We start from the raw sequence: 56543 nt of genomic DNA on the forward strand, positions 1-56543 counted from the left end.
AGTTCCTTTTTGCGCTGACATTCACATCATCGGATACGCAGCGGACCGTCCCGGTGGCCATCGCCCTGCTGTCGGGCAACAGCGAATTCGAGATCCCCTGGGGCAACATCATGGCGGCGTCGGTCATCGTCACCGTCCCGGTTGTCGTGCTTGTTTTGATATTCCAGCGCCGGATCATTTCGGGACTGACCGCCGGCGGCGTCAAAGGTTGAGGGAGTAGGACATGGCAGAGATCCGACTGGAGAACATCCGCAAGAGCTTCGGTGCTTTCGAGGTGATCAAGGGCGTGACGATGGACATCCGCAGGGGTGAGTTCATGGTGTTCGTGGGGCCGTCGGGATGCGGCAAGTCCACGCTGCTCCGGCTTATCTCCGGCCTGGAGGACATTACGTCAGGAACCCTCTCCTTTGACAGCACGACGGTGAACCAGCATGCGCCATCGAAGCGAGGGATCGCCATGGTGTTCCAGTCCTACGCGCTCTATCCGCATATGACAGTCTTCGACAACATGGCTTTCGGCATGAAACTGTCCGGGCGCACCAGAGACGAATGCCGCCAGCGTGTTGAAGAGGCGGCCGGTATGCTGCAGCTCTCACCCTATTTGGATCGCTTGCCGCGCCAGCTTTCCGGCGGACAGCGTCAGCGCGTCGCAATCGGCCGGGCGATCGTCCGCGATCCCAAGGTCTTTCTTTTCGACGAGCCGCTGTCCAACCTCGATGCCGCGCTTCGCGTTGCGACCAGGCTAGAAATCGCCAAGCTTCATCGCAGCATGCACAACACGACGATGATCTATGTGACCCATGATCAGGTCGAGGCGATGACGCTCGCCGATCGGATCTGCGTGTTGAGAGACGGCGTCGTCGAGCAGATCGGTACGCCGCTGGAGCTTTACGAAAGCCCCAATTCGCTCTTCGTGGCCGGCTTCATCGGTTCGCCGAAAATGAACTTCCTGTCGGGCGAGCTGGCACAGCCCTATGACAGCCATACAATCGGCGTGCGCGCAGAGCATGTTCGCATCACGGCCGAGTCGCCGGTTTGGAGCGGCACGGTCATCCATTCGGAAATCCTCGGCTCCGATAGCTTTGTCTATGTGGATATCGGGGCGGATGAGCCGCTCATCGTGCGGGAGGCCGGTGTCTCTCGTCACGAGCCAGGCCAGACGCTTGGCCTTGCACCGCTTGCGGGCCATGTCCACCGTTTCGACCGCTCGGGCCGGGCGCTCGAGCGGGCATCCCTGCAGGCTGCCTGATCTTCCCAGGGCCGATGCTCTTCCCGAGGCTCGACCCCTTTAACCACCAGGAGTGAACAACGTGACCATTCGCACCATTGTCTGGGGTGAAAACATCCATGAGAACACCAATGAAATCGTCCGGGGGATCTATCCCGAGGGCATGCACACGACGATCGCCAATGCGCTGAACACCGATCCCGCCATCTCCGCGACGACGGCGACGCTGCAGGAGCCGGAACACGGCCTCAGCGAAGCCCGCCTTGCCGAAACCGACGTGCTGACCTGGTGGGGCCACAAGGATCACGGCGCTGTCTCCGACCTCGTCGTCGAGCGCGTCGCCAAGCGCGTCTGGGAAGGCATGGGCCTGCTTGTGCTGCATTCGGGCCATTTCTCGAAAATCTTTAAGCGGCTGATGGGCACGCCCTGCGCGCTGAAATGGCGCGAGGCGGGCGAGCGTGAGCGGCTGTGGACGATCAATCCGCGCCATCCGATCGCCGCCGGCATCGGCGAGCATTTCGAGCTCGAGAACGAGGAGATGTATGGCGAGCAGTTCTCGGTGCCGGAGCCGCTCGAAACGGTGTTCATCTCCTGGTTCCAGGGCGGCGAAGTGTTCCGCTCCGGCCTGACCTGGCGGCGCGGCGCCGGCAACATCTTCTACTTCCGGCCCGGCCACGAGACCTATCCGACCTATCACGACGCCACCATCCAGAAGGTGCTGATCAACGGCGTCAAATGGGCGTACAACCCGCAAGGGTCGTTGACTGGCATTACCGACGCCCCAAATGTGCCGGTAGAAAAGGCCCTGGAGCCGATCGTCGAACGCGGCCCGAAACTGCATCAGGCCGGCGAAGCCGGTTACCGCTGAGGAGCTGAGACACTTTATTCGCGTGGATGCCAAGGCAGGGGATTGGCCCGGAAGAAACGGGTCGATCTCTTTCTTGGCAAGAGCGTCGGGCGCTTGCGAAAAGACGACCGATTCTGCTGCCAATAATTCGACAAACAAATGAGGACAAAGATGCGCTTGATCATTCTCGGAACCGGAGGATGGGCAAATACCCATGCCATGAATTTCTCGGAAATCGCCGGCGTCAAAATTGTTGCCGCCGTCGATACGGACGAGGTCCGGCTGCGGGCTTTCGCGCTCAGGCATGCTATCCCGCTGACGTTCACATCGCTCGATGATGCCCTTGCCTGGGGGGAGTTTGACGCCGTGACCAATGTGACGCCGGATCGCGCCCACTATTCCACGACGATGAAATTACTTCGCGCCGGCAAGCATGTGCTCTGCGAGAAGCCGTTGGCGGTGAACTACCGCGAGGCCAAGGAGATGGCCGACGCCGCAGCTGCCTCCGGCAAGGTCACGATGGTAAACCTGACATATCGCAACGTGGCGCCGCTGCAAGCAGCGCGCAAGATGGTGCTGGACGGGCGTCTCGGCGCGATCCGGCACTTCGAAGCCTCCTATCTCCAAAGCTGGCTGGTCTCGAAGGCCTGGGGCGACTGGACCAAAGAGTCGCAATGGCTCTGGCGGCTGTCGACGAAACACGGCTCCAATGGTGTGCTTGGTGATGTCGGTATCCATATTCTCGACTTCGCGGTTTTTGCCGCCGGAAGCGACGTCAAGGCGGCGGCATCGCATCTTAAAGTGTTCGACAAAAGCCCTGGTAACCGCATCGGGGAATACGACCTCGATGCAAATGACAGTTTCTTGATGATGGCTGAACTCGAAAACGGCGCGGCTGGCGTCATCCATGCAACGCGATGGGCGACCGGCCATCTGAACGAATTGCGCCTGCGCCTGCACGGAGACAAGGGTGCGCTGGAGGTGGTGCATACGCCCGAGGGCTCGACGCTGAGGACCTGTGAAGGTGCCGACGCCGATAAGGCAATCTGGCGCAAGATCGAGGTCGAACCGGTCATCACCAATTTCCAGCGATTTGCCAACGCCGTGCGAAAAGGACAGCCGGACGAGCCAGGTTTCGGCCACGCTGCCAAGCTGCAATTTGTTCTCGATCACGCGGTGAAGACGGCGGGTGCTTTGACTGAGCTTTAAAGCCATTTCAGATTGAACCATTCTGTTGGTTCTAACGGAGCGGGATGGTCGATCGGCGTCGCGTCTCGTGGAGGCTCCTCGCCAAGGGAACAGCAGGGGGCGGCCGACCGCGGCAAATGCGCTAGTTCAGCTCGTCTTCGTTCACGCCGAAATGGTCGAGAATGATGCCGACGTTGCGGCGATGAGACTTGAAATAGACGTCGAAGAGATCGCCGATCAGCGGAACCGTGCCGCAGGCGGCGTCGACACCGAGATTGGCGGCCATGCGGGCGAGTTTATGGCCAGGAAGGCCAAGCCGTCTTGCCTCGTCGATGATGAAAAGACCGATCAGGGATCCGGCAACATCCCCGATGGCCGGGATGAGTCCGAGGACCGAGTCGGCGCCGATCCGGACGCCGATGATCGGCAATCGAACCGCCGTATCCATCAGACGGGCTATGCCGACAGCGCGCCGAATTCGCCCGAGTTCGGCAGAAGTGAGGTATGTCGTCTTGCCTGTGTCCATGGCCGTGAAACGCCGCAAAGCCGATAAGGTTCGGCGGCGCGCGTGATCGGATCGCGCTTATCTCTTGTCCGGAACCACGACCAGTTTGCCGACAAAATTTTTCGCCATGAAATCGCTCTGGGCGCGGTGGAATTCCGACAGCGGATAGACGCCGCCAACGAGAGGCCGGATCTTCCGGCTTTCGATATAGCCGACGAGCCGGCGGAAGTCGGCGCGGCTTCCCTGGCTGGAACCATGCAACTCCAATTGTTTGAGATACATGGTCCTGAGGTCGAGCTGGACGACCGGGCCGGCGATGGCGCCGGCCGTCGTATAGCGGCCTTCCGGGCGCAGGATCTTCAAGAGGTCGTTGAACAGCGGCCCGCCGACGAGATCGGCGACGACGTCGATCGGCTGGCCACGGCTGGCGGAATGGACGGCTTCGACCAGATCGCCCTTGCCGCGGGTGACCACAGCCTCGGCACCGATCTCAAGCATCGCCGCCTCCTTGCCGGGACCGGCGACCGCGATTGGGATGGCGCCGCGGGCGCGCGCCAGCTGGATGATCGCCGAGCCGACGCCGCCCGAGGCGCCGGTGACGAGGACACGTTCGCCGGCGGCAAGCCTTGCCCGCTCCAGCATGCGCTCGCCGGTCAGATAGGCACAGCAGAAGGTGGCCAGTTCGACGTCGGTGAGATCGGTTGCAACGACATGGGCGTTCTCGGCCGGCAAGACCATATATTCGGCATAACCGCCGTCGCGGCCATGGCCCATGTAGTCGATGTCGGCAAGGCTGTCGTCGTCGCGGTTGTAGATCGAAAAATCGACCATGACACGTTCGCCGATGCGTGCCGGATCGACGCCGGCACCGACGCCGACGATATGGCCGACCGTATCGGTGCCCTGAATGCGCGGGAAGCTCAGCGTATTGCCCTGCCGGCGCCAGGTGGAAACGGCGGATGGATCGTCCTCTGTACCGTAGGCGCCCTGGCGTACCCAGACGTCGGTGTTGTTCATGCCGCAAGCGGTGACGCGGATCAGAACCTCTCCGTCGGCAGGCGTCGGAACGCGCACGTCCCTGTCATAAACGAGCTTGTCCAACCCGCCATGACCGGTGAGCAGAACGGCGGCCATCTTTTCGGGGATCATCATGCCGCGCTCTCCTCAGATCGTCTTGAAGACGGTTTCGATGGCGTCGGCCGCCGCCTTGACAACGATATCGGCCTCCTCGCGTGTCAGGCAGAGCGGCGGGGCGAAGCCGAGGATATCGCCCTGCGGCATGGCGCGGCCGATGACGCCGCGTTCGAGAAGGGCGGTGGCGACCTGCGGGCCGATCTTGCGGCCGGCATCGAAGAACTTGCGATCATCCTTGTCCTCTACGAATTCGACTGCCGCCATCAGCCCGTCGCCGCGGACTTCGCCGACGTTGCGATGGCCGCCGACCGCTTTAGCCAGTTCCGAGCGGAAATAGGCGCCGGTCGCGCCGGCATTTTCGACGAGGCCGAGTTCATCGATCAGGTCGAGATTGGCAATGCCGGCGGCAGCACAGATCGGATGGGCGGAATAGGTCCAGCCGTGGCCGATCGCTCCCAACTGGTCGGAACCTTGCACCAGCACCTGCCACATCTTGCTCGAAACGATCGTGCCGGAAAGCGGGGCATAGGCCGAGGTCAGGCCCTTGGCGATGGTGATCAGATCCGGCTTCATGCCGTAATGATCCGAGCCGAACATCGTGCCGAGACGGCCGAAACCGGTCACGACTTCGTCGGCGACAAGCAGGATGTCGTATTTGGCGAGTACGGCCTGAATCTTTTGCCAGTAGCCTTTCGGCGGCGGCACGATGCCGCCGGTGCCGAGGATGGGTTCGCCGATGAAGGCGGCGATCGTGTCCGGTCCTTCGGTGACGATCATCTCCTCCAGCCTGTCGGCGCAATATTGCGAGAACTGCTCCTCGCCCATCCCGCGGTCGGGCCGGCGGAAATAATAGGGCGCTTCGGTATGAAGGATCGGCGCGCGCGGCAGGTCGAAGGCATTGTGGAAGAGTGCCAGGCCGGTGAGGCTGCCGGTCATGACGCCTGAGCCGTGATAACCGCGCCAGCGCGAAATGATCTTCTTCTTGTCGGGTCGGCCGAGGATATTGTTGTAATACCAGATGAGCTTAATGTTGGTCTCGTTGGCGTCCGAGCCCGACAGGCCGAAATAGACGCGGCTCATGCCCTCAGGCGCACGATCGATGATCATCTTCGAAAGCGTGATCGAGGCCTCGGTGCCGTGGCCGACATAGGCGTGATAATAGGCGAGGTTCTTTGCCTGTTCGGCGATCGCGTCGGCGATCTCCCGGCGGCCATAGCCGACATTGACGCAATAGAGGCCGGCAAAGGCGTCGAGGCTTTTCCGCCCTGTCGTGTCGGTGATGTAGACGCCTTCGCCACCGGCGACGACGCGGGTCGGCGTCTCGCCGCGCGCATGCATGCCCATATGGGTGGAAGGATGGAAGAAGTGATCGCGGTCCCAGGCGGTGAGTTCGTTGCTTTTGTCGAGCATGTCCTGTCCTCTTTTTGAAATGCGCGGTTAGTGCATGTCGCCCGGAAGTGTGCCGCGGTTCCGGGATAACGACATGCATAAAAACAAAGAGCTTTAAGCGGCGGTGTCGATGCAGAGATATTTGAGCTCGGTGAAGGCCTCGAGCCCATGGCGAGAGCCCTCGCGGCCGAGGCCGGACTGCTTCCATCCGCCGAAGGGAATAGGGCCGCCAGTGATCTTCACGCGGTTGACCGCCACCATGCCATATTCGAGCGCGCGGCCGAGACGCATCTGGCGGGCGCCGTTTTCGGTGACGACGTAGGCGACAAGGCCGTATTCGGTATCATTGGCGCGGGCGACGACCTCTTCTTCGGTGTCGAAGGTGGCAAGTGCTGCCACGGGCCCGAAGGTCTCCTCGCGCATGATCAGCGCATTTGCCGGCACATCCGTCAAAAGCGTCGGCTCGTAGAAGAGCCGGCCGGCCTTATGGCGTTTGCCGCCGGTGACGAGGCGTGCGCCCTGCGCCAGCGCGTCGGCGACCTGCTCCTCGACCTTGATGACAGCGCGCTCATGCATCAGCGGCCCGATCTCGGCGCCGTCCTCGAGCCCGGCGCCGACCTTCAGCTCCCCGATGCGGGCGGCAAAAGCCTTGGTGAAGCCGTCGGCGATCCGCCGATGGACGAAGATGCGGTTGGCGGCAAGGCAATCCTGGCCGGATGTGGCAAACTTGGCGTCGACGGCGATCTCGACCGCCTTTTCGATATCGGCGTCGTCGAAGATGATCAGCGGTGCGTGGCCGCCGAGTTCCATCACCAGCCGCTTCATGGTCGGGGCGCATTGGGCGGCAATCAGGCGGCCGACTTCGGTGGAGCCGGTGAAGCTTATGGCCCGCAGGCGAGGATCGGCACACATGCGTCCGACGATCGTTGCGGCATGGCCGGTGACGACATTGAAGACGCCGGCGGGAATGCCGGCCCGTTCTCCGAGTTCGGCGAGGGCAAGCGCCGAAAGCGGGGTTTCCGAAGAGGGGTGGGCGACGACAGTGCAGCCGGCCGCAAGCGCGGCGGCGGCCTTTCGGGTCAGCATCGCAGAGGGGAAATTCCAGGGCGTGACGATGCCGACTACGCCGAGCGCCTCGCGCCGGACGATCATTTCCGCCCCGGGCAGGTGGCTGGTGATGCTTTCGGCATTCAGCCGTTTGCCTTCCTCGGCATACCATTCGATGAAGGAGGCGGCGTAATCGATCTCGCCGCGCGCTTCCGCAAGCGGTTTGCCCTGTTCGAGCGTCATGATCAGCGCCAGATCCTCTTTGGCCGCGAGCATCAGCTCGTGCCACTTCCGTAGGATGGTCGCGCGGTTCTGCGGCAGCATGGCGCGCCAGGCGGCAAAGGACTGCGCCGCCGCATCGATTGCGGTTGCCGTCTCGTCCATACCGAGGCTCGCAACCCAGGCAAGCGTCCCTGAGGAGGCCGGATCGGTAACTTCGAAACTTTTGCCTGTCGTGCCGACGATCCAGCGGCCGCCGACATAGGCGAGATCGCGCAGGAGATGACGGTCGGCAAGCCGCGACAGCGCATCATGATAGGCGGGGCGGGCAAAAACGGCGGTCATGTCCAATCTCCTCGTAGCGGTGACGCAAGTCTTCCACACGAGCGGGCGAGAGATTGTCCTTTGGCGAAGGCCAAAAGAGAGAAACGGTCTAAAGGATGGCCGCCTGCTAGAAAGATTGTCTAGGAGGGGCTCTGTTCCTCGTCGGATGCCGCGAAGGAAGAGACCGGAAGCACCGCTTCTTCTTTCACCGTTTTGGTGACGATATAGGTGAAGTAGCGGTCGATGCCGAGTTCGCGGTCGAGAAGCCCGTCGACCAGCCGCTGATAGGCGTCGATATCGGCGGTGATGATTTTCAGGATGTAATCGACGCCGCCCCCAACCGACCAGCAGGCAACGATCTCCGAGATTGCGGCAACGGCGCGCTCGAAGCGCTCGAAATCAGCCTGGCGATGGTTGGCGAGGGTCACTTCCATCATCACGCTGGCGACCGGCGCGATGCGTCGCGGGGCGATGCGGGCGTGGTAGCCGGTAATGATGCCCGCCTTTTCGAGCTTGCGCAGCCGCATCCAGCACGGCGTCGGCGACAGGCCTGCCCTTTCGGCCAGTGCCAGCTTGGTGATGCGGCCGTCGCGCTGGACGGCGTCGAGAATGCGCAGGTCGATGGCGTCGAGCTTCATGGTGCTTTCTTTAGAAAGAAATCATTTCAAACGCAGCGAAAAGACAATGGAAGCGCATTTTGGCATTGTCAATTGAACTGATTTTCAGCAGTGTAAAATCATGACAAAGTGGCGCCCCGATCCCTCGCAACTCCGCCGGCCGGCTTACCTCTCGCTTGCCGAGCAGATCGCCAACGCGATCACCGACGGCAAGCTCTCCGACGGGGCGCAATTGCCGCCGCATCGCAAGCTGGCGGACGATCTGCATCTTTCCGTGCAGACGGTGAGCCGTGCCTATGACGAACTCAGCCGCCGGGGGCTGATCTCCGGCGAGATCGGCCGCGGCAGCTTCGTCCAGACCAGGCCGCGCGAGCCGGAGCCGCCTTATCTGCCGGAACGGCTGGGCGAGGTGATCGATCTGTCGATCCTGAAGCCGGTCTGCGAGCAGATCCACCTGGAAAGGCTGCGCCAGGCCTTCGGCTGGCTTGCGGAAAACCTGCCCTCCAGCTCCGCCTTGTCGTTCCGGCCGAACATGGTGTTTCCGCGCCACCGCACGGTCGCCACCGAATGGGTGGCGCGCTGCGGGCTCGACGTGTCGCCGCTGAATATTAGCGTGACGAATGGCGCGACCTCGGGCATGACGGTCGCGCTGATGAGCGTCGCGCCGCCCGGCTCGACCATTGCCACCGAAGCGGTCAGTCACCATACGCTGGTGCCGCTCTGCGGCTATCTCGGCCTGCATCTCGAGGGGTTGGCGATCGACGAGGAGGGCATGATCCCGGAGGCGCTTGATGAAGCCTGCCGCACGGGGCCGATCCGGGCAATCTTTCTGCAGCCCTCGGTGATCAACCCGATGGCGTCGCTGATGAGTGCCGAGCGTCGGCAGGCGCTTGCCGCCGTTGCCGCCAAGCATGACATCGCGATCATTGAAAACGATATTCTCGGTCCGATGGTTGAGAACCGGGCGCCGCCGATGGCCGCCTTTGCGCCGGAGCGGACGCTCTACGTCACGAGTTTCACGAAGATCACCGTTCCCGGCCTCAGGATCGGCTATCTCGTCGCACCCGACCGCTATGTCGCCGCCGTCGCCAACCGGCATCTCGTTTCCAGCTGGATGGCGACGCCTGCCATGGCCGAGATCGCCAGCCGCTGGGTCAGCGACGGCACGGCGATGGAGCTGGTCAACTGGCAACGCCGCGCCCTTGCGAGCCGCCACGCGATCGCAGCAGAGATGCTGGCCGGCCTCAGCTACCGGGCGCACCCGCAAAGCCTGCATGTCTGGCTGCCGCTCGCCGGCAACCATACGGAAGATGGTTTCGTCTCGCAGGCGAGGCTGCGCGGCGTGGCGATCGCGCCCGGCAAATCGTTCCGCACCGCCGACCAGGGCTCGACGCCGGCCGTGCGCATTTCGCTCGGCTCGACGACCGAAAGCGAGTTGCGGACCGGGCTTGGGATCGTCGCTTCTTTGGCACAGGGAAATCCGGAAGAGCTGCTGCTGGCGATTTGATGGCGCTGCCCCTCCTTTGAGCATTCTCAGAATAATTGTCATGATATTATTTTACGAATTGACATGATTTTGATGGGCCGTCATCGTTAGGGTATTGCTTGTCTCAACAGGGAGAGACATGAATGCCTCAGCCCATCATCCGCATCGACAACATCGTCAAGAGATACGGCCCGCTGACCGTGCTCGACGGCCTGTCGATGAATGTCATGCCGGGTGAGAAGCTGGCGCTGATCGGGCCGTCTGGCTCCGGCAAGACGACGATCCTGCGCATTCTGATGACGCTGGAGACGATCAGCGGCGGCCATATCGAGGTTGACGGCGAACAACTCTACCATATGGCAGGCAGCAGCGGGCTGGTGCCGGCCGATGAACGGCACCTTCATCGCATGCGCGAAAAGATCGGCATGGTCTTCCAGCACTTCAATCTGTTTCCGCACAAATGCGTGCTCGACAATGTGACGCTGGCGCCGATGCTGACCAAGGGCATCAAACGTCCGCAGGCCGAAAAGCGGGCAATGGAGCTTCTCGATATGGTCGGCCTGGCCGACAAGGCGAAAAGCGTCCCGGCGCAGCTTTCCGGCGGACAGAAGCAGCGCGTCGCCATTGCCCGGGCGCTGGCGCTGTCGCCGAAGATCATGCTGTTCGACGAAGTGACCTCGGCGCTCGACCCGGAACTGGTCGAAGAGGTGCTGAACGTCATGCGCCGGCTGGCCTCCGAGACCGATATGACGATGCTTCTCGTCACGCATGAAATGGGCTTCGCCCATGACTTCGCCGACCGCGTGCTGTTCTTCGATCGAGGCAAGATCGTCGAGGAAGGCAAGCCGGGCGATATCTTCAGAAATCCGACGCAGGAGAGGACGCAGACCTTCCTGCGCAAGATCATAGCGGCTGGGCACCGCGTCTGACCTCAGACATTGCCCGCAAAGAACAAAACTCAAAGGAAAGCCAGAGGAGTTGGGAACCATGAAAGCAGGATATGTTTTGAGCGCCGTCAGCCTGTCGGTGCTTCTGGCCGCGGCCGCCGGCCCGGCTTCCGCCGCCGATGACAAGCTCGAGCAACTGAAGGAGCAGGGTTTTGCCCGCATCGCCATCGCCAACGAGCCGCCGTTCACAGCCGTCGGTGCCGACGGCAAGGTGTCCGGTGCCGCGCCCGATGTGGCGCGCGTAATCTTCGAAAAGCTCGGCGTCAAGGAAGTGGTCGCCTCGATTTCGGAATATGGCGCGATGATCCCCGGTCTGCAGGCCGGCCGCCACGACGCGATCACCGCCGGCCTGTTCATGAAGCCGGAGCGTTGCAATGCCGTCGCCTATTCCGAACCGATCCTCTGCGACGCCGAAGCCTTCGCTCTCAAGAAAGGCAATCCGCTGAAGCTGACGAGCTACAAGGATATCGCCGACAATCCCGATGCCAAGATCGGCGCACCGGGCGGCGGCACCGAGGAGAAGCTGGCGCTCGAGGCCGGCGTGCCGCGTGACCGCGTCATCGTCGTTCCTGATGGCCAGAGCGGCATCAAGATGCTGCAGGACGGCCGCATCGACGTCTATTCGCTGCCGGTCCTGTCGATCCACGATCTGATGGCCAAGGCGAAGGACCCCAATCTCGAAACCGTCGCCCCGGTGGTCAATGCACCGGTCTATTGCGATGGCGCCGCCTTCCGCAAGCAGGATGTCGCGCTACGCGATGCCTTCGACGTCGAGCTGAAGAAACTGAAGGAATCGGGCGAATTCGCCAAGATCATCGAGCCCTATGGCTTCTCGGCCAAGGCGGCGATGTCGACCAGCCGCGACAAGCTCTGCGCCGCAGCCAAGTAACCTGATGAGAGCGGCCGGCATGCGTCCTTCCATGGCCGGTTTGCCCTTCGCACGATCTCCAGAGAAGTGAGTTGCCGATGTCGGTATGGTCCGGCTATCTGACACTGATCCTTGAGGGCGCCCTGGTCACGCTTCAGTTGACGGTCATGGGGTCCGCACTGGCGCTGGTGATGGCCTTCCTGGCGGGGCTCGGCCGCCTGTCGCGCTTCTTTGCCGTTAGGGCTCTGGCGACCGCCTATATCGAGTTCTTCCGCGGCACCTCGATTTTCGTCCAGCTCTTCTGGGTCTATTTCGTGCTGCCTTTTGCCGGCTTAACCCTGACGCCGCTGCAGGCGGGTGTCCTGGCGCTCGGCCTGAATGTCGGCGCCTATGCGGCGGAAGTGGTGCGCGGCGCGGTCAAGGCCGTCGGGCGCGAACAGTCGGAAGCCTGTGTTGCGCTCAATCTGTCGCGCTACCAGCGCATCCGCCACGTCATCCTGCCGCAGGCGCTGCCGCTGATGCTGCCGACCTTCTGCAACAATGCGATCGAGCTTTTGAAGGGCACGGCCGTCGTGTCGCTGATCTCGCTGACGGATATGACCTTCCAGGCGCAGGTGGTGCGTGCGCAGACCGGCAGTACGCTGGTGCCCTTCGCAACGATCCTCATCCTCTACTTTCTCATGGCCTTGGCGATTTCGGCGGCGATGCGCTGGCTGGAGCGGCGCATGGCCCGCAGCCTCGACGGCATAAGGAGCTGATCGGATGGAATGGGATTGGGACTTCGTGTGGCAGATCATGCCGACCCTTCTCGAAGGGTTCAAGATCACCATTCTCGCGACCATCCTCGGCGCTGCCGTCGCCATGGCCGCGGGCCTTGGTCTTGCCATTGCGCGGCGGTCGCCGGTCGCCGCCATTTCGAGAACGGTCGGCTTCGTCTCGGAATTCATCCGCGGCACGCCGCTGCTGGTGCAGCTCTACTTCATCTTCTACGTGTTGCCTGATATCGGCATCCGACTGTCGCCGCTCACCGCCGGCGTCATCGGCATGGGCATTCACTATGCGACCTATACTGCCGAGGTCTATCGCGCCGGCATCGAGAATGTGCCACGCGGACAGTGGGAAGCCGCCAAGGCCACCAATCTGACGACGCGCCAGGCCTGGATCCACGTCGTCCTGCCGCAGGCGATTCCGCCGATGATCCCGGCGCTCGCCAATTATTTCATCGCCATGTTCAAGGAGACGCCGCTGCTTTCGGCGATCACCGTGCTTGAACTGATGAACCAGGCAAAGAGCATCGCCAACAGCAATTACCGCTACATCGAGCCGATGACGCTGGTCGGGGTCTTCTTCCTCATCATCAGCCTGATCTCGGTCGTGGGCTTGCGCTGGCTCGAGGAACGTTACGCCAGGATGGATGATTGATATGACCGCAGCAATCGAGATCATTCCCGTCGGCCGGCTGCCGCGGCTGGACGACCGGCCGCTCGAAAAGCGCATCGGCCTGATCATCCTGGCGACCGACCACACGACGGAAGTCGATTTCCGGCGAATGGTCGCCAGCGACCGCATCGGCGTCTATGTCAGCCGCATCCGCTATGCCAATCCGGTCACACCGGAAAACCTCTTGAAGATGCAGCCGTCGCTGACGGAAGGTGCTGCGCTGATCCTGCCGGATGAGACGCTGGATGCGGTCATGTATTCCTGCACCTCCGCTTCGGTCGTCATTGGCGACCGCAATATCGAGGCGGCGATCCATGCGGCCAAGCCGGGTGCTTCAGTGGTGACGCCGACGGCGGCGGCCGTGAAGGGCCTCCAGGCGCTCGGCGCCCGCCGGATTTCGGTGCTGACGCCTTATACGATCGAAACCAGCCGGCCAATGGCGGATTATTTCGTCGATCTCGGCTTTACGATCGACCGTTTCACCTGCCTCGGCCTGAGTGATGATCGCGAGATGGCGCGGATTGCGCCGGATGACATCGCAGCCTTCGCACGCCAGGCGCTGGCGCCGCAATCCGATGCGCTGTTCATCTCCTGCACGGCTCTCCGCGCCGCCGAGGTCGCCGCCCGCATCGAAGCCGAGACCGGCAAGCCCGTGGTCACCAGCAATCTCGCAACCGCCTGGGCCTGCCTGAGGCTTTGCGGCGATGACCGGGCGCGGCCCGAATTCGGGCAATTGATGACCAAGCCCTACGGGAAAGGCTGAGATCATGGCGAGCACCTTGCCCGTTTCGCTAGAGGGTATTCGCGCGGCGGCGCGGCGGATCTCCGGCCGGGTTATCGAAACACCGATGATGCAGTCGCCATCGCTTGGCGACTTCGCCGGTGTACCTGTCCATCTCAAGCTCGAACATCATCAGACGACCGGCAGCTTCAAGCTGCGTGGCGCGACCAATGCGGTACTCTCCTTGTCGCCGACGGAACGTTCGCGCGGCGTCGTCGCCGCCTCGACCGGAAATCACGGCCGTGCGCTTGCCTATGCGGCGAAAGCTGAAGGTGCCGTCGCAACCATCTGCATGTCGCAGCTGGTGCCGGAGAACAAGATCTCGGAAATCCGCCGCCTCGGCGCCGATATCCGCATCGTCGGATTGTCGCAGGACGAGGCGCAGCTAGAGGTCGACCGGTTGGTTGGCGAGGAGGGGCTGGTGATGGTCCCGCCCTTCGACCATCCGGCTGTCGTGGCCGGGCAGGGGACGCTGGGGCTCGAGATTATCGACGCTTTGCCGGAAGCAGCCACGGTTCTGGTGCCTCTCTCCGGCGGCGGTCTTGCGGCGGGTGTTGCCGCCGCGATCAAGGGTGTCAGCCCGAAGACGAAGGTGATCGGCCTGACGATGGAACGGGGTGCGGCGATGAAGGCGAGCCTCGACGCCGGCAGGCCGGTGCAGGTCGAGGAAAGGCCGAGCCTTGCCGACTCGCTCGGCGGCGGCATCGGCCTCGACAATCGCGTATCCTTCGCCATGTGCCGCGCGCTTCTCGACGACGTCATCCTGCTGACGGAGGCGGAAATCGCCGCCGGCATGCGCCACGCCTATTCCTGCGAGCGGGAGATCGTCGAAGGCGCGGGTGCGGTCGGCATCGCCGCCCTGCTTGCGGGAAAGATCCGCTCCGGCGGTCCTGTGGTTGCGATCCTGTCCGGGCGGAATGTCGACATGGAACAGCACCGACGGGTAATCAACGGCGAGGCGGCGATGTTCGGGGAGGATGGGTCGTGAGCGGGATGATCATTCTGACGGAAGCGGAGCTCAGGAAAATCATCGGCCTTGACCTGGATGCGGTAACCTGCGTCGAGCAGGCCTTTGCAGCGCTTGCGACCAAGGCCGTCGCCATGCCGCCGATCCTGCGACTCGACATTCCGGAACATCGCGGCGAAGTCGATGTGAAGACGGCCTATATCCCGGGGATCGAAAGCTTCGCGATCAAGATCAGCCCCGGCTTCTTCGACAATCCCAAGATTGGGCTGCCGAGCACCAACGGCATGATGGTGCTGTTGTCGAGCCGGACCGGGCTGGTACAGGCACTGCTCTTGGACAATGGTTATCTCACCGACATACGCACCGCGGCGGCCGGCGCGGTCGCGGCCAAATATCTGTCGCGTGAAAATGCATCCATGGCCGCCGTCTTCGGGGCGGGCATGCAGGCGCGGCTGCAGCTTGAAGCCTTGACGCTGGCGCGGCCGATCCGCGAAGCCCGAATATGGGCGCGTGATGCCGCAAAAGCCGAGAGCGCCGCAGCGGAACTGACCGCAAGGCTCGGCTTGCCCGTCACCGCGATATCGGATCCAAGGCGCGCAATCTCCGGCGCCGATATCGTCGTGACCACCACACCCTCGGAAGCGCCGATCGTTCAGGCCGGTTGGCTGGAACCCGGACAGCATCTGACGGCTATGGGCTCGGATGCGGAGCACAAGAACGAGATCGATCCGGCCGTCATCGCCGACGCCGGCCTCTATGTCGCCGACAGCCTGAAGCAGACGCGGCGTCTCGGCGAGTTGCATCATGCAATCGGCGCCGGCCTAGTCGCGCCCGATGCCGTCTTCGCCGAACTCGGCCAGATCGTCGCTGGCAGGGTGCAGGGACGGACCAGCGACGGCCAGATCACCTTCGCCGACCTCACGGGAACCGGCATCCAGGACACCGCCATTGCCAACCTCGCCTTTGCCCGCGCCAATGCGACAAAGGCCGGGACCATATTCGAAAGCTGACGGAAAAGAAGGGAAGAAACATGACCCAGCCCAATCTGAAGTTTTCGCTCGGCGAATATGCCGCGCGGCTGGAAAAGACACGGCGCGCCATGGAGGCGAAGGGCGTCGACCTGCTTGTTGTCAGCGACCCGTCGAACATGGCCTGGCTGACCGGCTATGACGGCTGGTCCTTCTACGTGCACCAGGCGGTGATCGTGCCGCCGCAGGGCGAGCCGATCTGGTTTGGCCGCGGGCAGGATGCCAGCGGCGCCAAGTTCACCACCTATCTGAAGCACGATAACATCGTCGGCTATCCCGATCATTACGTGCAGTCGACCGAGCGCCATCCGATGGATTACCTCTCCGGCATCCTGACGGAGCGCGGCTTCGGCAAGCTGACGATCGGCGTCGAGATGGACAATTACTGGTTCTCGGCGGCCGCCTTCGCCGCGTTGCAGAAACATCTGCCGAATGCGCGCTTCGTCGACGCGACTGCGCTGGTCAACTGGCAGCGCGCGGTCAAGAGCGAGACCGAAATCAAATATATGCGCAATGCCGCCCGCATTGTCGAAGCGATGCATTCCCGCATCTTCGACAAAATCGAAGTTGGCATGCGTAAGTGCGATCTGGTCGCGGAAATCTATGATGCCGGCACCCGTGGCGTCGATGGCATCGGCGGCGATTATCCGGCGATCGTGCCTTTGCTGCCATCCGGCGTCGAGGCATCCGCACCGCATCTGACCTGGGACGACCGGCCGTTGAAGACGGGGGAGGGCACCTTCTTCGAGATCGCCGGCTGCTACAACCGCTATCACCTGCCGCTGTCGCGCACCGTTTTCCTCGGCAAGCCGACGCAGGCTTTTCTCGATGCCGAAAAAGCAACGCTCGAAGGCATGGAGGCCGGTCTTGCCGTCGCCAAGCCCGGGAACACCTGCGAGGACATCGCCAACGCCTTCTTCGCGGTGCTGAAGAAATACGGCATCGTCAAGGATAACCGCACCGGTTACCCGATCGGTCTGTCCTATCCGCCGGACTGGGGCGAGCGCACCATGAGCCTGCGGCCGGGCGACCGGACGGAGCTGAAGCCCGGCATGACTTTCCATTTCATGACCGGCCTCTGGCTCGACGACATGGGCTTCGAGACGACCGAGAGCATCCTGATCACCGAAAGCGGCGTCGAATGCTTCGCCGATGTGCCGCGCAGGCTGATGGTCAAGGATTGAGGCTGTCATGACAGAGATTGGCTTGCGGCCGTCGCCGATCAGCGCGACGGTGGATTTCACCGCCGAAGGCGTCCAGCACGGGTTCCTGAGGCTGCCTTACAGCCGCGACGATTCCGCCTGGGGTTCCGTGATGATCCCGATAACGGTCGTCAGGAACGGCAAAGGGCCGACGGCGCTGCTGACCGGCGGCAATCACGGCGACGAGTATGAGGGACCGATCGCGCTTTTCGACCTTGCCCGCTCGCTGAAGGCCGAGGCGGTGCGCGGTGCCGTCATTATCGTGCCGGCGATGAATTATCCGGCGTTCCTTGCGGGAACCCGGACTTCGCCGATCGACAGGGGCAACATGAACCGCAGCTTTCCGGGCCGTCCGGACGGCACGGTGACGCAGAAGATCGCCGACTATTTCCAGCGTGTGCTCCTGCCGACGGCCGATCTGGTTCTCGATTTTCATTCCGGCGGCAAGACGCTCGATTTTCTACCGTTCTGTGCGGCCCATATCCTGCCGAACAAACAGCAAGAGGTGCAGGCGTTCGAATATGTGACGGCCTTTGCCGCGCCCTATTCGATGAAGATGCTGGAGATCGATGCGGTCGGCATGTACGACACCGCCGCCGAGGAGATGGGCAAGGTCTTCATCACCACGGAACTCGGCGGCGGCGGGACGGCTACGGCCAAGAGTGCGGCGATTGCCAAGCGCGGCACCATGAACGTGCTGCGCCACGCCGGGATCGTTGCGGGCGCCGCCGATATCGGTCCGACGGCCTGGCTCGACATGCCGGACGGCCGGTGTTTTTCCTTCGCTGAGGAGGGCGGGTTGATCGAGCCCGTCATCGATCTCGGTGAAGCCGTCGGTAAGGATGCTGTCATCGCTCGCATCTATCCGACAGGGCGGACCGGAGTGGCCCCCCACGAGGTCCGCGCCGGCATGGATGGCATCCTCTGCGCCCGGCATTTTCCCGGACTGGTCAAATCAGGCGATTGCGTCGCCGTGGTCGCGATCGTCACCGGCTGAAGAGGCCGGCAATCAAGCCGCTTGACGCGGCCTTGACATGCTCGCTGCCGCGTCGATCTGAAAGCGCCTGACGACGCCTTCCAATGTCTGCGTTTGGGTGCCGAGCGCGCGGCAGGCCGAAGCGGTTTCGACGGCCATCGTCGCGTTGTGTTGCGTCACTTGGTCGAGAGCATTGACGGAGGCATTGATCTCGCGGATCGCCACCGCCTGCTCGGAGGATACGGACACGATCCGGGCGATGAGCGCGGCAACCTGCTCGACCTGTCCTTCGATTTCCTGAAGTGCCTTGCCGGTGCGGTTGACAAGCTCCACCCCGTTGGAAACCTGCGAGGACGATGTGGAAATCAGAGCCCTGATCTCCTTGGCGGCGTTGGCCGAGCGCATGGCAAGTTCCCGCACCTCCTGCGCCACGACGGCAAAACCCTTGCCGGCTTCGCCTGCGCGAGCCGCCTCAACCCCCGCATTCAGCGCCAGGAGATTGGTCTGGAAGGCGATTTCATCGATGACGTTGACGATGTCGCCGATCTGCGAGGACGAGCCCTCGATCCGTTCCATGGCGGCGATCGCTTCGCGGACGACGGCCGCCGAATGTTCGGCGCTGTTGCGGGTCTCGGCCATCATGCCGGTCGCCTTGCCGGCATGATCGGAGGCGTCTTTCGCCTTGGCGTTCATCTCACCGAGCGCGGCGGTGGCCTCTTCGAGCATCGCGGCTTGCTGTTCCGTGCGCGATGCGAGGCTCTCGGTTGCACCGGTAATGTCGGCCGAGGCGCTATCCACTTGTTTGGAGGTCTGGGCGATCTCGGCCATCGAGGCACAAAGCGCATCCATGCTGTCGTTGAACTTGGCGCGCAAAGTCTCGTAAGTGGCGGCAAAGGGTGTGGCGATCCGGCAATCGAGATTGCCGTGCGATAGCTGGTCCAAGCCGTGGGTCAGTTGAGCGATCACCGTTTCGCGGACCTGCTCTTCGGCGGACTTTTCGGCCATCTGGCTGCGTTCGCGTTCAAATTCCGCATCGCGAAGCGCCGTCTCGCGCTTTTGCGCGTCCTGCCGCTCGAGCGCGTTGCGGCGGAAAACCGCCACGGCCTTCGACATGGCGCCGATCTCGTCTGAACGGCTGGCATAGGGAACCTCGGTCGAAAAATCGCCGTCAGCGAGGTTGCCCATATAGGCTTTCATGCCGTCGAGCGGCACGATGGCCCGGCGGCGCAGGAGATAGAGCCCGACCAGCAGCAAAGCGAAGGATCCGAAGCCAGCGCCACCAGCATAGATCGTCCAGGTGACGATTTCCGAGGCGGCATTGCGCTCCTCGCCCTTCAGGAAGGCATCGGAATTGGCGACAAGTTTTTCGACAGCGTCCTGGTGCGAATGGAAGGCGACGCGTAATTGCTCGATCGCACCATGCGCCTTGTCCTCGTCTTTGGCGGTCAGCGCCGGAATGATCTCGCGGTTCATCACGTCCCAGAATTTGTCGCCTTTGGCGATGACATCGTTTTCAAGCTCGTCCTTCAACGCCTGCGGTAGTTGGGTGGTTTTCCAATAGGCGCGGCGGTCGTCGTAAGCGGCCTTGAGATTGGCGATCTTGGCAAGATTGGTGTCGGTGAGCTCGGGAAACTTGCTGGCCTCGAAGGACAACATGTAGGATTCGACCACAAACAGCGGCGGCGGCAGAATATCGGCGATCAAATCCTTGCCGTAGACGACCTGCTCGTAAACCGGGCCGTTGACCTTCAGCCGTTCGAGGGCCGATTGCTGTAACCCGATCGACATGAAAAGACCTGCTGAAACGGCGACACCAAATGCCACCAGGCTACGGGCAATAGTAAAAGCCAAAGGACCGTCTCCAAATAATTTTTGGCTTCTCGCTCGCGAGATGCCTGATCTACGTACCCCATTATTTCGCGCGAACGCTGAAATATGGTTAATTCTTCTGGAGATTAGAAGTTGACTGGCCTGTATGGGACAGTAACAGGCGTCCAAAAGTGGGGGGATCAGAGACTACGGCTATTTTGGCAGCAACATCTTCGTCCCGCTGACGGGAATAATGAGCGTTATGTTCATCGAAGAGGAGATCAATATGACTGAACTTCGGCTGCCGTACGAAGTGTAAAGGCACGTGATCTTGCACGGCTTGCCCGCCGCGAAAATCGCTCGGTCGCCGAGATTGTCGAGTGGGCTCTTGAACATTGTGGGATATGTCAGGCCGAGCGTACCAGGCGGTGAAGGTAGTTAGGCCAATCGCATCAGCGTATTATTGAGGTCGCCGATCTCGCGCAGCAGCTCGACCAATCTATCCGTATCGTCCTGGCTGAGCCGGCCCGTTTCGCCGCTGTTCTTCCAAAGATTTTGGAATTCCTGGCTCATCTCACGCGCGCTCTGCATGATTTCGATGATTTGCGTGCGGTTTTCCCAGGTCGCGACGACGGTCGGCTCGTCCATCTCGATCGAAATATCCGGTTCGCGTTTCAGCAAAAGCAATTTCTGATTCCTCTTGTGCAATGACGATCTCGTTCGGACGGCGCCATCGAGCGGTGGGCCATCGCCGCACGCGTGCACGCGGTTTGTCTTAATAAGAATTTTGAAATCAAACGATTGGCTAGCGGGCGTGGGGCGAACCCGTTAGCCAATCGGCAAACCCGTCCTGGAATCACCCAATGCGGATTCGCAAGGGCAATAAAATGGGAAAATTTCCCATATGTCAATATGGGTGACTGCGTTTTCAGTGCGGACCCGGATCCGGGGGCGGCGACCCCGGAGGTGGGCCGCCAGGGCCGGGTGGCGGGCCTCGCCTGTCCGGAGCGGGAAAATCTCCGCCGGGCCCGCCTCTGCCGAAAGGCGCGTGATCGGGCCGCGGCCCATCCCCAGCGCCGTGTGGCGGGCGGGAACCAAAGCTATCGGGACCCATTCCGGGAAAGCCGGTCATTCTGCTTGAATCGCGGACGCCGATATCGACGAAGCCATGACCATTGGGAGAGAGCCGCATCGAGCCGGACTGTGACCCCCCGGGTCCGGAACCCGCCTCGCCTCTGTCCGTTGGCCGGAAGGTCTCGATATTGACGATGCCGCGTTTGAGGCCCGGCACCACGGGTTCGGTCTGAACGCGCGTAATCACCAATCGGTCGGCGACCGCCTTGAGACGCACGAGCGTTTGTTTGCCGGCGAGGTAGCCATGCGTGCTTCCAAGCGACAGGCCGCCGATCAGGACGCGGTTGCCGCTCTTGACGGGAACGCCGCGGACATGGGCGCCGTCGGACACGGAGCGGGGCTCGATACGCCGGGCAATGATCGTGCCGTCTGGTTTGCGGATGCCGAACACGGCGACCCGTTTGCCTTTCCGCAAGCCCTTCGTCGCTAAACCCGATGTGTCGACGGTTTGCGAAAGTATCCTTATCCCGGTCCTATCGATCCGGTCGATACGGCCCTGAACCTCGCTAACGATCGTAATGCGGGCCGCGCGCTTTCCGGTCAGCAGCACCCGGGCGACATGGCCGACTTTCATCGCGCTCGCGGGTACGCGTCGCCCGTCGATCTCGACCGGCGTCGTCGCGCTGAACGGTATGTGAATATTGTTGACGATGATGCTGCCGAAACCCTGGATGGTCCCGACAATACCGGTTCCGCCGATCCCGTGATCTTCGTTCTCGCCGCCTCCCTGGATGGCAAGACCGGAACCGCCGATTCCGTGATCGCTGGTGCCTGTCGGCTGCGCGGCGGCAAGTTCCGGCCGCAGGACCTGAAGCGCGATGCCGCCCAGCAGAAACTGTCTTCTCGAGATCGCCGACGGGCTCATTCGTCGATCTCCTGATTGGAGGCGGTTTCTGCAGCAGGATCCGTTTCGCGTTCCTCGGTCATGATATAGAGCCCCGCGATCCAGCGGCTGCTGCCGCCGGGATCGTCCTTGATCGCCTGATGGGCGATCTTGTTGAGCTTCAGGAGCAGCGTCATGCTTTCCTGGCGCGCAAGCTCGTCGAGCCGGGCCGCCAGCGCGGGCGACATGCCGTCATAGTGAACGGCGCGTTCGAAATAGGGAGGAGGCTCGTTCAGCAAGTTCATGACCGACGCCTGCACATGATCACGAAGGTTGCGGGTGAAATAATGCCGGCGAGCGTCGTCCCCGGCATTCGGGACGATCGATGAGAGGTCGAGCTGGACCCGGCCGTCCTCATCAAGAACGACGATACCTCGGTCCAGCCATTCGTCCAGGATGGAGCGCGGGTGGACGTCTTTGGTGATGTCGCTCACCAGGCTCTCGAATGACGGACTGCCGTCGCTTGATGTTCGGGGCAGGGCGCTCGGCCTGTCCTCGGCGTCGCAATAGAGCGGGTCGGCAAGCCAGCGCGCAAGGATGCGGCTCGTCTGTGAAACGCCGACGGTGAGGAATGAGGGGTCGAGCGCCAGTCCGCGTAGCCGGTTGACGTCCTTGCGGTGGATGCCTGTCAGGAGCGAGATGCGGCTATCCGTCTGCTGCTTGTTCGGCAGCGCGAATTCCTTCTCCGCCACTTCGATGTAAAGGCGGCGAAGCACGGTGGTAAAGGCGGTGAAGTTAAAACCGGAAGCGAGAGCGAGTTTGACCAGCGGGCGCAGGACGCGGATCAGCATGGCCTGCGAGGTCTCTTCGGAGAATGGCAGCTTCGCGCGCGGCTTTGACATCGACAACACACTTGGTCCCTGAAAGACCGTTGCCGAAAGACCTTCGGAAGCAGCCTCGGTCTCCTTTAAGGCAAGGTCCACCCTGCCGCAACGCACAGGCGACATGCAAGCCCAGCCTATGCCATGCCCCCTGGCGACGCGGGCCGGATTACAACACCTTCCGGAGGGTATTTTACATAGTCTATCAATGCCTTGTGTTTTCCGACTCGGGGGAAAGCAAGGCGCCCTGACGCCAGTCGATCAATCGGTCGATCCGAGCAATCTTGTGGAAAACCTCGAAGACGTCGAATGACGAGCCTTTCTCGATATACGACGCCAGGAGCTCGCAAAGCTCGAATATTTCAGGCGGCGTGCCCGTCATCTCGACGCCGTCATCGGTGAAAATCCCCGATCGCGGCCAGGCCTGGGCCTGTTGTTCGTCGAGTTTGTTTCCGACGAAAGGGATCGTGTTGATGATGCCGGAGGCAAGCGCGAAGGCCGCCTCCGCCACGATTTCGGAGCATCTCGCGTTAGGCTCTCTGGTTAAGGCCGGCATTTGCAACCGTTTGAATTCCCGCATGTTCAATCCGTCAGAGATAGTTGACCAGGCTCAGGCCCTGGAGTTTCGAGACGAGCGTGTAGGCCGTTTCCAGCTGCGTCTGCAGCTGGTTGACGAGCGTCGACGCCTCGTAGGCATCCACGCCCTGGAGATCGACGAGCTTTCCCTGGAGCAGGCTTGACTGGGCATCGAGGGCGTCATTTGCCTTTTCGAGCCGCTCCTGCGAGAGGCCGAGCTGGCTTTGCTGTGTGACGATGCCCGATGTCGCCTGCGCCGCATAACCGATCGACTTCGTCGCGACGGTGCTCTGCGCGTCGGAGCTCAGATCTTGGCCGAAGAGGGCGGAGACGACGACGGAGGCAAGTGCCAGATAACGCATGCCTTCGGAATTGGCGTTGGTGGACGAGGTGATGGTTTCCGAACTGCTGATCCGGCTCGTCATGTCGGTGCTGGAGGCAGTCGACCAGCCTGTGGAAGCGTCCGTCCAGCCGCTTTCGGAAAACATCGGCTCGACCGTGTCGATGATGAATGTGCCGATTTCCTCTCCGGTCAGCTCGTTGACGTCTTTTCCAAGACCGGTTGCATAGTCGCCGAGCGCCGTGACGATCGCATCCGAAACCGTGGAGGACTGATCGGTCAGCGGCTGGCTGTCGAGGTTGGTTCCGCCAAACAGGAACTCGCCGTTGACTGAGGTATTCGCCGTCGAGATCAGCTGCGAAATCGTGGAGCCTGCGGTCTGCAGGGCAACGGCGATGCTGGTCGTATCCTGGCTCGCCTGGAGCGCGGTCAGGTTCGAGACCAGGCTGTCGCCGGCATCCTTGAGGCTGGAAAGGGCGGTCTGCGATGCGTCCATGCGCAGTTCGACGACGGCGTTGCTCGTCTGGAATGAGGCGGCCTGGTCGATCGCACTGGTGAGGTTGATCGTTCTTGCGGTGCCGGCGCCAAGCGATACGCCGATATCGGCGTAGGTTCCGGTCGTCGCTTCCGTCGAGGCCTGCTGCAGCTTGCTCTGGGACTGGCTGATGGTCAGCCGCAGGACGTTCTGCATCGCAGATGATGAGACAAAAGAGGCTTTCATAACTAGCTCGCTATGTCGAGGAGCGACTTGAACATCTCGTCGATGACGTTCAGGATCTTCGTCGCCGCCTTGTAGGATTGTTCGATATCGAGAAGGAGCGTCAGCTCCTCGTCGAGGTTGACGCCGGTTTCGTTGGAATAGGCCTCGTCGGAGCGCGACAGCGCGGCAGTCGTGTTTTCGGAGGCCGACGTCGCATCGCTGCGATATTGTTCCAACCAGCCGATGGAGGAGCTGGCGTAATCCATCAGGCTTTGCGTGGTGGAAAGACCGGCGTCCGAGGAGAACGAGCGCTGTTCCGTCAACGCCGTATAGAGGGCGTCGAGATTGTCCGAGAAACCGCTGTCTCCCGAGCTGTTGAGATCGGTGATGCCGCTGATCGTTCCGTCGCGCAGCTTCGTGGCATCACCGCCCTCGCTGGTAACGACGGCAAGATTGACCGAGATCGACGACGCGATGCCGGTGATATCGTCGGAATCCGACGGTGTTCCCCCTGATGTCCCCGACGCGGTGGTCCAGACGAAAAGTCCGGGCGCGCTGGTGCTGCCGTCGGTTTCCGAGAAGGCCTGAACGAGCGACTTGGCGATCTCGTCGAGTTGGGCCTGGAATGTCGGTGCGATGTCGTCGCGAAGCTGCAGCAGCGCCTGCAGGCTGCCCGAGGCGCTGGTCGTCGATCCCTCGCCGGCGTCGAGCGCAACGCCGTCGATATAGACCGAATTGCCCTCCGTTCCGGCCACATAGGTTGTCGTCGGCACGTATGTGACGGTGCGCGGTACGGTCTCGAACAGCACGGTGCCGTCGGAGGTGTAGAGCGCCATGTCGTTGTTGTCGCGCACGGCCGTGGTGACGCCGACGATCGAGGAGATCTGCTTCAACAGCTTTTCTCGTTCGTCGAGCGCCGAGGAGGTATCGGCGCCGGTCGCCATCGCCAGCTTGACGGCATTGTTGGCCGTCTCGAACTGCGACAGCAGCGTATTCAGCGAGGAGACCTGCGTGGCGATCTCCGCATCGGCATCGGCTCGGATCGACTGGACGCCGTCGCTTGCGGTATTCAGCGAATTGGCAAGATCCTGCGCGGCGGTGACGGCCGATTGCGCCGCGGTCGTGCTGCTCGGCGATGTGGCGAAGGTCTGCAGCGCCTGCTGAAATGCCGAGAGGTATGTGCTCGGCGAGGTCTCGTAGTCGTTGCCGCCCATCAGCGACTTCAAGCTTTCGAGGCCGGTCACCAGCGTCTGCTGGGCGCTGTCCTTGGAGTTCGATTGCAGATATTGCGCCAGCAGCGCAGTTTCCTGCGCTCGGCTGATGCTGACGACCTGGGCGCCGGAGAGAGACGTCGTGATCGACGCCTCCCGTCTCACATAGTCGGAATTTCCGACATTGGCGATGTTGGTCGAGACGACGCTGCTCTGCTGGCCCGTATTGTTGAAAATACTTTGGACGCTGTTCAAGGCGGAGGTGAGCGACATTCAGCTGCTCCCTCTATCGCTTCAGGTTGACGAGGACATCCATGATATCGGAGCCGGTTTGAAACACCTTCGAATTGGCGGTGTAGCTGCGCTGTGCCTCGATCATCTCCGTCAGTTCGCCGGCGAGATCGACGTTCGAGCTCTCGAGGGCGCCGGACTGGATGGAGCCGAGCCCGTTTGTCTGCGGAAAGCCGGTGACGGTAACGCCCGACTGGCCGTTGGCGCTGTAGACGTTGCCGCTGAGCAGCGTCAGATTGTCGGGGCTGGCGACCGTCGCAAGCGGGATCTGATAGAGAGCCTTGGTCGCCCCGTTCGCATAGGAAACCGACACCACCCCGTCCGTGCCGATGGATACCGAACTCACCGCACTTGCGGCCTGACCGTCGGCCGAGCCCGTCGCCGAGAAGTCGGAGGCGAGCTGGGTAAAGTCCGAATAATCCATGGTGATCGTCTGTGCGGTGACCGCATCGACGATATCGGTATCGGTCGCAGAGGCCAGCTGACCGTCGGCGTCGAAGGAGAGTGTCGCAACGCTGACGGCGTCGGAGGAGTAAGGGAAGGACGTCGTGCCGCCGGTGGTGGCATCGGCATTGCGGTAAATTGCTACCTCCCAGGTGCTTCCGGTGACCGCGCCGGCGGAATCCGTCGTGACACCCGTCTTGGTGAAATAGTAGTCGTACTGGACGGTGCCGCCGAGGCTGTCATAGGCAACCAGCGACATCTTCTGCGTATCGTCGGTGACATCGGACGTGTTGGCGCTCGGCAGCGTTGTCGTGTCGGTGACGACGGTTGCCTCGGAATTCAGGTTGCCGCTGAAATAGGCGCTGGTCGAAGCAACCGCGCTCAATCCCGATTGGGATACGTTGACCGGCACCAGCCCATCGAAGCCGTTGACAACAACCGCAGGCACACCTGAATCATAGGAATATCCCATGAGGGTAAATCCGGCGCCGTTGACCAGGTTGCCGTCGCTGTCGACGGAGAAGTCGCCGGCCCGGGTGAGGACCGGCGTGCCGTCGGCGCTTTGCACGATGAAGAAGCCATCTCCTGATATCGCCAGGTCATAATCCGAGGTCGTATAGGAAATGTCGCCCTGTTGAGAAATCGCCTGGCGCACGGATGTCTGGACGCCGCCGGAATTGTAATTGCCTGAGGACGACGGCAGCACCAGCGACGAGAAGGATGTGGAGACGGCTTTGTAGCCGACCGTGTTTGCGTTGGCGATATTGTCGGAAACCGTGCTCAGCCGGTTTGCCTGGGCGCTCATGCCGGAGACGGCGGTTTTCATGCTTCCAAAAATGCTCATGGCTCAATCCTTTAAGGTTTGGGAACATGCCATGTGACGAGAGGCCTCCAGGCCCGAATAACGGGCGCACGACATCGCTGGCGCCGGGCAAAGCCCACACCGGTGGATGATCTGATTGTCTGGATTGACCCCGTAATGGCGATAGGCGCTGCGGCTCATCCGCGCGCTGGTGCGGTGCGCCTGTCACGGTGCACCATGTGAATACTTCGATAGTTCAGCGGCCCGGCTGAAAGCTCTGCCGGCTCGATTGCCGGGCCGCTGTCAGACCGCCGCATTGCAGCTTCTCCAGCGACTGCGACGCGACGCTCCTTGTCGGCTGTCAGCTCGTGGTGCTTGCGGACAATGAACCGCTGCCCGATGTGTCGAGAAGATCGAATAGCTGGCTCGCCTGGCTTTCGGTGACGTCGTCCGGCCTGCCAGCCATGAACTCGTCCAATGATACGAGCCCGTCTCCATCGGTATCGAGATCGGACAGCAGGGATGCGGTCTGCTCATCGTCGGCGGGCGGCGGCGGTGGCGGTCCCTCGGGGCGTTGCGACGACTGAGCGGACATCGCCTCGGTCAATGCATCGACCGACAGCGAGCCGGCGCTTTCGCTGTCGAAGCTGTCGAACAGCGTGCCTGCCTGATCCTCGCTCACGTCGGACGGCCGGCCTGCGACGAATTCCGTCTTGCTCACCAGCCCGTCTCCATCTGTATCGAGATCTGAGAGCAGCGATGAAAGCTCGTCATCGCCTTCGGGCGGCGGCGGTGGCCCGCCGGCTCGCCCCGATCTCTGGGCGGACATGGCCTCGGTGAGCGCATCGACCGACAGCGAGCCGGAATCTTCGCTGTCGAAGCTGTCGAACAGCGTGCCCGCCTGATCCTCGGTCACGTCGGATGGCCTGGCTGCGACGAACTCGGCCTTGCTCACATAGCCGTCGCCATCGGTGTCGAGCTGCGCAACATCCATGCCTTCGTCGCCGTCCTGCTCCCCGCTGGAGCCGGACTGTCCGCTAAGGCCGTTCATCGTCAGCGACATCAGCTGGGACATGAGTTTTTCGACGCTGTTGGTCGAGTCTTCGCCGAGCTGCTGGCTTGTGGTTGATTTTTTTGCCGAAACCGTATTACAGGATAGGAGGTCCTGGGATGCGGATGTCGAGTTCTTGCTATAGGAATAGGAAGAAATCGATGTTGCGGCAGAAATGGTCGTCATAAGCGCTCCATCGCTAAAGAGGGTGGGGATGCAACGCATTACAGAACTGATTAGTTCTCTAAATCGAAATTACTAATGCCACAACCGAAAAACTCATCCCTCAGAAATCGCAGTCCGCTTTTCCGGGCCGTCGGTGTGCGCTTCGGTAAAGCGGTTTAGATCGTCATGGATGGTGTTGACGAGCCCGCAGATGAGCCGCGCAAGCGAGGCCGGCCGAAAGTCTCCAGCGATGAGGACAAGCGGACGCATATCGTCGAAATCGCCCGCCGTGTTTTTGTAAAATACGGCTATGCCGGAAGCACCACCGCGGTGGTGGCCACCGAGGCAGGTGTCTCGAAACAGACGCTCTACAAGCTGTTTCAGAGCAAGGAAGAGCTGTTTGCCGCCGTGGTGGGCGCGCATCGGCGCCTGATGCTCGACCTGCCGAGGCCCGCGGAAGACCTTCCGATCGCCGAAAGCCTCGAACATATCTTCATGATCGACATGGATGAGGAGAAGGATGCGGACCGCGCCGGTTTTCTGCAGCTCGTCTTTCGCGAAGCGGCGCAGTTTCCAGAGCTTATCGACATTCTGCAGCGCGAAGGCATGCTTGCCAGCCGTCAACACCTCGCCGACTGGTTGAGCGATCGTCGGGCGGAAGGCAGATTGACCCTTGATGATCCGGCGAGCGGAGCCCGGATGCTGACGGACATGATCTTCGGCGGTATGGGCCCGCCGGAAGGGCGCGCCCAAGCCTGGCCCGACCGGGCCGGACTGCTCGCCCATCTTCGCCGCTGCATCGCAATCTTCGCCGCCGGCGTCGGGGCTTCGTAGACCCGAAAGACGATGCTTCGACTTTTGTCTTCCAATTCCTATTGAATGAATTATAGAACTATATAGTTCTTTTAAATTGATTCGGCCACATGAATGTGGCTGCGCATCGCCATGACCGGCGACGACATCCCAGCAGGATCGAAATTTTCACCGCGGCTGCCTGCAGGCTTTCGCGCGCGCTGCCGCGCCCATGAAAAGGGACAAGCATTGGTTTCCACCTATGTAAGCTATCTCGCAGTCGCGCGTAATCTCAACGCCAGCCTCTCGAGCGTGGCGTCCCAGGGCACGGTTGCCCGCGACAGCGCCTATTACAAGGAAAACATCGGCAAGGTCACGACGGTCGACGAGTTCATGGGCGATTACAAGCTCTACTCCTATGCCATGAAGGCCTACGGGCTCGACGACATGACCTATGCCAAGGCCTTCATGAAGAAGGTGCTGGAAAGCGATCTCAGCGATTCATCGAGCTTCGCCAACAGTTTGAGCGACGGCCGCTATGCCGAGTTCGCCGCCGCCTTCAAATTCGGCGGAGAGACGAAGACGGCGCAATCTGATGTGCAACGGGACACTCTGCTCGATGCTTATGAGGAGTCCTTCGACACCGAGGCGGAAGACATTGCCGACGAGACGGATTATTTCGAAGAGAATATCTCGTCGATCACGTCGGTCGATGATTTCCTCTCGAGTTCGAGACTGAAGAATTATGCGCTGACCGCTTTCGGTCTCAGCACCGATTACACCTCCAGCAGTTTCCTGAAGCAGGTTTTGACGAGCGACCTCGACGATTCCGACAGCTTCGTCAATCAGCTCGGCGACGACGTCTATGTCAGCCTGGCGAAGGCCTTCAACTTCAACGAGGACGGCTCGACCGACGGCGACGTGATGTCGGAAGATCAGATCTCGCTGGTGACGAGCGGTTATGCGGTGGCTTCCTCGACCATTGCCTCTTCGGACACCGGAGAGGCTTATGACACTTATTTCGCGGCGGAAATTGGAAACATCACCTCCGTCGATCAGTTGATGAGCGACGACAAGCTCGTCGGCTATCTCAGGATCGCCTACGGGCTGACCGACGACGAATCCGACACTTTCATTTCCGCGGCGCTTAAAAGCGCCGATATTGCTGACGCGATCGGCCTGTCGGATCTGCACGACGCCTTCAATTTCGATGAGGACGGCGCGCTTGCCGATGGCGACACCGCCCAGACGTCGGAACAGACCACCACGACCACGGCAGCCTTCGATGAAAATTATCAGGTGCTGATCGCCAATACCGACACGGAAGATGCCGTCGACAACTACACGACGCGCATCGCCAGCGTCACCTCGATCGATGATTTCCTCGTGTCAAATGCCGATGACGACGATGACGACAATGACGATCTCCCGGAAATGTGGGAAATGGCGTTGCGCGCCTTCGACATCGATCCGGACAGCGTTTCGAGAAGCCAGGTGCGGAAAATTCTCGAAAGCGATCCCACGGATTCCAAAAGCTATGTCAACAGCCTAGACGACGACCGGTTCGTCGCCTTTCGCAAAGCATTCAACTTCGACAGCGATGGCGACGTCACCGTTCCCTTGCAGGCCATGTCGGAATCCGTCGTCGACGACTATGCCGCCTATTATAAACAGAACAAGATCCGCTACCTCGACGGGGACGAACTGACCGAGGCGACCGACGCGGCGGATGACGAGATCAGCTATTTCCGTGAGCAGATGGCGACGATCACGACGGCGAGCGAATTTCTGGCCGATGATCGCCTGGTTAGTTTTGCGCTCGAGGCAAAGGGGCTCGACCCGGACGATGTCACGTCGGGCCAATTGGAGAAGATGTTTTCTTCCGATCTCGACGACGAAGACAGTTACGTCAACAAGCTGGACGACAGTCGCTTCGCCGAGCTCGTCGGCTCGTTCAATTTCGATCAGGACGGCAATATTTCCGCCGATCCCACAGGGACGGTGCAACAGCGCGGCGACGTGCTGGAAACGATCGACTCCTATGTCAGGCTGACGCTCGAAGACGACCAGGGTGACAGCAACACCGGCGTGCGCCTGGCGCTCTATTTCCAGCGCAAGGCGCCGGAGATATCGAGCGCCTATGGCATTCTGGGCGACAGCGCGCTCTTCGAGTTTTTTACCACGACCTTCAACCTGTCCAGTTATGTCTCGAATATGGATGTCGACAAGCAAGCCGAGATGGTCGACAACTTCATCGACATCAAGGATCTGGCAGATCCTGACAAAGTCGACGATTTGATCAAACGCTTCACCGCCATGTATGATGTCGCCAACGGCACGGGTATCACGTCGACAGCACTTTCGATCCTGAACGGCTCAGCAACGATCAGCGCAGACACGCTGCTTGCGATGGCGCAATTGAAAACCGGCTGAGTGATTTTGGCCTCGCTCATGATGAGCGCAACATCCATTTCAGAACGAAAGCAGACCGCTAAACCTTATATTAATCATTAAATCCCCATTAATAGGCATAGGCAAATATTCGTGACGTGTCCGAATTGACTGCGATGAAATCTGTGGGGGATTTGTGAGTGAGCATTCTTGATCGTGGTGCAAATGCTGTCGCTGCTCTCGCTGCTCTATCCAACTCGCAAGCCATGATCGAGTTCGACTTGTCGGGCATGATCCTCACCGCGAACGAAAATTTCTGCAGGGCGCTCGGCTACGAATTGCGGGAGATCGCTGGACAACATCACCGCATGTTCGTCGAACCCGCCTATGCATCCTCGGCGGAATACAAGGCCTTCTGGACGAAGCTGTCAGCCGGGAAATTCGAGCAGCAGCAATATAAGCGGCTCGGAAAAGGTGGCCGCGAGGTCTGGATCGAAGCATCCTACAATCCCGTGTTCCGGCGCGGGAGACCGGTCAAGGTCATCAAGATCGCAACCGATATCACCGCGCAGAAGCTGAAATCCGCCGAGGATGCGGGTAAGATCGACGCCTTGTCGCGGGCTCAGGCGATCATCGAATTCACGCCGGGCGGCGAAGTGCTTGGTGCCAACGACAATTTCCTTGCCGCCCTCGGCTATTCGCTTGCCGAAATCCAGGGCAAACATCATTCGATGTTCTGCGAAGCTGACTATTCGAAGTCGGAAGCTTACAAGGACTTCTGGCGAAAGCTTGCGAGCGGCCAGTTGATTGCCGACGAATTCATGCGGGTGGGGAAGGGTGGACGCAAAGTCTACATCCAGGCGTCCTACAATCCGATCTTCGACCTGAACGGCAAAGTGTTCAAAGTCGTCAAGTTCGCAACCGACGTTACGGCTCGCGTCGAGAATGTCGAACAACTTGCTTACTGCCTGACAAACTTTGCCGACGGCGACCTGTCGCAGACGATCGCGAAGCCTTTCATTCCTTCGCTGGAGCGGCTGCGCACCGATTTCAACAGCGCCTCGGAGAAGCTGAAGGACGCCATGGTAACGGTGGCCGAAAATGCCAAGGCGATTTCGGCCGGTTCCAACGAAATTCGCACCGCGGCCGACGACCTGGCCAAGCGCACCGAGCAGCAAGCCGCATCCGTCGAAGAAACAGCGGCCGCTCTTGAGGAAATCACCACCACGGTCAAGGATTCGAGCCGTCGCGCCGAGGAGGCCGGTCATCTGGTGGCGCGCACCAGGGATCATGCGGAGCATTCCGGCCAGGTGGTGCGGGATGCCATCGGAGCGATGGATCAGATCGAAACCTCGTCGCACGAAATTTCCAACATCATCGGCGTTATCGATGAGATTGCCTTCCAGACGAACCTTTTGGCGCTCAATGCCGGCGTAGAGGCGGCGCGGGCAGGGGAGGCCGGCAAGGGGTTTGCGGTCGTCGCCCAGGAAGTGCGCGAACTGGCGCAGCGCTCGGCGAAGGCCGCGAAAGAGATCAAGAGCCTGATTACGGCGTCCGGTTCCCACGTCGCAAACGGCGTCGCCCTGGTGACGAACGCCGGATCGGCGCTGCGGGAAATCGCCACTCAGGTTCACGAAATCAATACCAACGTCACGGCGATCGTCGAGGCGGCGCGCGAGCAATCGACGGCGCTCGGTGGCATCAGCCAGGCCATCAACACTGTCGACCAGGGAACGCAGCAGAATGCCGCAATGGTCGAGGAGCAGACTGCTGCAAGCCATGGCCTTGCACGGGAGGCTGCCGCACTCTTCAAGCTCCTTGCGCAGTTCCGTTTCGAAGACGGGCCGAAAACACGGTCTTCGTCGTCGCAGGCGGGGCGTCATCCTTCGATGCCGTCGGCTTTAAAAGTTGTCCGCACGGCCTCGGTTCATGGAACGGCGGCTGCCGCGCTGAAGTCCGATTGGGAAGAATTCTGATTTAGTTCAAATCAAAGCGACAGCGTTGCTTGCACGCCTAAAGGCGCGGCACCGTAGGTCTGAGGGCAGCTCCGCAGGGTCTCGGTGCCGCGCGGCGCCGCGGGTTCGAGTAGAGCGTGGCACCCCACTGGATAACCTGAAGCACGCGCTCTTGCCCTTGTCATAAGGTTGGACTTCTGCGTCGCTTCGGCAATGAAGTCATTGCCGGCCGCTGCGTTGCGGCCTCCATATGCATTCCCCGATACGTCGGAACGCAGCCAGGCGATCAGCCTCGCAAGCGGCAGGAAAATGCTGCACTGCCGAAAAAATCACCACGTGCGCCGCTGCGCGTTTTTTCAGCATGACCCATTGACAATTCGTCCTTGATGGCACTTGATAGGCTATTCCAGTAAAACAGACAGACGTCCATTATACTGGAATATACGAGAACCATCCATAAGGGGAACGCCATGACTATTTCCTTTCGCACCGGCGTGATGTCGCTGGCCGCCGCTGTGCTGCTCTCCACGCCTGCACTGGCCGACGGCAGCAAGCTCGATGAAGTGCTGGCCCGCGGCCATCTCGTGCTCGGGACGGGCAGCACCAACGCGCCCTGGCACTTCAAGAGCGCCGACGACAAGCTTCAGGGTTTCGACGTCGACATGGGCCATATCATCGCCAAGGCGCTGTTCGGCGATCCTGAGAAGATCGAATATGTAAACCAGTCCTCCGACGCTCGCATCCCGAACATCACCACCGATAAGGTCGATATCACCTGCCAGTTCATGACCGTTACCGGCGAACGCGCCCAGCAGGTCGCCTTCACCATTCCTTATTATCGCGAGGGTGTCGGTCTGATGCTCAAGGCGGACGGAAAATATGGCGATTACGCCGCTCTCAAGGCCGCCGGTTCCTCCGTCACCATCTCGGTTCTGCAGAACGTCTATGCCGAGACGATGGTGCACGCGGCATTGCCGGAGGCCACCGTCGATCAGTATGATTCCGTCGACCTGATCTATCAGGCCCTGGAGTCGGGACGCGCCGATGCCGTTGCCACCGACCAGTCGTCGCTCGCCTGGTACATGACGCAGAATCCGGGCCGCTATAAAGATGCCGGCTACGGCTGGAACCCGCAGACCTACGCCTGCGCCGTCAAGCGCGGCGATCAGGACTGGTTGAACTTTGTCAACACCGCCCTGCACGAAGCCATGACCGGCGTGGAGTTCGACTTTTACGCCAAGTCCTTCAAGACCTGGTTCGGCAAGGATCTGACGCCGCCGCAGATCGGCTTCCCCGTTGAGTTCAAGTAACGGCCATGCGGAGCGGGACCTGTCTCCCGCTCCGCTGCAGCCCCGTGCGTCTTTCGAGGCGCACAAAGGACGCTGCAACACTTTGAATCTGCGCATCGTGCACGATGCGTTAGTCTGAAAGGGCGGCCCGCATGGGTTATACGTTGAACTTCGGTGCCGTCTGGCGCAATTTCGATTTTCTGCTGAGCGGGCTTGCGCTGAGCCTCGGCTTGGCGGTGATCTCGATCCTAATCGGGGCCGTGTTAGGCCTGGTCGTGGCCTTCGCGCTGACGTCCAAAAACCGCCTGGCGGTGGTGCCGGCGCGGGTCTATGTCACTGTCATTCGCAACCTGCCGATTCTCGTCCTGGTGCTATTCGCCTTTTTTGCGCTGCCGCAGATGGGCTTGCGCCTCGACAAGATAAAAAGCTTTGTGCTGGTTCTCTCCCTCTATTCCGGCGCCTATCTGGCCGAGGTGTTCCGCGCCGGCCTGCTGTCGATCCCGAAAGGGCTGACGGAAGCCGGCCTCGCCATCGGCCTGACGGGGATGCAGATCCGCAGCTCCATTATCGCTCCGCTGATGCTGCGCAACGTGCTGCCGTCGCTGTCCTCGACGATTATCTCGCTGTTCAAGGACACTTCGCTTGCAGCCGCCATCGCCGTGCCGGAACTGACCTTTGCTGCCCGCAAGATTAATGTCGAAAGCTTTCGCGTCATCGAAACCTGGATGGTCACCTCCGCCCTCTATGTCGCGACCTGTTTCCTGATCGCCGCCGTGATGCGCTTCGTCGAGCGCCGTCTGGCCCTGCCGAGATAGACCCGATGCCCCACACCTTTCTCGAACAACTCTGGATCGCCCGCTACGTCATTATCAACGGCATCGGCGTGACCGTGTCGATCTCTCTGCTGGCCATTCTCGCAGGGTCTGTCCTCGGCGTCTTCGTCGGCCTGGCGCTCGTTTATGGCGGCGTTATTTTGCGGCTGATCGTGCGCGCCTATACCGATATTATCCGCGGCACGCCGGTACTCGTGCTGGTACTGGCAAGCTATTATGTCTCCGCCGCCGTTGGGCTCGATCTCGGGCCGTTCTCCGCCGGGGTGCTCGCCCTTGCGATCTTCTGCTCCTCGCATGTCGGCGAGATCGTCCGCGGAGCATTGCAGGCGATCCCGAAGGGGCAGACCGAAGCGGCCAAGGCGATCGGCCTGACTTTTACCCAGACCTTCACCTCGGTGCTGTGGCCGCAGGCCATGCGACAGTGCCTGCCGGCCTGGGTGAATACGGCGGCCGAGATGGTCAAGGCCTCGACGCTGCTCTCCGTCATCGGCGTTGCCGAGCTGCTGCTGCGCACGCAGGAGATCATCTCCCGCAATTTCATGAGCCTCCAGTTTTATTTCCTGGCCGGCGGTCTCTATTTCATCGTCAACTACGGCATCGAGCACTTCGGCAAATATGTCGAGCGCAAGACCGCCCTGCCGTCCTGAGGAGTTCCCCCGATGGCCAAGACCATTCTCGACATCAAGGGTCTGCGCAAGACTTACGGCGTCCACGAAGTCCTCAAAGGCGTCGATTGCGCCGTGGAGGAAGGCGAGGTTATTTCCATCATCGGCTCGTCCGGCTCCGGAAAGACCACCTTGCTGCGCTGCGTCAACATGCTGGAAGAATTCCAGGGCGGCACGATCAGTCTCGATGGCGAGGAGATCGGCTACCGCGTCGACGGCGCAACCCGCCGCCGCAAGGGCGAGAAAGAGATTGCCCGCCAGCGCGCGCTGACCGGCATGGCCTTTCAGCAGTTCAATCTCTTCCCGCATATGAGTGCCGCCGAAAACGTCATGCTCGGTCTCGTCAAGGTGAAGAAAATGACGAAGCCGGAGGCCCGCGCCGTCGCGGAGAAATGGCTCGATCGTGTCGGCCTCTCCGCTCGCACCAACCATTATCCCGGTCAGCTTTCCGGCGGCCAGCAGCAGCGTGTCGCCATCGCCCGCGCCATCGCCATGTCGCCGCGGCTGATGCTGTTCGATGAGGTGACATCGGCGCTCGACCCGGAACTGGTGGGCGAAGTGCTGCAGGTCATCAAGGGGCTCGCCGCCGACGGCATGACCATGCTGCTTGTCACCCATGAGATGCGTTTCGCCTACGAGGTTTCATCGCGCGTCATTTTCATGAACCAGGGCGTCATCTGCGAGGAGGGCGACCCGAAGGAAATGTTTGTGCGGCCGAAGACCGAACGGCTCGCGGAATTCCTCAAGACCTCGAGTTTCAACTAAAAGCACGAAGACGATCGGCGCGGCAGTTCGATCGCAGATGAGAAAGATCGCGGTCGCACTGACCGGCGTCTTCGGGCGCCGGCGCCCGCACAAATTACGTTCAATCTGCATTCCGGGCAGGCAAATTTCCCGCACAGCATTCGCGACATCTTGAAAATCCTGAACACAGGATTTTGGCATGGGCTTTGCTTTCTGTCTTGTATGCAAGATAGCCACACATCCGAGACCACGCAGAAATCCATCGAGGCGACGATCGTCTCCGGCATCCTTTCTGCCAAGATCCGGCCCGGTACGCGACTTGGCGAAAACCAGCTGGCAGCGCTCTTCGGCGTGTCCAGAACCCGCGTCCGGGAGGCGATGATGCGCCTGGAGTCACGCGGCATCGTGCATGTCAGCCCTCGGCGTGGTTGGTTTGTCGTCGAGCCGTCCGCGGAAGATGCGATCGCGGTCTATGAGGCGCGGCGGATCGTCGAGGCCGGGCTGCTGCGCAGCATGCGGACGCTGACGGAGGAGGGCAGCAAGGCGCTCGACGCGCATCTCACCGAGGAGCGAAATGCCATGGCGGCGGGCGACCGCCAGCGCCTGACCTATCTGATGGGCGATTTCCATATCCGCATCGCCGAATTGAGCGGCAACGCCATCATGGTCGATATCCTGCGCGACCTGACCGCGCGGACGATCCTCATTTCGATGCTCTATCAATCTGAATTTCACGCCGCACAATCCCACGAGGGGCACTGCCGCATCTTCGAGGCCATGCAGGCGGGCGATTTCGTCAGAGCTGCAGAACTCTCCGTCGAGCATCTCGACGACGTGGAAATGGGCCTCGACCTCACCGCCCGCCCGAACCCGCTTTCGGATCTGCGCAATTCCCTGTCGCTCCCGCCCAGGACCGCGTCCCCGCCTCTCAGCCCCTAAAAACAGCACTTCAAAGGAGTAATGAACGCATGCTGACAATACGAGTTTTCTTCGCAATCGCGACCCTGGCGGCAGGCCTCGGCTTCGGCTCCGCTTCTCGTGCCGATGCTCTCGCCGACATCACGTCGCGCGGTACGCTGCGTGTCGCGGTTCCGCAGGATTTTCCGCCATTCGGCAGCGTCGGCACCGATATGGCGCCGATGGGCTACGATATCGACGTCGCCAATCTCATTGCCGAAAAACTGGGCGTCAAGACCGAGCTGGTGCCGGTCACCAGCGCCAACCGCGTGCCCTATCTGCAGACCAACAAGGTCGACCTGGTCATATCAAGCCTCGGCAAGAATGCGGAGCGCGAAAAGGTGATCGATTTCTCCACAGCCTACGCTCCCTTCTTCAACGGCGTGTTCGCGCCGGCCGATGTTTCGGTTGCCAAGGCGGAAGACCTCACCGGCAAGAGCATTGGTGTCACGCGCGGCTCGGTCGAGGATTTGGAACTGACGAAGATCGCGCCGGCCGATGCGACGATCAAGCGTTACGAGGACAATAACGGCACGATCTCAGCCTTCCTGTCCGGCCAGGTCGACACCATCGCCACCGGCAACGTCGTGGCGGCGGCGATCCTCGCCAAAAATCCCCCCAAGCGCCCTGAGCTCAAATTCCTGATCAAGAACTCGCCCTGCTACATCGGCCTCAACAAGGAGCAGGCAGCTCTTCTGGAGAAGGTCAACGGCATCATCGGTGCCGCCAAAACCAATGGCGCGCTGAACGCCATATCGCAGAAGTGGCTAGGCACCGATCTCCCGTCAGATCTCTGAACGACTCGGACTTACGGATGTCATCCCGCGCCCGCAGGCGGGATGACATCCGCTCGTCACCGCAAGAGGGGACAATTCTTTGAGCTATCATTTCGAATTCGGTTGGCTGCTTCAATATTACCCTGAGATCATCAAGGGCATACTGGTCACCCTGGAACTGATCGCGATCGGCGGACTGCTCGGCATTTCGCTCGGCATCGTCTGTGCCTGGGTGCGCGCACTCGGGCCGGCCTGGCTGAAACCTGTCGTTGCCGCCTATGTCGAACTGATCCGCAACACGCCGTTCCTGATCCAGCTGTTTTTCATCTTCTTCGGCCTGCCGTCGCTCGGCCTCCAGCTTCCCGAATTGACCGCCGCCAACCTCGCAATGGTCATCAACCTTGGCGCCTATAGCTGCGAGATCATTCGCGCCGGCATCCAGGCAACCCCGAAGGGTCAATTCGAGGCAGGCGAGAGCCTTGCCATGACGCGCTTCGAAACCTTCCGCCATGTCGTGCTCGTCCCGTCACTGCAGCGCATCTGGCCGGCGCTGTCGTCGCAAGTCGTCATCGTCATGCTCGGCTCGTCGATCGTGTCGCAGATCGCCGCCGAAGATCTGACCTTTGCCGCGAATTTCATACAATCGCGAACCTTCCGCGCCTTCGAGGCCTACATCGTCTCGACAGCCATCTATCTGGTGATGGCGATCCTGCTTCGGCAGGTGTTGGGTGTGGTCGGCGGCTTGATTTTCCCGAGGAGAAAAGCACGATGATCGAGTTCACCCTCTGGGACATCCTGCGAAACCTGCTGCTCGCCACCCGCTGGACGATCCTGCTTTCGCTCGTCTCCTTCGTCGGCGGCGGCGCGGTCGGGCTGGGGCTGCTGTTCCTGCGCATCAGCAAGCGCAAGCCATTCAGGCTGCTTGCGAAATATTATATCGAGCTGTTCCAGGGTACGCCGCTGCTGATGCAGCTCTTCATCGCCTTTTTCGGTCTCGGCCTCTTCGGCATCGACGTGCCGGCCTGGCTTGCTGCGGGATTGGCGCTCACCCTGTGGAGCGCCGCCTTTCTCGCCGAGATCTGGCGAGGCTGCGTCGAATCGGTCGCCAAAGGCCAGTGGGAAGCCTCCGCCAGCCTCGGCATGGGCCGGCTGCAGCAGATGCGCCATGTCATCCTGCCGCAGGCGCTCAGGGTCGCCATACCGCCGACGGTCGGCTTCTCCGTCCAAATCGTCAAGGGAACAGCGCTGACCTCGATCATCGGCTTCGTCGAATTGTCGAAAGCCGGCACCGTGGTCACCAATGCCACCTTCCAGCCCTTCACCGTCTACGGGCTCGTCGCCCTCATCTACTTCGCCCTCTGCTGGCCCTTGTCGAAAAGCAGCCAGATCCTGGAAAGGAAGCTCAATGTCGCTCATCGAAATCACTGAAGTCCGCAAGAGCTTCGGAGCCACCGAGGTGCTGAAAGGCATCAATCTCGATGTGCAGGCCGGCGAGGTCATCGCCATTATCGGCAAAAGCGGTTCGGGCAAATCGACCCTGCTTCGCTGCATCAACGGCCTGGAGACCATCACCGACGGTTCCATTTCCGTGGCCGGCGCGCAACTCCTCGATGACGAAGTGCATCTGAAGGCCCTGCGCCTCAAGGTCGGCATGATCTTTCAGCAGTTCAATCTCTTCCCGCACCTGACGGCGGGCGGCAACGTCATCCTGTCGCAGACGGTGGTCAAGAAGACCCCGAAGGCCGAAGCCGAGGCCATCGCCCGCAAGATGCTGGAGCGGGTGGGGCTTGGGCACAGGTTCGACGCCTATCCGGACGAACTCTCCGGTGGCCAGCAACAGCGCGTCGCCATCGCCCGGGCGCTCGCCATGCAGCCGGCAGCCCTTCTCTGTGACGAAATCACCTCGGCGCTCGACCCGGAACTGGTCGCCGAGGTTCTGGCCGTCGTGCGCGAGCTTGCCGCGGAAGGGATGACGCTGCTGATGGTCACCCATGAGATGAAGTTCGCCCGCGACGTCTGTAGCCGCGTCGTCTTTATGCATCAGGGCCGGGTCCACGAGGTGGGCCGGCCGGAGGAGGTCTTCGCCAACCCGCAGACGGCCGAGCTGAAGCAGTTTCTCGGCGTCAATTAGAAACGATGACATGCTCTCGCTTATGCCGGCCGGCTTCGTCGCAGAAGATGGCGCACGCGCGCCGCTTTCAACCAACAAGCGCGCGGGCGCTCGAATCCGCAGACGTGCTGGGAACGGCAGGCAAGGCTGCCGTCCCCAGGGATTGTCAGTCTTTCTGGCCGGCGGGGGCGGGCAGCAAGACCGGCTCGGCCGAATGTTTGGGGAGCATTAGTTGTGCCAGAATGTCATCGGCCGAATGGCTGGAACCGCCAATGCCGGCTTCGCGCAGCTGACGATCGAGATCGCCGCCGTTTTCCAGCGCGGCGAGCTCTGCACCGGCTTCGATGCGCCCGGCAGTGATTTCCTGGCGTTTCTTGATGCGTTCGAGACTTTCGACGGCGCTGCCGAGACGGGTATTGATGCCCGACTGGTTATGGGCGATCGCCGACTGAGCGCGCAGCAGCGACTCGTTGGCTTTGACGTTCTCCACCTCGCGCTTCATCTGAGCAATGCGTGCTTCGGTGTCCTGGATCGTGCGCAGCATCTGCTGCTGGCGGGGCAGCAGCCGATCGAGCTCTTCCTGGTCGCGCTGCACTTCGGAACGGCTGGTGGCGATGCGCTGCGCCAGGCCCTGAGCGAGATCCGTGCGGCCGGCCGATATCGCGGCGCGAGCGCTGTCGGTATCCTTGGTTTCCTTTGCGCGGTTTTCTTCCAGGCGGCGCATGACGCTCTTGTTGGAGGCCATGATGCCGGCCAGATCGGATCGCGCCCGGCGCAGCGACTGTTCGGCGTCGCGGATTTCCTGGTCGAGAATGCGCATGGATTGGTTGTCGGCGGCGGCTTCAGCCGCCTCGTTGATGCCGCCGCGAATGGCGGTGAAAATCTTTCCCCAGGTGCTCATGCGGCAATCTCCCCGCTTTTCCATTCATCAATCATGTGTGCCGCATCGACGGCATTGGCCGCCAGAATTGCCACCTCTTCGACCACCGTGTCGGCTGGCGAGTGCGCCGACAGCGAACCGAACAATTCATACCATTCCTCACCGTCGATGGTGGTGATGCCGAAGCTGGAGAGCGGCACGAACTTGTGCGTCTTGAGCACCATGCGTTCGAAGGCTTCGCGATTGGGCACCTCCTTGCACGGCAAAAGAACGGCGCTGACAAGAATGTCGCGTTCTCCGCTGACCGCGACGAAGACGTCGAGATCGCCTTTTTCCTTGAGGGTGACGCATATGACGTCGCCCTGTTCGGGTACGGCTACGTCCACATCACCGAGCGCCGCCGGATCGGCGGCGAACAGGCGCGTTAAAGTGGTGAGGTTCCAGGTCTCCAAAAAGTCCTCCATCGGTTAGAATTCGAAAAATATCTGGGTATCCGATATGCCACTTAAAGGGGTGGCGCGGTAAATAAATTTCGCTAGGTTACGCACGGGGAACGGGGGCGAATCGCGTGCCATTTATCGCTTCATTGCTGCGGCGTGTATATCTCTCGCTCAGCGAATTGGCCTGGTCCGCCCTTTTTATTCTTCTCGTGATCCATCTGGCCGCCTCCTACCTGCTCTTTATGCTGTGCGGCGAAGGCGATCTCGTCGGCAATCCGATCGATTTTCTTTACTACTATATGGTGACAGCCACGACGGTCGGCTATGGAGATCTTTCCCCAAAATCGGGATTTGGCCGGATCATTGCCGTCCTCTTCGTCCTTCCCGGCGGCATTGCCATCTTCACCGCCGTTCTTGGCAAATTGTTGACAACGATCGGCACGATCTGGAGGAACCGCATGCGCGGATTGGGTGACTACAGCGAACGCAGCGGTCATATCATCGTCTTAGGCTGGCAGGAGGGGCAGACATACCAGATGCTGCGGCTGCTGCATGCCGAACGGCAGGCCAACGAACCAATGAGCGTTCTGGTTGCCAAGGAGCTGGCGGAGAATCCCGCCAGCGATTACACCGACTATATCAGAACCGAGCGGCTCGCCGATGCGGACGCTCTGGTGCGGGCCGGAGTGGCGCAGGCGCGGGCAATCATCGCGCGCGGAGCAAATGACGACGAGACGCTGGCCGCGGTGCTGATTGCCGAAGACCATGCGCCCAATGCCCATATCGTCGCTTATTTCGCCGACGACCGCACAGCCCAGATGGTCAAACAACTCCGGCCGCGCGTCGAGGCGGTGGGCTCGCTCGCCGAGGAGCTGCTGTCGCGTGCAGCCCGCGATCCGGGCTCTTCGGAGATCGCCGCACGGCTGCTATCGGCCGCCTCCACCGATACGGCCTTTTCCCTGCCGGTTCCGCCTTTGCAACGGCCACTGCTCTATGGAGACGTATTTTTAAGCCTCAAGCGTGAGCATAACGTCACGCTGGTGGGCTTGCTGAGCCAGGGCATCACCGACCTCAATTGCCGGGACGAGGTGCTGATGCGGGGCGGCGAGACCCTTTACTACATCAGCGGAATGCGGCTAGATCCCGCTGCCGTCGCTTGGGCTCGAATGGGAGACGTATCATGATCGGCTGGTTCGGCAGAGACAAGAACGAAAAGCCCTTGCCCAGAGAACTTGGCCCCTTGGGCGCCGCCATCGGCGGGGCTCTGGAGATCGATTTCCTCTCCCTCGAGGCCGAGGCTTTGGGGGGCGAGCCGGCCATGCCGCTGCCACGGAGCGGCCCCTTCATCATTGCCGGCTACGGCGAGAGTTCGCTCGATGCCGCAACGGTTCTGTCGCGTTACTACGATGAGGACCACCGGATGATCCAGGTGATGTCGGCGTCGGGCCAGCCGGGCGATGCCGTCGACGACATCAGCTTTTATCAATCCTGGGACAGCGTCGTGCCGGCCGGGCAGAGCGAATGGAACCGCTGGACCGGGCCGGGCGGCCTGATCGGCCAGCCTTCCTACGATGCCGACGGTATACTCTATAGCCGCTTCTGGGGCGAAGGCCCGGAGCGCGCGCAACTGGTGGAATTTGTCGAAAAGGTCGAGGATGGTGAAGCGCAGCGCTCCATTCACCAGACCTGTATGTTGTATTACCGCCCGCTTGGCTCGACGCGCGAAATGCTTCTGATCAATGTCGAGCGTGATCTCGACCTCGGACAGAGCCAAGCGGGAAGCTCGGTGGAATTTCTGATCGGTTATGGGCTTGCTCCAGCCGATGTCCGCCGCGTCTGACACACTATCAATTTTTGACGGAGGAGTTTTTCAATGCTCGATTACGTGGCGGGTCTGCCTGCCTTCCTTGGTTATTTCGCCGTTGGTCTTGGCGCCTACGTTGTTTTTGCGGTGATCTACACATTCCTGACGCCGCAAAAGGAAGTTCAGCTCATTCGTGCCGGCAACCTCGCCGCGGTGACGGCATTTCTCGGCGCGCTTATCGGTTTCAGCCTGCCGCTGGCTTCGGCCGCCGCTAATTCGGTCAGCATCATCGACTACATCATATGGGCGGTGATCGGCATTCTGGCGCAGATCCTTGCTTTCTATATTGCGAATTTCACCATGCCGGACCTGCATGAGAAGATCACCGCCGACGATATCGCCGCGGGCATATGGGGCGGCGGCATCGCACTGGTCATCGGTATTCTCAACGCCGCCTGCATGACCTATTGAGGGGAGGGGAACGATGCGCAGACGTAAGAGCGGGCACAGACCCTTCCTGGCCCTAGGCACTATCGCTGCCTCCACCCTGGCGCTATCCGGTTGCGGCGACCAGACGCCTTCGGAGGTCATGTTCAGCTCCGTCGACCAATGCGTGCAATCCGGCATGGACCGGCAGGTCTGCCAGGCCGGCTATCAGGATGCCATGCGGGCTCATCTCGCCACCGCGCCGCGTTTCAACGGCATGGCCGCCTGCGAGGCCGAATACGGCGCGGGCCATTGCTCGGAGCAGCCGGCCAATTCAGTCCCCAACAATACCGGCGGCAGCGGCAGCTTCTTTATGCCGTTCCTGGCAGGCTACATGCTGTCTTCGGCACTGAACAACATCGGCGACTATTCCGACTATCGCCGGCGCCAGGAGGAGATGGGTTATTACTACGGTTCGACGCCGATTTACCGCAATCGCTCCGGGCAGACGGTGACAACGGTTCGCTCAGGCGGCGCGGGCAACGACAGTCTGACTGCGCCCTCGCGCCAGAGCGTCAAGCCGGTCAACGTCAATACCCGCACCGTCGCCCGTCAAGGCTTTGGTGGCCGTTCGTCGTTTAGTTTCGGCGGCTGACATGAAGCGCATCACCCTTCCGGCCCGTCCTGATTGGCGTGACAAGGCGCGCGCCGTCGGCTTCGGCTTTCACGTCATGTACGGCGAGCCTTACTGGCTCGACGATGCCGCCTATACTTTCACGCTCGACGAAATCGAGACGCAGATCGAACAGCCGAGCCAGGAACTGCACGACATGTGCATGGATCTGGTCGGTGATATCGTCAGAAGCGAAGAGACGCTCGACAGGCTGGCCATTCCGGAGGATCTGCGCGATGTGGTGCAGCGCTCCTGGCAGCGCCGCGACCGGCACCTTTACGGCCGATTTGATCTTGCCTATGACGGCACCGGCTCCGTCAAATTGCTCGAATACAACGCCGATACCCCGACCTCGGTGTTCGAGACAGCTTATTTCCAATACAACTGGCTGACCGACCAGATGGCTTTGGGTACCCTGCCCAATGATGCGGACCAGTATAATTCCCTGCAGGAAAGCCTCGTCGAGGCGTTCGAGCAATTTCCCAAAGGGCCGATCTTCCACTTCGCTGTGATGACCGACAATGAGGAGGATCGAGGCACGACGGTTTATCTGATGGACTGCGCAGTGCAGGCCGGCCATCGCGTCGAGCTTCTCGACATACGCGAGATCGGCATCGATGCCGAGGGCCGCTATACCGACCTGCAGGATCGGGTGATCGACCGCTGCTTCAAGCTATACCCATGGGAGTTCATGCTGCGCGAGCCGTTCGCCCGCGAACTCGCGCGCTCCGGCGATGTTTTCATCGAGCCCGCCTGGAAGGCCGTGCTCTCCAACAAGGGGCTTCTGCCTCTGCTCTGGCAGCGCCACCGCAATCACCCCAACCTGCTGGCGAGCTATTTTGCCGACGACCCGGCAGCCGCGACCCTGACGGATTATGTGCGCAAACCGCTGCTGTCGCGAGAGGGCGAGAACGTCACGATATTCCGGGATGGCCGGGAATTCGTTTCCGCTCCCGGCGATTATGGCGACGAAGGCTTCGTCGTCCAGGCCTATGCCCCGCTTTTCGAAAGCGACGGCGGCTTTGCCGTGCTCGGCAGCTGGGTCGTCGGTGATCGCGCCTGTGGCCTTGCCGTTCGCGAAGACCGCTCGCGCATAACCGCCAACCTGTCGCGTTTCGTGCCGCACGTCATCATCGATTAAGAGAGATACGTCCTCTTATGCAAACATCAGAAACCGTTCTCACGACTGAACCTGTCAGCGTCTATTCATTGCCCGGCACGTGCTTTTTCGATCTCGCTCCGGCTGCAGGCGGCGAGCCCTATCGCATATTCCTGTCCATTCCGGCGGAGAAGCCGCCAGCGGGGGGATGGCCGCTTCTAGTGATGACCGACGGCAACGCCACTTTCCCCTTCGCGGCTGCCAGCCTGGTCACTCAGGCGCCTTACCCCACGGGAACGAATGTCGGCTGGGGGGTGATCGCGGCGATCGGCTATCCCACCGACGAGCCCTATGATGCGCTCCGCCGGTCTTGGGACCTCGGTCCTCCACCGGTCAAATCCTATCCGCCCTTTGTTGAGGGCGGTCCCCCGGTGGTCATCGGAGGGACCGGCAAACTGGCGGATTTCATCGAGAGCGAGTTGATACCGCGGATCGCGGAGATAGTGACCCTGGATCCGCGGCGCCGATCGCTTTTTGGGCATTCCTTCGGCGGCCTCTTTACCCTCTATGCCCTGTTTGAGCGGCCGGGTCTGTTTGCCAATTGGATTGCGGCCAGCCCGACCATCTATTGGGAGAACAGTGAAATCCTCAACAATGAGGCGCAGCGTCAACCCATCCCGGGAAATGCCGCCTTCCTGCATTTGTCCGCCGGGGAATATGAAGGCGACGAGTTGGCCCCCTTTCAGTACCGCAACGAGGATGCAGCCGTACGCCTGGAAAAGAGGAAGGCGGAGCGGACGATCCTCCTGGCGCAGGAGATGGCGGAGCGATTGAGCAGCACAGAAGACGGATTGCGTACCGAATTCGAGCTCTATGCAGGCCAGACCCACATGTCGGTTCTTGCAGCGGCTGTGAACCGTGCGGTCAGCATTGCGTTCGCCGTCGGAGGGGTGCCCGACAAGTAAGTCTTCCCGGCCACTGCTGCCGGGGCCTATGGCGAGGTACTTAAATCATCGACAACCTGCCGCGCCTCGGCCCGCGGCGCGGCGACGGAGTGGCGCTTGACGAGCGAGCATTCGAGCTTGGCAATAGGATATCGCTTGCCCGGCACGGTTTCCGGGTTGAGATGTTCGATCGCCCATTGCCCCATGGCAAGATGTGGAAGGACCGAAGTCGTCAGCGGCGGGACGAGGTGGCGTGAAATCTCTTCGTCGTCATACCCCACCACCGACATATCCTGGGGAATGCGAAGCCCCGCATCCTTGAGCGCTTCGTAGCAGCCGATGGCCGTGCGGTCGTTCTGGCAGAAGATCGCGGTCGGCGGCTCTTTCAGAGCAAGCAGTTTCATCGTGGCGGCATAGCCGGCACCGGCAGACCAGTCGCCTTCGATAACCAATTCCGGATCGAAGGGGATATCGGCGGTCGCCAGCGCGCGGCGATATCCGGTCAGCCTGTCCTGCGCAGCCTGCATCCAGATTTCGCCGGTGATGGTTGCGATGCGATGGTGTCCGTGCGTGATCAGATGTCGGGTGGAGCTCTGCCCTCCCGCAATCTCGCTCGGCACGACGGCCGGAAATGCATGGTCCGCCGTATAACAATTCAACAGGACCGTCGGGATGTTGAGATTGCTGACATAGGACGGAAGCTCCACCTGGCGGGTATAGATCGTCATATAGATGAGCGCTGATATGCCTCCGCTCGTCAGCGCCTTGATGGCCTTCGGCTCCATGACCGGATCGCTGAGCGTCTGGGCGACCAGAAGGACATTGCCGGCGTTCCAGGAAGCTTGCCGCGCGCCTTCGATCGCAACGATCGCTTCCGGGCTGGTGGCAAGTTGATCCACGGCGAAACCGATCACATTGTCCAACCCTGAATAAGAGGCCTTCGCCGTATACGTCGTCCCGGTATATCCCAGAGCCCGCGCCGCCTCCCACACGCGGTCGCGGGTCTGCTGCGAGATCCGGGTGCCGGGGGTGTCGTTGAGAACGAAAGAGACGGCGGCCTGCGAGCAGCCGGCGGCCGCGGCAATATCCATCATCGTCACGCGGGCAGGCTTGTCCACCGCGGGCTTATTGCTTTTTTGGGGCTTGGCTTGTCGCATTCGAGGAGAACAGTCTCTTTGTCGTTTGGTAATTACTATTAGCATCTATCTGAAAGCGCTGGCAATTGCATCAACTGTTGCAATGCCTGCGGTTATTGGTCATTGCTAGTACAAAGTTGCATCCCGGTCGGTGCATGATGAAATGTTTTGATCCGCATTGATAATACTATTTACTAATTAAAATTCTTCTATACCGTCACGGAGCGATCGGACCAATGCCACTCGTCGCTTTGCGGCGGCCCTGGGAGGGGGCGCATCCGGCCGGCCGTAAGTCGAAAACGGGCCCATGCGACTGCGGCCCCTCGGGAGGTGTATTATGAAACAGCTGAAACGCAATGCAGCCCTGTTCTTCGCCGGTTTGATGCTGAGCGCGGCACCGGCTGCCGTATCGCATGCCGCCGACAAGCCGACACTTGCATTCGTCGTCAACGGAGCGTCCGACTTCTGGAAAGCGGCAGAGGCCGGCGTGAAGAAGGCGCAGGGCGAAATGCCGGATTACCAGATGGAGCTGAAATACCCTGAGCAGGCGGCTGTCGCCATTCAGCAGCGACTCATGGAAGATCTGGTCAGCGCCGGCGTGAAAGGGATCATGGTCTCCGCTGTCGACCCCAAAACCCAGACGGATGGCCTGAATAAGATCGGCTCGCAGACGGCTCTGTTCACCACCGACAGCGACGCGCCGAAGACCAACCGCGTCGCCTATATCGGTTCTTCAAACGTCGATGCCGGCAAGCAGGCCGCCGAAATCGCTAAGAAGGCTATGCCGGACGGTGGCAAGTGTATGGGTTTCGTCGGTCTGCTCGGCGCCGATAACGCCCGCGAACGCATCGAAGGGATGAAGGAAGGGCTCAAGGGCACGAAGATCGAGCTTGTCGATGTTCGCGGTGACGACATCGACCAGACGCGCGCCAAGAAGAACGTCGAGGATGCGCTGGTGGCCAGCCCCGACCTGACCTGCATGGTCGGCTTCTACTCCTACAACACGCCGCGCATCTATGAGGCGCTACGCGACGCCGGCAAACTCGGCCAGATCACCGTCGTCGGCTTTGACGACGATCCGATCACGCTCGGCGGCGTCAAGGAAGGCACGATCGCGGCAACCGTCGTACAGCAGCCGTTCGAATGGGCTTATCAGGGCATGAAATTGATGGCCGCCTACCTCAAGGGCGATAAATCAGGCGTTCCCGCCGATGGCTTGATCATCATCCCGACGGTGATCATTGGCAAGGATGACGTTGACAAATATGCCGCCAACCTGAAGGCCATGGCTGGAAAGTAACCTCTTTCGCGGCGGCGGCACTCGCCGCCGCGAAAGGCATTTCATGCCGACATCATCAGCAGCCATGGACAGCCGATGAACCATAGTTCCGACATCCCGTCACCGGGCGCGCCCGGAACGCCATTCCTTTCGCTTTCCGGCGTTGGCAAGACTTATCCAGGCGTCGTTGCACTCGAAGGCCTGTCAATGGTCATCATGCCGGGCGAGATCATCGGCCTTGTCGGCGAAAACGGGGCTGGAAAATCGACTCTGATGAAGATTCTCGGCGGTGTGATCGCACCCGATCGGGGCACGATCCTGCTCGACGGGGCAGAGCTTCATTTCCTCACGGTGGAATCGAGCATCTCGTCCGGCATCGCTTTCGTGCATCAGGAACTCAATCTCTTTGAGAATCTCGACGTCGCTGCCAACATCTTCCTAGGGCGCGAACCGCTGAAGGCGGGACCGCTTAAGCTCGTCGATCGCGATCGATTAAGGGACATGGTGAAGCCGCTTTTGAGGCGCGTGGGCGCGCATTTTTCCGCCGACACACCCGTGGCGTCGCTTTCCCTTGCCGAACAGCAGATGGTGGAAATCGCCAAAGCGCTGTCGATCAACGCCAGGCTCGTTATCTTCGACGAGCCCACGTCCAGCCTGCCGCTGGACGAAACCGAGCGGCTGCTTAGCATTATCAAATTGCTGAAAGCGGATGGCATCAGCGTCATTTTCATCTCGCATCGCCTCCACGAGGTCGAGCGCGTCGCAGACCGGGTCGTCGTGCTGCGCGACGGCACGCTTGTCGGCACGCTCGCCAGGAAAGACATCGGCCACGACCAGATGGTCAAGCTGATGATCGGCCGGGTGCTTGCGGCCCGGACCGCAAAACCGCAGCGCTCGCCGGGTTCGGTTGCGCTGAAGGCAAGTGGCGTGCGCACCGAGGCCTATCCTGGCCGTCCCGTCGATCTGGAAATCCGCTATGGAGAAATCATGGGGCTTGCGGGCTTGGTCGGGTCCGGCCGTACCGAGCTTGCCAGGGTCTTCTTCGGCATCGACCGGAGTTATGGCGGAAGCATCCTGCAGGACGGGCAGGAAATTTCCGTCCGTTCCGCTCGCGACGCCGTCGCTCGCGGCATTTTCCTGGTGCCGGAGGATCGCAAGCGCAACGGCATTCTTCTCGATTTCCCGATCGCCCAGAATATCACCCTTGCCGACCTTCCCAGGCTTTCCAGACGCTTCATGCTTTCTGCTGAAAAAGAGACGGCGGCGGCCGAAAAGCAGCGGGTTCGCCTGGCGATCAAGGCGCCTTCCGTTTCGACGCGAACCGGCACTCTGTCCGGCGGCAACCAGCAGAAGGTGGTGCTTGCCAAATGGCTGTCGATGAGCCCGAGGGTGATGATCTTCGACGAGCCGACGCGCGGCATCGATATCGGCGCCAAGAACGAGATTTACGGACTGATGCGAGCGCTTGCCGATGCCGGGGTCGCGGTCCTGATGATCTCCAGCGACATGGAAGAGGTGATCGGCGTTTCCGACCGCATCGCCGTCATGCACGAGGGCCAGATCGCCGGCATATTGGAAGAGGATGAATTCAGCCAGGAAAGCGTGCTTTTGCTTGCCGTCGGCAAAAGGGTAAAATAGCGGCTGCGGCCAACATATAAGTATCGGGGAATGGATCTCGAATGGTCAAAAAGGATCTCGGACTGCTGCTTTTGATCGTCGTCGTCGGCATCGTCGTCGCGATCATCAATCCGCGCTTTCTGCTGCCGATCAATCTTGCCAACACCGCCAACCTGATCGGCCTGTTCGGCATCCTGTCGATCGGCCAGGCCTTTGTCATCATAACCGGCGGTATCGAGCTTTCCGTAGGCTCGCTCGTCGCCCTTCTCGGCGTGCTGTTCGTCGATTTCGTTGCCGTCCAGGACATGCCCTGGATGCTGGCACTGCCGCTCATTCTCGCGCTTGGCGCGGTCATAGGCGCCGTCCATGGCTGGCTGATCACCCGGCTCAAGCTGCAGCCCTTCGTCGTCACCCTCTGCGGCCTGCTGATCTATCGCGGGGCAGCGCGCTTCTACACCGCCGACGGAACGGCGGGCTTCGCGTTCGGCCAGAACTTCCCGGATCTCGAATTCCTGACCGCCGGACGGTTCTACGGCGTTCCCAACACCTTCATCGCGCTCGTCATCATAACCGTCGTGATGTGGATCATGCTGCACCGCTCCGTCTTCGGGCGTTATCTCTATGCAATCGGGAAGAACGAGGAGGCGGCCCGCTATTCCGGTATCCGCACCGGCCGGATGATCATGTCGGCCTATGTCATCTGCGGCCTGCTGACGGCGCTTTCGGCGATTTATTTCGCCATGTACACACGCTCGATTTCGCCGGCGAGCCATGGCCAGTTCTACGAACTCTACGCGATCGCCGCCGCTGTCCTCGGCGGCTTTTCTCTCCGCGGCGGCGAAGGTTCAATCGTCGGCGTGGTGCTCGGCACGGTCCTGCTCCAGGAGCTGCAGAATCTCGTCAATCTGCTTGGCATCCCGTCGTCGCTGAATTTCGCCGTCATGGGCGGCGTGATCCTCATCGGCGTCCTGATCGACCAGCAATGGCACGCCATCCGCGCAAAGCGCCGCCTCGTCTCCGCCGCACGGCATACTGAAACACGTCATTCGAACGAGGGCAGTTTGCCGGTGGCGGCCAATCAGGACTAAATTGGATGATAGGCGCGCGCCGCCCGGCCGAGTTCGCGCGCTCCTCAGTCTCGATGCTGAGTGAGTAGAAGGCAACAGGATGAAGTTGTGTCTGCATTGACTGGCTGCACCGCTCGGCTGCGTTATCGGATGGCGCAAGTTCCATAATGCATATTATCTAATTTGACATACAGCAGCTGGTGTAAGGGGCATTCTATTTCCCGGTGCGACATGCCAGAAAAAACAACGGCTTCCCTTTGGATATTTTGGAATGTCTCGATGCTATTTGCAATTGACCCGGGCCCACCGACGCCGTCTGGCATCAGATTTTCCAACGAAGGAGACGGGATTACTCGATATCTTTCAGGGCATCGAGGGGGCCGGTCAGCGCTGTGCGTGGCGGGACGAGTGATGGTTGCACAAGATGCGTCAGTACTGGAGGTCGGTTGGTGTCGAGGATGGCAAACCCTTTGGTGATCATGGCCTCGCCGTCCTGCCGGATCATGAAGACGGGGAACGGCAGGAAGGAGCCGAAGGGATCGTAGTCGTAGCAGCCGACGATGATATCGGCGAAGGTCTCGTGCGGATGCAGCGCGAGGAAGCGCATCAGCCCCTCGAGGTTGATCGAGGAATTGACGAAAAATGCGCGCGGCAGCTTTCCATGGCCTTCGTAGAAGACTTCAAAGGCGCGGGCGGTCATGGCGGGGGAGTAACCAGTCGGCTGGATGCAGATGTCCGGATCTGCGCCCAGCAGTGCGCGCTTTACGTCGCGAAAGCCACGAATGCGTTCATGGCTGGCATGGTCGTTGCGGCCACCGAACAGATACACATCGTCGGGTGAAAGCGGCCCATCCTCCTGCGCGCGCTCGATGATCGCTTGTGTCAGCATACGCGCGCCTTCGTAATTGTCGCTGATGATCGACGGCGCCAGCGTGCCCGGCAGATCGATGTTGACGTGCTTCAGCCCAGCCTTTTCGCACACCGCGTGGACACCGTCCGGATCGGTTGCACCGGCGATGAAGAGTTCGTCGATAGAATAGGAAATCAGCGTCTCGACAACCTGACGCTCCTCCTCCGGATCACGGCAAGCGCTGACGACGAGCGGGCACTGGCCGCGGTTCCTGGCCTGGGCCTCGAAGGACTGCGCCATGGAGGAAAAATAGCGATTGTCGTGCACAGGCAGCAGAAGGCCGACGAGGCCGGAGCGGGACGAACGCAGGCCACGAGCCTGCAGGTTCGCCGTATAGCCGTGCTCGTTCGCCAGCTTCTGAATAAGCTCGGCCGTTGTCTCCTTGATACGCCGCTTCCGCCAGCTTCCATTCAGCACGGCGCTCACGGTGGAAGCCGATGCGCCCGATAGCACCGAGAGATCGTAGATGGTCGCCTTTTTCTTGCTGATGCCTGTCATGCCCTGCCCTTCCTCTGCCGTTCCCTTAGAAACGAACCCCTCTTGACGAAAGCCCTGCCTTGTTCGATAGTCATTGCACCATCGATTGTGCAAAAAAGAAAGATCGATTGTGCATGGATGGCTCGCCGGAGGAGGCGAGACGGGAGGCAAGGGTATCCCTCGCCAAGAAGCAACCAGGAGCAACCTTGCCGCAAAAGCGGCAGGGGGTCGTCGTTCGCATGGGCGACCTTTGAGGAGGAGTGAGGATGAGGAAACTTATCATAGCGGCATTGGCTGCATCGCTGTCGCTCGCCGGCGCGGTCGCCGCGTTTGCGCAGGACGCGCCGAAGGTCGGCATTGTCGTCAAGATCGGCGGCATTCCATGGTTCAACGCAATGGAGGCCGGCATCAAGGAGCAGGGTCAGAAACTGGGTGTCGATGCCTTCATGATCGGGCCGACCAGCGCCGACCCGGCCCTGCAGGTGCGTGCCATCGAGGACCTGATTGCTCAGGGCGTCAAGGTGATCGGTGTGGTTCCGAACGACGCCAAGGTGCTCGAGCCGGTGCTTTCCAAGGCGCAGGCGGCCGGCATCAAGGTCATTACCCATGAATCTCCTTCGCAGAAGGGTGCCGACTGGAATTTCGAGCTCGCATCATCCACCGGATTCGGCGAAGCGCATGGCAAGCTGCTCGCCGAAAAGATGGGCGGCAAGGGCGAATATGCCGTCTTCGTCGGTTCGTTGACCGTCCCATTGCACAATGCCTGGGCCGATGCCGCAATTGCCTATATCAAGGCGAATTATCCGGACATGAAGCTCGTCGGCGATCGTTATGGCGTTGCGGAAGACGTCGACAAAAGCCGCTCGACAGCGCTCGACCTGATTGCCGCTCATCCGGATCTGAAAGGCTTCCTCGCCTTCGGCAGCCAGGGTCCGATCGGCGCTGGGCGCGCGGTCGAAGAACGCCGCAAGACAGGCAAAATCTTCGTCCTCGGCCCGTTCTCACCCGGCCAGGGCCAGAAGCTGATCAAATCAGACGCGATATCGGGCGGCTTCATGTGGAATCCGAAACAGGCCGGCGAAGTGTTCGTCACGCTCGCCGATCGGCTGATCAAGGGCGAGAGCATCAAGGAAGGCGACGACATTCCAGGTCTCGGGGTTATCAAGCCGGCCGGCAACGACATCATCGTCGACCAGTTGCTGCCGATCAACAAGGACACGGTCGACGACCTGGCCGCAATGGGTCTCTGAAAGAGATCCCCTCCCCCGGTGTCGGGCCGGTCCATGCCGACCGGCCCGACATTCGGCAAAGAAGGCGGTATCCGGCCAAGGCCGGGGCCATCGACCCTTCATGGCATTCGATCGGACAGGCAACCGGCATGAGCACGGCAACGGATGAGGGCGTGAGAGCCCCGCCTCTTCTTTCGCTCCGCGGCATCAACATGACATTCGGCGGCGTGAAGGCGCTGAAAAACGTCTCCTTCGAGGTTTTGCCGGGCGAGGTGCATTGTCTGGCCGGGGAGAATGGTTCCGGTAAGAGCACGCTCATCAAGGTTATCTCCGGCGTGTATCGGCCTGCCGAGGGCGCCGAGATCGTCTTCGACGGCGAGACGATACCCCACATCACGCCAGGCATGGCCCAGTCCCGCGGCATCCAGATCATCTGGCAGGACCTTGCGCTCTTTCCGGAAATGAGTGTGGCGGAAAACATCGCCTTTCAGACGCTTTCCGGTTCGCGCCCGCGCTTCGTCAACTTTGGCGCGATCCGGACGATCGCGGAGGGTGCGCTTGCTCGGCTCGGCGTCAGCCTCGAGGTCGACAGACCGCTGAAGGACTTCGCCATCGCGCAGCGCCAGATCGTGGCGATTGCCCGCGCGCTGGTCGGGCAGGCCCGGATCGTCTTCATGGACGAGCCGACCGCCTCGCTCACCCAAACGGAGACCGATCATCTGCTGGCAATCGTCCGCACCCTATCGGCTTCGGGCGTTGCCGTGGTCTTCGTCAGCCATCGTCTTGCGGAAGTGCTGGAAATCTCCTCACGCATCACGGTGCTGCGCGATGGCGCGCTCGTCGGGGTCTTTCCGGTGGAGGGCATGACACAGTCGAAGATCACCGAGCTGATGACCGGGCGGACCTTCGATCAGAACGTTCGCGCCAGCGACCGATCGCAGAACCCGATCATGCTCTCCGTCAGCAAGCTTTCCCGGCCTGGCGAGTTCGAGGAGATTTCCTTCGATCTGCGCCGTGGCGAGACGCTCGGGATCACAGGATTGCTCGGCTCGGGCCGCACCGAACTTGCGCTTACGCTGTTCGGCATGCGTCGGCCGGCCGCCGGCACGATCAAACTGGAGGGAAGAGCGGTGCATTTTGCGTCCAACCGCGAGGCGATTGCGGCCGGCGTCGCCTATCTGTCGGAGGACCGTCTTTCACTCGGTCTCAACCAGCCGCAATCCATCGCCGACAATCTGGTCATGGCCTCGCTCAACCGCATCCTGAGCGGCCGGCTGATTTCGCCCGATAAGAAGCACGCGCTCGTTGCCGGCTGGATTGCTGATCTCGGCGTCAGGATCGGCAAGCAGGACGATGCGATCTCGACGCTTTCGGGCGGCAACCAGCAGCGCGTCGCGATCGCCAAATGGCTCGCCACCGATCCCAAGGTGCTGATCCTTGACGCTCCCACCGTTGGCGTTGATGTCGGCGCGCGCGCCGGCATCTTCGAAATCGTTGCCCGTCTCGCCGACGCTGGGCTGGCAATCATCCTCATCTCGGACGAGGTGCCGGAGGTCTATTTCAACGCCGACCGGATCATTCACATGGAAAAGGGCCGCATCGCCGGCTGGCACGATCCGCGCACGACCAC

Annotated in this window: 55 protein-coding genes and 1 pseudogene (2 of these 56 only partly in view); 38 read left to right on the top strand and 18 right to left on the bottom strand. The window is 61.1% G+C overall.

Going from position 1 to position 56543, the window contains the following annotated elements:
- From FHX03_RS13905 to FHX03_RS13920, 4 genes are all read left to right on the top strand, one after another.
- Positions 1 to 212 carry the 3' portion of a carbohydrate ABC transporter permease gene (locus FHX03_RS13905; RefSeq protein WP_003591439.1) on the top strand. Its footprint begins 619 nt before the window's first position, so the window shows 212 of its 831 coding nt (coding positions 620-831); its start codon lies off the left edge, out of view; it ends in the stop codon at positions 210 to 212.
- Positions 213 to 223: 11 nt separating this feature from the next.
- Positions 224 to 1249, top strand: a complete 1026-nt coding sequence (locus tag FHX03_RS13910; RefSeq protein ID WP_183854114.1) for an ABC transporter ATP-binding protein — start codon at positions 224 to 226, stop codon at positions 1247 to 1249.
- 61 nt (positions 1250 to 1310) lie between these two features.
- On the top strand, positions 1311 to 2096 hold the full coding sequence (locus FHX03_RS13915; protein ID WP_183854116.1) for a ThuA domain-containing protein: 786 nt from the start codon (positions 1311 to 1313) through the stop codon (positions 2094 to 2096).
- Between the two features lie 150 nt (positions 2097 to 2246).
- Positions 2247 to 3284, top strand: a complete 1038-nt coding sequence (locus tag FHX03_RS13920; RefSeq protein ID WP_097629388.1) for a Gfo/Idh/MocA family protein — start codon at positions 2247 to 2249, stop codon at positions 3282 to 3284.
- 121 nt (positions 3285 to 3405) lie between these two features.
- Here FHX03_RS13920 and FHX03_RS13925 read toward each other — a convergent pair whose 3' ends face one another.
- The 5 genes from FHX03_RS13925 to FHX03_RS13945 all read right to left on the bottom strand — a co-directional run bounded on the left by FHX03_RS13925 (position 3406) and on the right by FHX03_RS13945 (position 8519).
- Positions 3406 to 3789 (bottom strand): DUF4112 domain-containing protein, encoded by a 384-nt coding sequence (locus tag FHX03_RS13925; protein ID WP_183854117.1) that lies wholly within the window; start codon positions 3787 to 3789, stop codon positions 3406 to 3408.
- Positions 3790 to 3846: 57 nt separating this feature from the next.
- Positions 3847 to 4920, bottom strand: a complete 1074-nt coding sequence (locus FHX03_RS13930) for an alcohol dehydrogenase family protein (RefSeq protein ID WP_183779705.1) — start codon at positions 4918 to 4920, stop codon at positions 3847 to 3849.
- Between the two features lie 12 nt (positions 4921 to 4932).
- Complete coding sequence (locus tag FHX03_RS13935; RefSeq protein WP_183854119.1) at positions 4933 to 6312, bottom strand: aspartate aminotransferase family protein; 1380 nt, start codon at positions 6310 to 6312, stop codon at positions 4933 to 4935.
- A 93-nt stretch (positions 6313 to 6405) separates the two neighbouring features.
- Positions 6406 to 7902 (bottom strand): NAD-dependent succinate-semialdehyde dehydrogenase, encoded by a 1497-nt coding sequence (locus tag FHX03_RS13940; RefSeq protein WP_183779710.1) that lies wholly within the window; start codon positions 7900 to 7902, stop codon positions 6406 to 6408.
- Positions 7903 to 8021: 119 nt separating this feature from the next.
- Entirely contained in the window at positions 8022 to 8519 is a 498-nt protein-coding gene (locus tag FHX03_RS13945) for an Lrp/AsnC family transcriptional regulator (RefSeq protein WP_183854121.1), read from the bottom strand.
- A 100-nt stretch (positions 8520 to 8619) separates the two neighbouring features.
- On the opposite strand from FHX03_RS13945, the gene FHX03_RS13950 reads away from it, so the two are divergent.
- The 10 genes from FHX03_RS13950 (at position 8620) to doeB (ending at position 18214) form a co-directional block, all read left to right on the top strand.
- Entirely contained in the window at positions 8620 to 10005 is a 1386-nt protein-coding gene (locus tag FHX03_RS13950; RefSeq protein WP_183854122.1) for a PLP-dependent aminotransferase family protein, read from the top strand.
- Positions 10006 to 10127: 122 nt separating this feature from the next.
- Positions 10128 to 10913: an ectoine/hydroxyectoine ABC transporter ATP-binding protein EhuA gene (gene ehuA, locus FHX03_RS13955; RefSeq protein WP_012556276.1), complete on the top strand. Its 786-nt coding sequence runs from the start codon at positions 10128 to 10130 to the stop codon at positions 10911 to 10913.
- A gap of 58 nt (positions 10914 to 10971) precedes the next feature.
- A complete protein-coding gene (gene ehuB / locus FHX03_RS13960; RefSeq protein WP_183779717.1) occupies positions 10972 to 11820 on the top strand; it encodes an ectoine/hydroxyectoine ABC transporter substrate-binding protein EhuB in 849 nt (282 codons plus the stop codon).
- A 77-nt stretch (positions 11821 to 11897) separates the two neighbouring features.
- Positions 11898 to 12557, top strand: a complete 660-nt coding sequence (ehuC, locus tag FHX03_RS13965) for an ectoine/hydroxyectoine ABC transporter permease subunit EhuC (protein ID WP_183854124.1) — start codon at positions 11898 to 11900, stop codon at positions 12555 to 12557.
- Between the two features lie 4 nt (positions 12558 to 12561).
- Positions 12562 to 13221 (top strand): ectoine/hydroxyectoine ABC transporter permease subunit EhuD, encoded by a 660-nt coding sequence (gene ehuD, locus FHX03_RS13970; protein WP_097629397.1) that lies wholly within the window; start codon positions 12562 to 12564, stop codon positions 13219 to 13221.
- A 1-nt stretch (position 13222) separates the two neighbouring features.
- Positions 13223 to 14002, top strand: coding sequence for an ectoine utilization protein EutA (gene eutA, locus FHX03_RS13975; protein WP_183854126.1), 780 nt, complete (start codon positions 13223 to 13225; stop codon positions 14000 to 14002).
- Positions 14003 to 14006: 4 nt separating this feature from the next.
- Positions 14007 to 15008 (top strand): hydroxyectoine utilization dehydratase EutB, encoded by a 1002-nt coding sequence (eutB, locus tag FHX03_RS13980; RefSeq protein WP_183854128.1) that lies wholly within the window; start codon positions 14007 to 14009, stop codon positions 15006 to 15008.
- Complete coding sequence (eutC, locus tag FHX03_RS13985; protein ID WP_183854130.1) at positions 15005 to 15997, top strand: ectoine utilization protein EutC; 993 nt, start codon at positions 15005 to 15007, stop codon at positions 15995 to 15997. Before eutB ends, eutC begins: the two co-directional genes overlap by 4 nt.
- Before the next feature lie 20 nt (positions 15998 to 16017).
- Positions 16018 to 17199: an ectoine hydrolase DoeA gene (gene doeA, locus FHX03_RS13990; RefSeq protein WP_183854133.1), complete on the top strand. Its 1182-nt coding sequence runs from the start codon at positions 16018 to 16020 to the stop codon at positions 17197 to 17199.
- 7 nt (positions 17200 to 17206) lie between these two features.
- Positions 17207 to 18214 carry a N(2)-acetyl-L-2,4-diaminobutanoate deacetylase DoeB gene (gene doeB / locus FHX03_RS13995; protein ID WP_183854135.1) on the top strand — a complete coding sequence of 336 codons (1008 nt, stop codon included), beginning with the start codon at positions 17207 to 17209 and terminating at the stop codon, positions 18212 to 18214.
- Between the two features lie 12 nt (positions 18215 to 18226).
- Here doeB and FHX03_RS14000 read toward each other — a convergent pair whose 3' ends face one another.
- Positions 18227 to 20044 (bottom strand): methyl-accepting chemotaxis protein, encoded by a 1818-nt coding sequence (locus FHX03_RS14000; protein ID WP_097629403.1) that lies wholly within the window; start codon positions 20042 to 20044, stop codon positions 18227 to 18229.
- A gap of 261 nt (positions 20045 to 20305) precedes the next feature.
- On the opposite strand from FHX03_RS14000, the pseudogene FHX03_RS14005 reads away from it, so the two are divergent.
- Positions 20306 to 20395, top strand: a pseudogene (locus FHX03_RS14005) (plasmid stabilization protein); the annotation flags it as partial.
- A gap of 45 nt (positions 20396 to 20440) precedes the next feature.
- On the opposite strand, the gene FHX03_RS14010 reads toward FHX03_RS14005, so the two are convergent.
- From FHX03_RS14010 to FHX03_RS14045, 8 genes are all read right to left on the bottom strand, one after another.
- Positions 20441 to 20689: a hypothetical protein gene (locus FHX03_RS14010; protein WP_183854137.1), complete on the bottom strand. Its 249-nt coding sequence runs from the start codon at positions 20687 to 20689 to the stop codon at positions 20441 to 20443.
- 241 nt (positions 20690 to 20930) lie between these two features.
- On the bottom strand, positions 20931 to 22001 hold the full coding sequence (locus FHX03_RS14015; protein WP_183854139.1) for a DUF5666 domain-containing protein: 1071 nt from the start codon (positions 21999 to 22001) through the stop codon (positions 20931 to 20933).
- A complete protein-coding gene (locus tag FHX03_RS14020) occupies positions 21998 to 22861 on the bottom strand; it encodes a DUF6502 family protein (RefSeq protein ID WP_183854141.1) in 864 nt (287 codons plus the stop codon). Before FHX03_RS14020 ends, FHX03_RS14015 begins: the two co-directional genes overlap by 4 nt.
- Before the next feature lie 184 nt (positions 22862 to 23045).
- Entirely contained in the window at positions 23046 to 23420 is a 375-nt protein-coding gene (locus FHX03_RS14025) for a hypothetical protein (protein WP_183779743.1), read from the bottom strand.
- A gap of 10 nt (positions 23421 to 23430) precedes the next feature.
- On the bottom strand, positions 23431 to 24477 hold the full coding sequence (locus FHX03_RS14030) for a flagellar hook-associated family protein (RefSeq protein ID WP_183854143.1): 1047 nt from the start codon (positions 24475 to 24477) through the stop codon (positions 23431 to 23433).
- Between the two features lie 2 nt (positions 24478 to 24479).
- Positions 24480 to 25940, bottom strand: coding sequence for a flagellar hook-associated protein FlgK (gene flgK / locus FHX03_RS14035; RefSeq protein ID WP_183854145.1), 1461 nt, complete (start codon positions 25938 to 25940; stop codon positions 24480 to 24482).
- A 13-nt stretch (positions 25941 to 25953) separates the two neighbouring features.
- A complete protein-coding gene (locus FHX03_RS14040) occupies positions 25954 to 27246 on the bottom strand; it encodes a flagellar hook protein FlgE (protein ID WP_183854147.1) in 1293 nt (430 codons plus the stop codon).
- A gap of 319 nt (positions 27247 to 27565) precedes the next feature.
- Complete coding sequence (locus tag FHX03_RS14045) at positions 27566 to 28441, bottom strand: EF-hand domain-containing protein (protein ID WP_183854149.1); 876 nt, start codon at positions 28439 to 28441, stop codon at positions 27566 to 27568.
- Positions 28442 to 28606: 165 nt separating this feature from the next.
- Between FHX03_RS14045 and FHX03_RS14050 the strand changes: the two genes are divergently transcribed.
- From FHX03_RS14050 to FHX03_RS14105, 12 genes are all read left to right on the top strand, one after another.
- Positions 28607 to 29254, top strand: a complete 648-nt coding sequence (locus tag FHX03_RS14050; protein WP_183854151.1) for a TetR/AcrR family transcriptional regulator — start codon at positions 28607 to 28609, stop codon at positions 29252 to 29254.
- Between the two features lie 207 nt (positions 29255 to 29461).
- A complete protein-coding gene (locus tag FHX03_RS14055; RefSeq protein ID WP_183854403.1) occupies positions 29462 to 31645 on the top strand; it encodes a DUF1217 domain-containing protein in 2184 nt (727 codons plus the stop codon).
- 158 nt (positions 31646 to 31803) lie between these two features.
- Entirely contained in the window at positions 31804 to 33579 is a 1776-nt protein-coding gene (locus FHX03_RS14060; protein WP_183854153.1) for a methyl-accepting chemotaxis protein, read from the top strand.
- Positions 33580 to 34028: 449 nt separating this feature from the next.
- Positions 34029 to 34868 carry a transporter substrate-binding domain-containing protein gene (locus tag FHX03_RS14065; RefSeq protein ID WP_097629413.1) on the top strand — a complete coding sequence of 280 codons (840 nt, stop codon included), beginning with the start codon at positions 34029 to 34031 and terminating at the stop codon, positions 34866 to 34868.
- A gap of 131 nt (positions 34869 to 34999) precedes the next feature.
- Positions 35000 to 35662 carry an amino acid ABC transporter permease gene (locus FHX03_RS14070; protein WP_097629414.1) on the top strand — a complete coding sequence of 221 codons (663 nt, stop codon included), beginning with the start codon at positions 35000 to 35002 and terminating at the stop codon, positions 35660 to 35662.
- Between the two features lie 5 nt (positions 35663 to 35667).
- Positions 35668 to 36327 carry an amino acid ABC transporter permease gene (locus tag FHX03_RS14075; RefSeq protein ID WP_097629415.1) on the top strand — a complete coding sequence of 220 codons (660 nt, stop codon included), beginning with the start codon at positions 35668 to 35670 and terminating at the stop codon, positions 36325 to 36327.
- Positions 36328 to 36339: 12 nt separating this feature from the next.
- Entirely contained in the window at positions 36340 to 37110 is a 771-nt protein-coding gene (locus FHX03_RS14080) for an amino acid ABC transporter ATP-binding protein (protein ID WP_097629416.1), read from the top strand.
- A 201-nt stretch (positions 37111 to 37311) separates the two neighbouring features.
- The gene (locus FHX03_RS14085; RefSeq protein ID WP_183854154.1) at positions 37312 to 38028 is read left to right on the top strand and encodes a GntR family transcriptional regulator; all 717 of its coding nucleotides are present in this window, start codon (positions 37312 to 37314) and stop codon (positions 38026 to 38028) included.
- 29 nt (positions 38029 to 38057) lie between these two features.
- On the top strand, positions 38058 to 38843 hold the full coding sequence (locus FHX03_RS14090; RefSeq protein ID WP_183854156.1) for a transporter substrate-binding domain-containing protein: 786 nt from the start codon (positions 38058 to 38060) through the stop codon (positions 38841 to 38843).
- A gap of 79 nt (positions 38844 to 38922) precedes the next feature.
- Entirely contained in the window at positions 38923 to 39594 is a 672-nt protein-coding gene (locus FHX03_RS14095) for an amino acid ABC transporter permease (RefSeq protein WP_183854158.1), read from the top strand.
- Positions 39591 to 40250: an amino acid ABC transporter permease gene (locus tag FHX03_RS14100; RefSeq protein WP_183854160.1), complete on the top strand. Its 660-nt coding sequence runs from the start codon at positions 39591 to 39593 to the stop codon at positions 40248 to 40250. Before FHX03_RS14095 ends, FHX03_RS14100 begins: the two co-directional genes overlap by 4 nt.
- Entirely contained in the window at positions 40228 to 40953 is a 726-nt protein-coding gene (locus FHX03_RS14105) for an amino acid ABC transporter ATP-binding protein (protein WP_097629421.1), read from the top strand. Before FHX03_RS14100 ends, FHX03_RS14105 begins: the two co-directional genes overlap by 23 nt.
- A 145-nt stretch (positions 40954 to 41098) precedes the next feature.
- Here FHX03_RS14105 and FHX03_RS14110 read toward each other — a convergent pair whose 3' ends face one another.
- Both FHX03_RS14110 and FHX03_RS14115 read right to left on the bottom strand, forming a co-directional pair.
- Positions 41099 to 41833 (bottom strand): PspA/IM30 family protein, encoded by a 735-nt coding sequence (locus tag FHX03_RS14110; RefSeq protein ID WP_183854162.1) that lies wholly within the window; start codon positions 41831 to 41833, stop codon positions 41099 to 41101.
- Complete coding sequence (locus FHX03_RS14115; RefSeq protein ID WP_097629423.1) at positions 41830 to 42276, bottom strand: YjfI family protein; 447 nt, start codon at positions 42274 to 42276, stop codon at positions 41830 to 41832. Before FHX03_RS14115 ends, FHX03_RS14110 begins: the two co-directional genes overlap by 4 nt.
- Before the next feature lie 104 nt (positions 42277 to 42380).
- Between FHX03_RS14115 and FHX03_RS14120 the strand changes: the two genes are divergently transcribed.
- Genes FHX03_RS14120 through FHX03_RS14145 form a run of 6 tightly spaced genes read left to right on the top strand, consistent with a single transcriptional unit; the run spans position 42381 to position 47219 of the window.
- Positions 42381 to 43436, top strand: a complete 1056-nt coding sequence (locus tag FHX03_RS14120) for an ion channel (RefSeq protein WP_097629424.1) — start codon at positions 42381 to 42383, stop codon at positions 43434 to 43436.
- On the top strand, positions 43433 to 44092 hold the full coding sequence (locus FHX03_RS14125; RefSeq protein ID WP_097629425.1) for a YjfK family protein: 660 nt from the start codon (positions 43433 to 43435) through the stop codon (positions 44090 to 44092). The genes FHX03_RS14120 and FHX03_RS14125 overlap by 4 nt, the downstream gene beginning before the upstream one ends.
- A 33-nt stretch (positions 44093 to 44125) precedes the next feature.
- Positions 44126 to 44527 (top strand): DUF350 domain-containing protein, encoded by a 402-nt coding sequence (locus tag FHX03_RS14130; protein WP_183854164.1) that lies wholly within the window; start codon positions 44126 to 44128, stop codon positions 44525 to 44527.
- Positions 44528 to 44540: 13 nt separating this feature from the next.
- Entirely contained in the window at positions 44541 to 45137 is a 597-nt protein-coding gene (locus tag FHX03_RS14135) for a DUF1190 domain-containing protein (RefSeq protein WP_183854166.1), read from the top strand.
- Between the two features lies 1 nt (position 45138).
- Positions 45139 to 46296, top strand: a complete 1158-nt coding sequence (locus FHX03_RS14140; RefSeq protein ID WP_183854168.1) for a glutathionylspermidine synthase family protein — start codon at positions 45139 to 45141, stop codon at positions 46294 to 46296.
- 17 nt (positions 46297 to 46313) lie between these two features.
- The gene (locus tag FHX03_RS14145) at positions 46314 to 47219 is read left to right on the top strand and encodes an alpha/beta hydrolase (protein WP_097629428.1); all 906 of its coding nucleotides are present in this window, start codon (positions 46314 to 46316) and stop codon (positions 47217 to 47219) included.
- A gap of 26 nt (positions 47220 to 47245) precedes the next feature.
- Here the strand turns inward: FHX03_RS14145 and FHX03_RS14150 are convergent, their stop codons facing one another.
- A complete protein-coding gene (locus FHX03_RS14150; RefSeq protein ID WP_097629429.1) occupies positions 47246 to 48355 on the bottom strand; it encodes a LacI family DNA-binding transcriptional regulator in 1110 nt (369 codons plus the stop codon).
- Positions 48356 to 48671: 316 nt separating this feature from the next.
- Here FHX03_RS14150 and FHX03_RS14155 point away from each other — a divergent pair, with 316 nt between their 5' ends.
- The 3 genes from FHX03_RS14155 (at position 48672) to FHX03_RS14165 (ending at position 52318) form a co-directional block, all read left to right on the top strand.
- Positions 48672 to 49634, top strand: a complete 963-nt coding sequence (locus FHX03_RS14155; protein ID WP_064843990.1) for a sugar-binding protein — start codon at positions 48672 to 48674, stop codon at positions 49632 to 49634.
- Between the two features lie 75 nt (positions 49635 to 49709).
- Positions 49710 to 51251 carry a sugar ABC transporter ATP-binding protein gene (locus FHX03_RS14160; RefSeq protein ID WP_183854169.1) on the top strand — a complete coding sequence of 514 codons (1542 nt, stop codon included), beginning with the start codon at positions 49710 to 49712 and terminating at the stop codon, positions 51249 to 51251.
- 41 nt (positions 51252 to 51292) lie between these two features.
- Positions 51293 to 52318: an ABC transporter permease gene (locus FHX03_RS14165; RefSeq protein ID WP_183854172.1), complete on the top strand. Its 1026-nt coding sequence runs from the start codon at positions 51293 to 51295 to the stop codon at positions 52316 to 52318.
- A gap of 328 nt (positions 52319 to 52646) precedes the next feature.
- Here FHX03_RS14165 and FHX03_RS14170 read toward each other — a convergent pair whose 3' ends face one another.
- Entirely contained in the window at positions 52647 to 53705 is a 1059-nt protein-coding gene (locus FHX03_RS14170) for a LacI family DNA-binding transcriptional regulator (RefSeq protein ID WP_131710546.1), read from the bottom strand.
- 245 nt (positions 53706 to 53950) lie between these two features.
- On the opposite strand from FHX03_RS14170, the gene FHX03_RS14175 reads away from it, so the two are divergent.
- Together FHX03_RS14175 and FHX03_RS14180 are read left to right on the top strand one after the other, a co-directional pair.
- Complete coding sequence (locus FHX03_RS14175; protein WP_183854174.1) at positions 53951 to 54934, top strand: autoinducer 2 ABC transporter substrate-binding protein; 984 nt, start codon at positions 53951 to 53953, stop codon at positions 54932 to 54934.
- A 128-nt stretch (positions 54935 to 55062) separates the two neighbouring features.
- Positions 55063 to 56543: the 5' portion of a sugar ABC transporter ATP-binding protein gene (locus tag FHX03_RS14180; RefSeq protein ID WP_183854175.1), read on the top strand. It continues 34 nt past the right edge of the window; only the first 1481 of its 1515 coding nucleotides appear in the window; the start codon lies at positions 55063 to 55065; the stop codon falls past the right edge of the window.

Origin of the sequence: Rhizobium sp. BK456, assembly GCF_014194045.1 — a bacterium.
In the GTDB taxonomy this organism is placed as follows: Bacteria; Pseudomonadota; Alphaproteobacteria; order Rhizobiales; family Rhizobiaceae; genus Rhizobium; species Rhizobium redzepovicii.

Bases quoted from the DNA above. Each gene is read 5' to 3' on its own strand.
- ehuC (WP_183854124.1), top strand. From the start codon at position 11,898: ATGTCGGTATGGTCCGGCTATCTGACACTGATCCTTGAGGGCGCCCTG.
- FHX03_RS14075 (WP_097629415.1), top strand. From the start codon at position 35,668: ATGCCCCACACCTTTCTCGAACAACTCTGGATCGCCCGCTACGTCATT.
- FHX03_RS14030 (WP_183854143.1), bottom strand. From the start codon at position 24,477: ATGAAAGCCTCTTTTGTCTCATCATCTGCGATGCAGAACGTCCTGCGG.
- doeB (WP_183854135.1), top strand. From the start codon at position 17,207: ATGACAGAGATTGGCTTGCGGCCGTCGCCGATCAGCGCGACGGTGGAT.
- eutA (WP_183854126.1), top strand. From the start codon at position 13,223: ATGACCGCAGCAATCGAGATCATTCCCGTCGGCCGGCTGCCGCGGCTG.
- flgK (WP_183854145.1), bottom strand. From the start codon at position 25,940: ATGTCGCTCACCTCCGCCTTGAACAGCGTCCAAAGTATTTTCAACAAT.
- FHX03_RS14140 (WP_183854168.1), top strand. From the start codon at position 45,139: ATGAAGCGCATCACCCTTCCGGCCCGTCCTGATTGGCGTGACAAGGCG.
- ehuD (WP_097629397.1), top strand. From the start codon at position 12,562: ATGGAATGGGATTGGGACTTCGTGTGGCAGATCATGCCGACCCTTCTC.
- FHX03_RS14175 (WP_183854174.1), top strand. From the start codon at position 53,951: ATGAGGAAACTTATCATAGCGGCATTGGCTGCATCGCTGTCGCTCGCC.
- doeA (WP_183854133.1), top strand. From the start codon at position 16,018: ATGACCCAGCCCAATCTGAAGTTTTCGCTCGGCGAATATGCCGCGCGG.
- FHX03_RS14150 (WP_097629429.1), bottom strand. From the start codon at position 48,355: ATGCGACAAGCCAAGCCCCAAAAAAGCAATAAGCCCGCGGTGGACAAG.
- FHX03_RS14155 (WP_064843990.1), top strand. From the start codon at position 48,672: ATGAAACAGCTGAAACGCAATGCAGCCCTGTTCTTCGCCGGTTTGATG.
- FHX03_RS13920 (WP_097629388.1), top strand. From the start codon at position 2,247: ATGCGCTTGATCATTCTCGGAACCGGAGGATGGGCAAATACCCATGCC.
- FHX03_RS14085 (WP_183854154.1), top strand. From the start codon at position 37,312: ATGCAAGATAGCCACACATCCGAGACCACGCAGAAATCCATCGAGGCG.
- FHX03_RS13950 (WP_183854122.1), top strand. From the start codon at position 8,620: ATGACAAAGTGGCGCCCCGATCCCTCGCAACTCCGCCGGCCGGCTTAC.
- FHX03_RS14130 (WP_183854164.1), top strand. From the start codon at position 44,126: ATGCTCGATTACGTGGCGGGTCTGCCTGCCTTCCTTGGTTATTTCGCC.
- FHX03_RS14050 (WP_183854151.1), top strand. From the start codon at position 28,607: ATGGATGGTGTTGACGAGCCCGCAGATGAGCCGCGCAAGCGAGGCCGG.
- FHX03_RS14105 (WP_097629421.1), top strand. From the start codon at position 40,228: ATGTCGCTCATCGAAATCACTGAAGTCCGCAAGAGCTTCGGAGCCACC.
- FHX03_RS14100 (WP_183854160.1), top strand. From the start codon at position 39,591: ATGATCGAGTTCACCCTCTGGGACATCCTGCGAAACCTGCTGCTCGCC.
- FHX03_RS14125 (WP_097629425.1), top strand. From the start codon at position 43,433: ATGATCGGCTGGTTCGGCAGAGACAAGAACGAAAAGCCCTTGCCCAGA.
- FHX03_RS14110 (WP_183854162.1), bottom strand. From the start codon at position 41,833: ATGAGCACCTGGGGAAAGATTTTCACCGCCATTCGCGGCGGCATCAAC.
- FHX03_RS14135 (WP_183854166.1), top strand. From the start codon at position 44,541: ATGCGCAGACGTAAGAGCGGGCACAGACCCTTCCTGGCCCTAGGCACT.
- ehuA (WP_012556276.1), top strand. From the start codon at position 10,128: ATGCCTCAGCCCATCATCCGCATCGACAACATCGTCAAGAGATACGGC.
- ehuB (WP_183779717.1), top strand. From the start codon at position 10,972: ATGAAAGCAGGATATGTTTTGAGCGCCGTCAGCCTGTCGGTGCTTCTG.
- FHX03_RS14080 (WP_097629416.1), top strand. From the start codon at position 36,340: ATGGCCAAGACCATTCTCGACATCAAGGGTCTGCGCAAGACTTACGGC.
- FHX03_RS14040 (WP_183854147.1), bottom strand. From the start codon at position 27,246: ATGAGCATTTTTGGAAGCATGAAAACCGCCGTCTCCGGCATGAGCGCC.
- FHX03_RS13925 (WP_183854117.1), bottom strand. From the start codon at position 3,789: ATGGACACAGGCAAGACGACATACCTCACTTCTGCCGAACTCGGGCGA.
- FHX03_RS14160 (WP_183854169.1), top strand. From the start codon at position 49,710: ATGAACCATAGTTCCGACATCCCGTCACCGGGCGCGCCCGGAACGCCA.
- FHX03_RS14145 (WP_097629428.1), top strand. From the start codon at position 46,314: ATGCAAACATCAGAAACCGTTCTCACGACTGAACCTGTCAGCGTCTAT.
- FHX03_RS14115 (WP_097629423.1), bottom strand. From the start codon at position 42,276: ATGGAGGACTTTTTGGAGACCTGGAACCTCACCACTTTAACGCGCCTG.
- FHX03_RS14170 (WP_131710546.1), bottom strand. From the start codon at position 53,705: ATGACAGGCATCAGCAAGAAAAAGGCGACCATCTACGATCTCTCGGTG.
- eutB (WP_183854128.1), top strand. From the start codon at position 14,007: ATGGCGAGCACCTTGCCCGTTTCGCTAGAGGGTATTCGCGCGGCGGCG.
- FHX03_RS14065 (WP_097629413.1), top strand. From the start codon at position 34,029: ATGACTATTTCCTTTCGCACCGGCGTGATGTCGCTGGCCGCCGCTGTG.
- FHX03_RS13945 (WP_183854121.1), bottom strand. From the start codon at position 8,519: ATGAAGCTCGACGCCATCGACCTGCGCATTCTCGACGCCGTCCAGCGC.
- FHX03_RS13910 (WP_183854114.1), top strand. From the start codon at position 224: ATGGCAGAGATCCGACTGGAGAACATCCGCAAGAGCTTCGGTGCTTTC.
- FHX03_RS14025 (WP_183779743.1), bottom strand. From the start codon at position 23,420: ATGCGGGAATTCAAACGGTTGCAAATGCCGGCCTTAACCAGAGAGCCT.
- FHX03_RS13935 (WP_183854119.1), bottom strand. From the start codon at position 6,312: ATGCTCGACAAAAGCAACGAACTCACCGCCTGGGACCGCGATCACTTC.
- FHX03_RS14070 (WP_097629414.1), top strand. From the start codon at position 35,000: ATGGGTTATACGTTGAACTTCGGTGCCGTCTGGCGCAATTTCGATTTT.
- FHX03_RS14165 (WP_183854172.1), top strand. From the start codon at position 51,293: ATGGTCAAAAAGGATCTCGGACTGCTGCTTTTGATCGTCGTCGTCGGC.
- FHX03_RS14045 (WP_183854149.1), bottom strand. From the start codon at position 28,441: ATGACGACCATTTCTGCCGCAACATCGATTTCTTCCTATTCCTATAGC.
- FHX03_RS13940 (WP_183779710.1), bottom strand. From the start codon at position 7,902: ATGACCGCCGTTTTTGCCCGCCCCGCCTATCATGATGCGCTGTCGCGG.
- FHX03_RS14015 (WP_183854139.1), bottom strand. From the start codon at position 22,001: ATGAGCCCGTCGGCGATCTCGAGAAGACAGTTTCTGCTGGGCGGCATC.
- FHX03_RS14090 (WP_183854156.1), top strand. From the start codon at position 38,058: ATGCTGACAATACGAGTTTTCTTCGCAATCGCGACCCTGGCGGCAGGC.
- FHX03_RS13930 (WP_183779705.1), bottom strand. From the start codon at position 4,920: ATGATGATCCCCGAAAAGATGGCCGCCGTTCTGCTCACCGGTCATGGC.
- FHX03_RS14020 (WP_183854141.1), bottom strand. From the start codon at position 22,861: ATGTCAAAGCCGCGCGCGAAGCTGCCATTCTCCGAAGAGACCTCGCAG.